Source organism: Massilia sp. UYP34 (genome assembly GCF_056279385.1).
Genome location: NZ_JBWBRF010000015.1, coordinates 1 through 57,323 on the forward strand (window position 1 = coordinate 1; position 57,323 = coordinate 57,323).

Consider the following 57,323-nt stretch of genomic DNA (forward strand, 5'->3'; position numbering starts at 1 on the left):
TTGAAAATCACGCTACTGAGCGATGCTGGAGCGCGGACTCACGTTTCGCCTGGCTCTGCTCACGCCGAGAGCGGGTTATTCGAGGTGGCCTTAAGGACAAACTCATGATTATTGAGTTACCAGGATTCGACTTTGAAAAGCCTCGCCAAGATGCAGTGGCAATCGAGCCATTGCTCGATAAAGTTCGACAGTTTCTTGAACCAAAAAGAGTCGATAAAAATGAATACATTATAGGTAGCCAAATCGCGCCCGGACTTGGCGAACTAGTTATTAAAAAAGTAAATGATTTTTGGTTGATTTATACTACCGAACGCGGAACGAATTTTGATGTGGCGATATTTTCAAATGAGTTTCATGCAGTCAACTACTTTGTTTTCCAACTTACAGGTGAGAAAGAGACAATCGATTGGTCGACTATATGAAGGCCCGCTGACCTAATTGCTTTCGCACATCGATGCACTGCAACACCTATGACTAAAACCGAAACCGTCGCATCGAAGCTTCGCTTTGCCCTTCAACAAATAGACTCATTGCCTCCCAACTCGGGAGTTACTCCAGAACAATTACATTTTATTCGAGAGACTCTAACCGTTTACTTGGAACAGGTTGAAAAAAATCTTGAATTCATTCCGCCTTCCGATTTAATTCTTGCATCAAGGCTAGTTATAGAATATTGGCCCATTTCACTTCTTGCCGGTGAAGCGGTTATAGCCGCAGAACAAGCAATGAGAAAGCTCGCAGGAAAATAAACAGATACGCTCTTTGCGCCTGCAAAAATCAGCAGGACAGTCTCTCAAAGTTGCCCATAGGGAAATTCATGATTATTTAGTCACCAAGGATCGACTTTAAAAGCCTACCCCAAATGCAATGGCAATCGAGCCGTTGTTCGATAAGTTCGACAGTTCGACGAACGCGGCAACCTCGTACAGCGCGCCCAGGACGGCATTCGGTCCGAATATGCGTGCGATGCATTCAACCGGATGACCCGCGCCACGACCTAGCATGGCGTTACCACCTTTGCCTACGATCCGCTGGGGCGGCGCATCACCAAGCGCAGCGGGGCGATGGATGGCACTGCCTTCCGCGAGACGACCCGGACCATGTACGGCTGGATGACGACACGCTGGTTGGAAAGCCGCGTGCGCCGGGGCTACGCGGCGGGCGAACGGACCATGCACTATGTATATGAGCGCGACAGCTTCGTGCCGCTGGTGCAGGCTACCCGGAGCCGGGCGCTTCGACTGATGCCTACGGAACCCAGTTAATCTAATTGATCCGCTTGGGCTTTCTTGTAAACTGCCGAGCCTGGCAAAACGGCCTCTTGCGCTTCCTGCTCCGACAGTATCAAATCCTTGGATGCCGAATACTCCTATGGAATCGGCTCCTGCTCCAGAAGGCGGATTAGAGGTTCAAATGGCGATGGCGCCTGGGCAAACTCTACCAGGTGGATGGGCGACACAAGACCACATCCCCAATGTGGCCTATGTACGAAAAAATTTAGCTGTGACACCACAATTCAAACCTGAAGTGTCGCATGTACAAAAATTTCACATTCTTGAAGGAGTGCAGCTCAAGCATGGAATGGTTGGGCCTCAGACGCATGACTGCGCAATTTATCCCGGTGGAGGCAGCCAAGTACAGATTCTGAATGACGCGGACCGTGCCAAACTCGTCCCCGTTGGAGCACCAAGACCATTGAATAACAGAGACAGGCAATGACTAAATTACAGAACTTCAGACATATCGAAATGGACCCGAACTACGACAGAATACAGAACCCGAAGCGATTAACAGTGAGGGAACTACTGCCAGTTGGGGCATCATGGGAACACAATGGAAAAAATATGAAGTGTTGAAACCATGGAGAGTTCTCGCAGTCCGCTAAACGATTTCCGAAGTATTGCCATTGTGGAGGGGCCATTCGAAACGCGACAAAAAAAACATGCTTACGTCATGAATGTGGACGGAAGCGTTCGCTTTGAAATAAACAAGCCAAGAAAATTAACTACTTCGTCATTTTCCGATGTTTATTATGTTTCCGGCGAGCTTTGCTTCTTCTTATCGGGATCATCAGGTGATTTTCGATTATCAATAAATGAAATTGACGGCACGATTTCCAAAATCAATCCGAGCCGATAATCGTGTCGTCAGTTAGATCTCCAAGCGGTAATACAACGGGCTCTGAAGGTGTGAGCGAGATATGCGAGCGGTACAGTTAGGAGATCTGAAATGAAAAGCGGGCGAAAGCTAAATCGGCAATGTGACCTGCCTCACAATTTGCTTGTGTCCGTCGACACAAGGAAGCGTTGATATTCCTAATGGTCCTGCGTTGCAGAGTAATGCGCCAGGAGCTTTGGCAGCAAGAAAGCAGGTGCAAAGTGGGGCTACTTTGTATAGGGCTGGAACAATGGAAAAAAGACAAGCTGCTGAGGCTCAGTTCTGGTCACTTGAGCATCCAGACAGCCCAAATTATGCGCAACACTATGGAATTCCGCAAGAGAACATCGCAAACGCGAACTTTGTAGAAACTGGTGTTCTTAAACCGGGCACGCCCTTTGTGACGAGGGCTGCCACTGTTTCTAGTAATCCAAGAGGGGAAATTGAGGTCGTCACTCCTGCTAACGGAGTTTGTCTAAAAAGTTTTTTTACGAGATAGCCAAAATGAATTCATATGACCACTACTCTCAGGCAAGAGAATTAGCCGAATTACTTGCACGTGATGGAACTGCCGCTCTTTCAGAAGAAGTGCTTGATGCAATGGTTATTGGTTCAACAGGAACAGAAATCTTTATGTTATTGCGAGTGGCAGTAAAGAAATCTTTAGCTCAACCTAACCTATCCAGTGATGCAATACAGCTTGCACAAGCACTTCTAACGCACCTAGAAAAATCACTGCAATGAGGAAATAGCGAAATAAACGTTGGATTTTTCGAGCAGCCATCGGAGGCAATCAGTGGGCGACATCCAGGCAATCGCGGCCGGCGCCGCGCTGTCGGCGCTCAGCGGACAATCGCAGCACAAGCGGCTCATGCGGCTGGAGTTCCCCCCCCCATGATGGGCCGCCTGCGATCCCGCTCCCGGACAAGCTGGTCGCCCATGAGGAAGTCTCGCGCGGCTTCCGCTTCGTGCTCGATGTGCTGTCGGACGACCCACGCATCCCGCTGAAAGCTCGCCGGAAAATAAACAGATAGGCTCTTTGGACCTGCGAAAAACCGGGAAAAGGTGACTCCCGCAGGAACTGATTCATTTTTTAAAGTATGAGTTCCGCCACTCAGCTGGCCGTGCCAGTTCATCGTCGGATCAAGCCAGATAAGCAGCGAACCGCGTGTGTTGAGTGCTTCATTGTAAGTCTTTCAGTCAGTCGTGCGCTACTTCTGTAGCTGGTTTCATCCGTTCAGACTACAAGACCGACGCGCTCTACGCTGGCCGAGCCTGATTTGCGCAACAAAGCCGTTCCGAAATGAAAAAAGCCACCTTGCGGTGGCTGTTTTCATGATACTTGGCGGAGAGGGTGGGATTCGAACCCACGGTACGGTCACCCGTACGCCTGATTTCGAGTCAGGTACATTCGACCACTCTGCCACCTCTCCGGCTTTGGTCGATCCTTGCAGTGGCCTGCAAGAGACCGCCATTATAGACGCATTCGAGAAAAATGGAAGAGGGAAATGTGCGTGCAAGCACGATTCCCCTGTTCCACCTTTCAGGCCGCCGGCGCCAGGCGCTCCAGCCCGCCCATGTACGGACGCAGCACTTCCGGAATGACGACGCTGCCGTCGGCCTGCTGGTAGTTCTCCAGCACTGCCACCAGGGTGCGGCCCACGGCCAGGCCCGAGCCGTTGAGCGTATGCACCAGTTCCGGCTTGCCGGCCGCATTGCGGAAGCGCGCCTGCATGCGGCGCGCCTGGAAGGCTTCACAGTTCGACAGCGACGAGATCTCGCGGTAGGTGTTCTGCGCCGGCAGCCATACCTCGAGGTCGTAGGTCTTGGCGGCGGAAAAGCCCATGTCGCCGGTGCACAGCTGCATCACGCGGTATGGCAGGCCGAGCGAGGTCAGGATGAATTCGGCCTGGCCGACCATCTCTTCGAGCGCCGCGTACGACTGCTCCGGATGCACCACCTGGACTAGCTCGACCTTGTCGAACTGGTGCTGGCGGATCATGCCGCGGGTGTCGCGGCCATAGCTGCCGGCTTCGGAACGGAAGCACGGGGTATGCGCGGTCATCTTGATCGGCAGTTCGTCCAGCGCCACGATCTCGTCGCGCACCACGTTGGTCAGCGAGACTTCGGAGGTCGGGATCAGGTAGAAGTTCTCGCCCTCGCCTTCCGCGCCGCCCTTCTTCACCGAGAACAGATCGGCCTCGAACTTCGGCAGCTGGCCGGTGCCGCGCAGCGACTCGGCGTTGACCATGTACGGGGTGTAGCATTCCAGATAGCCGTGCTGGCCGGTGTGGGTGTCGAGCATGAACTGCGCGAGCGCGCGGTGCAGGCGCGCCATGCCGCCCTTCATCATCGAGAAGCGCGAGCCCGTGACCTTGGTCGCGGTCTCGAAGTCCAGGCCCAGGCGCTCGCCGATGTCGACGTGGTCGCGCACCTCGAAATCGAACGCTGCCGGCGTGCCGACCTTGCGCACTTCGACGTTGGCGCTTTCGTCCTTGCCTTCCGGCGTGCTCTCGTGCGGCAGGTTGGGCAGTGCGGCGATGAAGCTCGCGAGCCTGGCCTGGACCTCGGCCAGCGCCACTTCGTTGGCCTTGAGCTCGTCGCCCAGTCCGGCGACTTCAGCCATCACGGCCGTCGTGTCTTCGCCTTTGCCCTTCAGCATGCCGATCTGCTTCGACAGCGAATTGCGCTTGCCCTGCAGTTCTTCGGTGCGCGTCTGGATCGCCTTGCGTTCGGCCTCCAGCGCATTGAAACTGGCCACATCGAGCTGGTACTTGCGGGTCGCCAGGCGGGCGGCGACGGTATCGATGTCTTTGCGGAGAAGTTGGATGTCAATCATGTCTGGGTGGACTGGGCTGTGTATCGAAAGCACAATTGTACCAAGCCGACCGACATTCTTTGCGAGATTCGGCAACCACATTGCCGGGGCCTCGCCAGGGCGCCCCTGAAACCGGCTTGCGCCGGTCTCAGCGGACTGCCAGGCGCGGCGCGCTGACGATCACGGTCTGGATGCTGGCCATGTCGATCGCCGGGACGGTCGACGCGGCGATCTCGACCGGACGCTCGTCGGCGGTGACGAAACTGCCAATCAGGCCCAGGGCGGCGACGGCGAGGAACAGGGCTTCGAAGTTTTTACGGATGTTCATGATCGCTCCTTCAGGGGGTGGGTTGATTCGCGAATTGCTGTGCGATGGTGGTACTTTAGCCACCCACCCCGGGAGTCGCCATCGACTTGCGACGAAGCGCATGAAACGCGGCGCAGAATGCAGCAATGCGGGACCAAGCGCGCAATGCCGGCGCATTGCGCGCCGTTGAAGGAAGTAGGGTTGGCGGCTTGGCCGCCGACGCGGTGATTGTTATCGGCTCTGCTCGCGCGCCGGATGATCTCGCAGCAAACTCGTATCGGCTCCGCTCGCGTGCCGCATGATTTCGCAGCAAACCATCACCGCGTCGGCGACAAGCCGGCTGCGCGCCCCGGCCAACCCTACGCCCTGTCGCCGTTCGCGCGCGCCTCGTCATCCAGGCTGCGCAGCCAGGCGAGCTTCTCGGCGATCTTGGATTCGATCCCGCGCGGCACCGGCTGGTACCAGCCGGGTTCTGGCATCCCATCCGGCAGATAGGTTTCGCCGGCCGCATACGCGTTCGGCTCGTCATGCGCATAGCGGTATTCGTGGCCGTAGCCCAGCTCTTTCATGAGCTTGGTCGGCGCATTGCGCAGGTGGACCGGCACTTCGCGCGACTTGTCCTTGCGCACGAAGGCCATCGCCGCATTGAAGGCGTTGTAGCCGGCATTGCTCTTGGACGCGACCGCCAGGTAGATCACGGCCTGGCCCAGCGCCAGCTCGCCTTCGGGCGAGCCGAGCCGCTCATAGGTCGCGGCGGCGTCGTTGGCCAGCTGGATCGCGCGCGGGTCGGCGATGCCGATGTCTTCCCACGCCATGCGCACGATGCGGCGCGACAGGTACTTGGCGTCGGCGCCGCCATCGAGCATCCGGCACAGCCAGTACAGGGCGGCATCGGGGTGCGAGCCGCGCACCGATTTGTGCAGGGCCGAGATCTGGTCGTAGAAATTGTCGCCGCCCTTGTCGAAGCGGCGCGCATTGAGCGTCAGCGCGTTCTCGACGAACTCCGCGGTGATGCGGTTGGTGCCGGCGGTGTTGGCCGAGGTGCTGGTCTGCTCGAGCAGGTTCAGGAAGCGGCGCGCGTCGCCGTCGGCATAGCCGACCAGGGTATCGACCGCCAGCTCGTCGAACTCCAGGTGCTGCAGGGCCTCCTTGCGGGCACGCGCCAGGAGCTGGCGCAGCTCGGCGTCGGTCAATGCCTTGAGCACATAGACCTGCGAGCGCGACAGCAGCGCCGAATTGACTTCGAACGAGGGATTCTCGGTGGTGGCGCCGATCAGGGTCACCAGGCCGCTTTCCACGAACGGCAGCAGGGCGTCCTGCTGCGATTTATTGAAGCGGTGGATCTCGTCGATGAACAGGATCGTGTGCTTGCCGCGGGCCAGGTACTGCTCGGCCTGCTCGATCGACGCGCGGATGTCCTTGACACCCGATAACACCGCCGACAGCGCAATGAACTCGCAGTCGAAGGCGTACGCGGTCAGGCGCGCCAGGGTGGTCTTGCCCACGCCCGGCGGGCCCCACAGGATCATCGAATGCGGCTTGCCGGATTTGAAGACCAGGTTGAGCGGCTTGCCGGGCCCCAGCAGGTGGCTCTGGCCAACCACCTCGTCGATGGTGCGCGGACGCAGGGCTTCGGCCAGCGGCGCGGCCGGCTCGGTCTTGAACAGGTCATCCGTGGACATGAATGCGGGAGAACGAATGGTTGTGCATGGGCGTAGTGTAGCCGATGCCCGCACGGCCCGTGCGTCGCACGCACACCCCGCCCGGCCGCGCGCCGATCCGCTGCGCCCAGTGATTACTGTTTGACGACGTCGGCGCCCTGCGGCACCTCGAACTTGAACTGCTGCGCGCCCAGTTGCGGATTGCGCTGGAAGTTGGTGAAGGTCAGGCGCGAGGTCTGGCCGAACGTGTCCTTCAATTCCATCGCCATCGGCACGCCGCCCTTCAGGCCGATGCTGATCTGCTCGAACGACGTGTCCTTGGCCTTCGGCGTGGCGTTCAGCCATTCCATGCCGTCACGCGCGCCGGCCTCGCTCAGCGTGAAGTTTTCTTCCAGCTTGTTGCTGCCGAACAGGATCGCGGCCGGCGAGCTGCCCAGCGCATTGCCCAGCTTGCGGGTGGTAACCTGGTTCAGGTCCTTGTCGTAGATGTACAGGGTTTCGCCATCCGCCTGCAGCACCTGCTCATAGGGCTTCTGGTAGGTCCAGATGAACTTGCCGGGGCGGGCGAACACGAAGCTGCCGCTCGAGGCCGGCGCGGCCTTGCCGCTCTTCGATTTGCCCAGTTGCTGCTGGGTGAATTCGCCCCTGGCCGACTGGGTCGAGGCGACGAAGGTCTTGAACTGGTCGAGCGCGGCGGCGCTCGCCATGCCCGGGACAGCGAAGGCGCTCGCGGCCACCAGCGCGGCCACAGTGAATTTGGTCATTGCTTGCATCCAGGGTTCCTTATTGTCATTCGGCGCTTGCAGTCGGCACCAGGATGTCGCGGTTGCCGTTCGACTGCATCGGCGACACCATGCCGTTCTGCTCCATTTGCTCGATCAGGCGGGCGGCCCGGTTGTAGCCGATGCGCAGGTGGCGCTGCACCAGCGAGATCGAGGCCTTGCGGTTCTTCAGCACGACCTGCACCGCCTGGTCGTACATGGCGTCGGATTCTCCGCCGCCCTCACCCGCCACCGCGCCGTCGGCGCCGCCTTCTTCCAGCGTGCCGCCTTCGAGGATGCCCTCAATATAATTGGGTTCGCCCTGCTCCTGCAGATGTTTTACAACTCGATGCACTTCGTCGTCGGACACGAAGGCGCCGTGCACGCGGACCGGCAGCCCGGTGCCGGGCGGCATGTAGAGCATGTCGCCCATGCCCAGCAGGGTCTCGGCGCCCATCTGGTCGAGAATCGTGCGCGAGTCGATCTTGGACGAGACCTGGAACGCGATGCGGGTCGGGATGTTGGCCTTGATCAGGCCGGTGATCACGTCGACCGACGGCCGCTGGGTCGCGAGAATCAGGTGGATCCCCGCCGCGCGCGCCTTCTGGGCGATACGGGCGATCAGCTCTTCCACCTTCTTGCCGACGACCATCATCAGGTCGGCCAGCTCGTCGATGATGATGACGATGGTCGGCAGTTTTTCCAGCGGCTCGGGCGCGTCCGGCGTGATCGAGAACGGGTTCGGGATGTGCTCCTCGCGCTTGGCGGCGTCGAGGATCTTGCTGTTGTAGCCGGCCAGGTTGCGCACGCCGAGCTTGCTCATGAGCTTGTAGCGGCGCTCCATCTCGTTGACCGCCCAGTTCAGCGCGTGGCCGGCCTGGCGCATATCGGTCACCACCGGCGCCAGCAGGTGCGGAATGCCTTCGTAGACCGACATCTCCAGCATCTTCGGGTCGATCAGGATCAGGCGCACGTCGGCCGGGTCGGATTTGTACAGCAACGACAGGATGGTGGCGTTGATGCCGACCGATTTACCCGAACCGGTGGTGCCCGCCACCAGCAGGTGCGGCATCTTGGCCAGGTCGGCCACCACCGGTTTGCCGGCGATGTCCTTGCCCAGGGCCACGGTCAGGCTCGATGCGCTGTCGCCATACACCTTGGAACCGACGATCTCGCTCAGGCGCACGATCTGGCGCTTGGGGTTCGGCAGCTCGAGCGCCATGTAGTTCTTGCCGGGGATGGTCTCGACCACCCGGATCGAGGTCAGCGACAGCGAACGCGCCAGGTCGCGCGCCAGGTTGACGATCTGGCTACCCTTGACGCCGGTGGCCGGCTCGATTTCGTAGCGGGTGACCACCGGGCCCGGATAGGCGGCCACGACCTTGGCTTCGACGCCGAAATCGGACAATTTCTTTTCGATCAGGCGGCTGGTGAATTCCAGCGTCTCGATCGCCACCGTTTCCTGGGCTGCCGGCGCGTCGTCCAGCAGGCCCAGCGGCGGCAGGCCGGACTCGCCGTTCAGGTCCTGGAACAGCGGCGACTGACGCTCCTTCTCGGCGCGCTCGGATTTCGGCACGCTGACCATCTGCGGCTCGATCTTGATGGTCGGCGCCACCGCCTGGGCCGACGCCAATGGCGCCGGAGCCGGGCTGGCCGCGGCTTTCGGCGCCGGCGGCGCGAACCCGGGCGACGGCTCGTCCTTGACGACCGCGATCGGCTGCTCCGCATGCTTTTCGGTGAACTTGGCGCGCTCGTTGACCACCACTTCGTCGCGCTTGACGGCGGCGGCCTCGCCATGGCGGCGGTCCTCGATGTCTTCCATGCGCAGTTGGAACCAGTCGATGGTGTTGTCGAACACGGCACCGATGCGCTCGGCGACATTCAGCCACGACACCTGGAAGAACAGCGAAAAGCCCAGGAAGAACAGCAGCAACAGCAGCAAGGTGGCGCCGGTCGAGCCGAAGGCGACGTGGCTCGCGTGGCCGATCAGCTGGCCCAGCACGCCGCCAGGGGCGCGCGGCAGCTCGACGTCCCACGACCACATGCGCAGGTATTCCAGGCCGACGCTGCCGGCGAACATCAGGGCGAAGCCGATCCAGCGCACGTACATCTCGCCGTGGTGCGGTTCCTCCACTTTCGTGCCGAGCTTGTCGGTGAGGCGGCGCCAGCCGCGCCAGACCTGGCGCAGGAAGATCACGCCCCACCACCAGGCCGAGAACCCGAAGATGAACAGCAGCAGGTCGGACAGCCAGGCGCCGGCGCTCCCGCCCAGGTTGGCGATGCGCGGCACCGCGTTGGCGTGCGACCAGCCGGGATCGAGCTTGCTGTAGCTGAGCAGGATCAGGACGAAATACAGGAAGGCGACGGCGCCGGCGATCCAGCGCGCCTCGGACAGCAGGCGCGCGAGGCGGCCCGGCAGCGGACGGCGGGCGGTGGCGCTGGCCTGGGTGCGGGTGTATCCGGAAGTGCTGGCTTGGCTATTCTTGCTCATTACAGGTACTGCGGAAGGATGTACTATCGACGATCCACCCATTCTAAGCGATATACGGTCGCGTTGCCCCGACGATTCATGCACATCTGCATGATCGACTATAATCGGCGCTCTTCGGACACCCTCTGGCTGACCCTGGTGGCCCTTGATTCCTGTCAGGCCGCCCCCAATTGCCGTGTGTCTATATAACAACCACGTGAAGCAAAGAGCGCCGCCATGACTACTACCAAACACGCCAAAGTCCTCATCCTCGGTTCCGGGCCAGCCGGCTACAGCGCCGCGGTGTACGCCGCGCGCGCCAACCTGAAGCCGATGCTGGTGACCGGCGTCGAACAGGGCGGCCAGCTGATGACCACCACCGACGTCGAGAACTGGCCGGGCGATCCGCTGGGCGTGCAGGGACCGGAACTGATGCAGCGCCTGCTGCAGCATGCCGAGCGCTTCAACACCGAGATCGTGTTCGACCACATCCACACGACCTACCTGAACGAAAAACCGATCCGCCTGGTGGGCGACAGCCACACCTTCACCTGCGACGCCCTGATCATCGCCACCGGCGCCTCGGCCCAGTACCTGGGCCTGCCGTCGGAACAGGCCTTCATGGGCCGCGGCGTGTCGGCCTGCGCCACCTGCGACGGCTTCTTCTACCGCAACCAGGAAGTCGCGGTCATCGGCGGCGGCAATACCGCGGTCGAGGAAGCCCTGTACCTGGCCGGCATCGCCTCGAAAGTCACCCTGATCCACCGCCGCGACAAGTTCCGCGCCGAGCCGATCCTGGTCGACCGCCTGATGCACAAGGTCGGCGAAGGCAAGATCGTGCTCGAACTGAACCAGACCCTGGACGAGGTCCTGGGCGATCAGAGCGGCGTCACCGCGCTGCGCCTGAAGTCGGCCATCGACGGCGCCACCAAGGAACTGAACGTGCACGGCCTGTTCGTGGCGATCGGCCACAAGCCGAACACCGGCATCTTCGAAGGCCAGCTCGAAATGCACAGCGGCGGCTACCTGGTCACCAAATCGGGGCTCGAAGGCATGGCGACCGCCACCAGCGTGCCGGGCGTGTTCGCCGCCGGCGACGTCCAGGACCACATCTATCGCCAGGCGATCACCAGCTCGGGCACCGGCTGCATGGCCGCGCTCGATGCCCAGCGCTACCTGGAAGCGCTGGAGGACGATCCGAAGTAATCAACGCAACAAAAGGGTAGCAGGCGATGGCGGGCATGAAGGATTTCGGCGAGCTCAAAGGCTTGCGCGACCGGCTCAAGGAAGAAGAGCGCGCGCGCGCCATCGAGCAGGCCGAACGCGAGAAGCGCGAACGCATCGCGCGCGAGCGGGCGGTGGAATTTCGCACGTCGATGCAGGGCGTGCACAAGCTGCCCGAATCGGACCGTTACGTGCACCGCCCGGTGTACGTGGCGCCGGGCGCGGCACGGGCGCGCGCGCAACTGAGCCCCGAGGAAGAAACCGCGGACGTGCTGCGCGCCTCGATGTCGGATGAACTGTCCGACCTGTTCGATGTCGAGGGCATGCTGGACGAAGATCCGTCCATGAGCTATGCCCGCGACGGCGTCGGCCCCGACGTCGTCAAGAAGCTGCGCAAGCGCCACTGGCCGATCCAGGACGAACTCGACCTGCACGGCCTGACCCGCGACGGCGCGCGCGACGCCCTCACCGATTTCCTGCACCGCGCCAACCGGCGCGGGGTGCGCTGCGTGCGCATCATCCATGGTGTCGGCTACGGCTCGCCCAAGGGCGAGCCGGTGCTGCGCAGCATCGTGCACAGCTGGCTGGTGCAGAAGAACGAAGTCATCGCCTTCTGCGCCGCCGGCCGGTCCGACGGCGGCCATGGCGCCCTGATCGCCCTGCTGCGCCCCGCCCTGCACGATTGATGTTGCGCCGGGCAGACACTGCCCGACATGTCGTGTGACAATGAGCCGTTTCACAGTTGCAATCCCTCCAAATCGCGTCCGACAACGGTAAAATGCCTCTACACCGGACGGCTCCGGCCCAGCGAAAGGGGATTTGTATTGAAGGCAACGCAAGCAGTTCCGATGGAGCATGGACGGCAGGTCGACCTGTCATCCTGTGCTGACGAGCCTATCCATATTCCCGGCTCGATCCAGCCACACGGTGCGCTGCTGTTCTTCCAGGGCGATGGTCAGCTCGAAGGCTGGAGCGGGAACGTCCCGGCCTTGCTTGGCGTCACCCCCCAGTTTGGCGCTTCGTACGCCGCGCTGGCGCTGCCGCAGGCGGCGGTGGAAGCGATCGCCGAGTGCATCGCCGCCCGCGACGATGAAGACGCCGCGCCGCTGGCCGCTGGCCTGGCCATCGGCGACGCCGAATTCGACTGCGTCGTGCACGCGCAGCACGGGCGCATCCTCGCCGAATTCGAGCTGCGCGAGACCTCGAGCGAGGAAGTGTCGCGCTTCGCCATCAAGGCGCATGGCCTGATCGACCGCCTGCGCCGCCAGAAGACCATCGATGCCCTGCTCGCGTCGGCCGTCCAGCAGGTGCGCGAATTCACCGGTTTCGACCGCGTGATGGCCTACCGCTTCCGCGTCGACGACAGCGGCGACGTGGTGGCCGAGAGCCGGCGCGACGACCTGGTGCCGTATCTCGGCCAACGCTATCCGGCCGGCGACATCCCGGCCCAGGCGCGCCGCCTGTACACGCTCAACACGCTGCGCGTGATCGCCGACATGGACTACAACGCGGTGCCGCTGTACGGCGCGCCGGACGCCGCGCCGCTCGACATGAGCTTCGCGGTGTTGCGCAGCGTGTCGCCGGTGCACATCGAGTACCTCAAGAACATGCGCGTGCGCGCCTCGATGAGCGTGTCGATCGTGATCAACGGCCGCCTGTGGGGCCTGATCGCCTGCCACCACATGTCGCCCAAGCTGGTGCCCTACGCGGTGCGCATGGCGGCCGACGTGCTGGCCCAGGTGATGGCCTCGACCATCCACAGCATCGAGGCGCGCGAGGACGCGACCCTGGCCGAGCAGTCGGCCCGGGTGCGCACGGCCCTGATCGAATCGCTGCTGCTCGACGACGATCCGCTCGACGCCCTTGACCAGCACGCCGGCGCCCTGCTTGCGGCGTCCAGAGCGCAGGCGCTGATCGCCATGCACCACGGCAAGATCGCCACCCATGGCGAGCTGCCTGAGGACCTGGCCCGCGCCATCGTCGATTCGCTGCCCGCGAACGAGCACGACCTGGTGGTGCGCGAAATGCGGGCCGACTGGCCCGCGGCGCTGCACGACCGGCTCGGCAAGTGGGTCGGCATGCTGGCCCTGCCCTTCGATCCGCTGGGCCAGGGCTGGTGCGTCATGCTGCGCGTCGAACAGATCGACACCGTGGCCTGGGGCGGCCGCCCCGGCAAGATCGTGGTGCTCGGCCCGCTGGGCGAGCGCCTGACGCCGCGCGGCTCGTTCGACGCCTGGCGCGAGACCGTGCGCGGCTGCGCCCATCCATGGGAAGCGAACGTGCTGGCCAATGCGCGCCTGACCCTGGCCGAACTGGTGCGCGCGGTGAACGCGCACCGCTCGCAGACCGAGGCCACGCGCGCCCAGCTGCTGGCCATGCTCGGCCACGACCTGCGCGACCCGCTCCATTCGATCAATATGGCCGGCATGGTGCTCGAACGCACCGGCGGCGCCGCCGACGCCGGTCAGCCCACGCTCGGCAAGCGCATCCAGTCGTCGACCAACCGCATGCAGCGCATGATCAGCCAGGTGCTGGACATGAGCCGCATCGACCGCGGCATGGGCCTGGGCGTGACGCTCGAGCCGGTCGACCTCAAGGCCTTGCTGGTCGACCTGATGGACGAGGCGCGCCTGGCCTATCCATCGATCCCGCTCGAGCTGATCTGCGACGACGACGCGACGGTGAACGCCGACGGCGGCCGCCTGGCGCAGGTGCTGTCGAACCTGCTGAGCAATGCGCGCCACCATGGCGAGCCGGGCAAGCCGGTGACCGTGTGCCTGAGGGCGCACGATGGCGAGGCCTCGGTCGCGGTGAGCAACGCGGGCGCGCCGATTCCGCCCGAGACGGTGGCGACGCTGTTCAATCCGTTCAAGCGCGCATCGCTGAGCAATCCGCGCAACCGCACCGGCATGGGCCTGGGGCTGTACATCGCGCAGCAGATCGTACGCGAGCACCACGGCGAGATCGGCTACCGCTACGAGGACGAACAGGTGGTGTTCACCGTGCGCCTGCCGCTGGCCGGCGCTTGACCGGCCGCCGCAGGCTGCGCCCGGACCTGCCCTGCGTGCCGGCTGGACGGACCGTGGCGGCACGGTCGCAGATTTACCTTACGTAAGTCTGCGAGCGCATGGTAGTCTCACAACACTTCCCGCTTCCTGCTGCTGCATGACCCTCATCAAGTTCATCGAAATCATGGCGATCCTGGTCGGGGCGTTTTCCGGCTTCATCGAGGCGCGGCGCAAGCGCATGGACCTGGTCGGGGTGTTCACGGTGGCCTTCATCACCGCTTTCGGGGGCGGCACGCTGCGCGACATCCTGCTCGACAAGCGGCCCCTGTTCTGGGTCACCCACCAGGAGTATGCGATCGCGATCTTCGTGCTGGCGCTGGTGGCCTCGCCCCTGATCCGCACGCTGCGCCAGATCGTCTCGGAACGCCTGATCGTGGTGGCCGACGCGGTGGGACTGGGACTGTTCTCGATCGCGGGAACATCGGCGGCGCTGGCGGCCGAGATGCCGATCTTCATCGCCTCGATGATGGGCGTGATCACCGGGATCTTCGGCGGCGTGCTGCGCGACATCGTCTGCAACGAGGTGCCGATGGTGTTCCGGGACGGCAAACCGTATGCGATCTGCGCCTTTCTCGGCAACTGGCTGTTCCTGTTGATGGGAAAGTACGGCGTGTCGCACGACTTCGCGCTGTGGTCGAGCTGCCTGTTCATCAGCGGACTGAGGCTGCTGACGTGGAAGTTCGATATGCGGATGGGGCGGTGACGAAGTTGCCAGCGGGAACTTACGTAAGTTAAATAAGCTCAATAGCTACCAATACCACAGTGCTACAATCGCTCTCTGCACATTGAGAGGACAGCGTATGCGTGTCGAGTCGAGCAGATCGGTCTCAAGCCTGCAAAACGTCGGAATGAAGATGAGCACTGGCGCACGCTCGAGAATGCTTACGCATGAAAGGATCGTGCTGAGATATTACAACGACATGGGGAAGAATAAAGGCAACTGCACTTGGGGCGCCGGCATTCTCGCTCATAAAGGCGTGTGCACTCAGGATGAGCTGGAACGAAAAGTGACCCTGAGGGACGTCGACCTGGAATTCGGACGTCGCGTAGCCGAAGCTGAACGGTACGTCATCCGCGCCATCACGGTCCGGTTAAACCAGGACCAGTTCGACGCTCTTGTCAGCCTCACCTACAATGCCGGCATCCGAAATGTGAAAGAGACCTTTGCCTATGTGAATAAAGGGGATTTCGACGGAGCGGCCAGGAATATTAATTTGCTGATCAGAGTCACTATTGTCGACAAAGGAAAACGGAGGCAAGTCATCGCCCCAGGCTTGATCAAGCGCCGCGCCGAAGAGAGCGCCCCGTTCCGCACGAAAGAAGCTTCTGCAACACGCAAATAAGGGCTCAACACTGATTATGAGTCACTCATTCACCCAACGTCACCTCCATGGGATCCTGCTCGTCTTCGTGAATCTGCTGACCACGATGCCGGCTTTGGCAAGCGACACTCCCGAACCAGGAAGAGACACCAGCATCATCGGAAAGTGGGAAATAAAATCCGTGCTGGATTATGCAGCGATCTCCGTCGGCGAAGATCAAGCAAGGTCCTTGATCGGCAAGGACCTGATGATCAGTAAGGAAAAGATCGAACTCGGCAGTCGGGTTTGCTCCGAATCGAACTTCCTTGCCGAAAGCGTGGAAACGAATATCGAGCTCCGGGAAAACGCGCGCACAAGCAACGATAGACTGCGCTTGCCCAATCCCGTTACCGTCGTGGAGCTCAGTTGCGCCTACGCCTACATCAGGAACAAGAACAGAATCGTCCTGGCCTGGAACGGTGTCTTCTTCGACGCCGTTCGTAAAAAGCGGCCGGGATCAACTACCCTCCCCCGTCAACACTCCACCGGCACCAGATAGACAAGCGCTACCCTGCACCCGCTTGTCTGTCCGAGGCCGGCCAGCCAGCTTACACCGCGTCCGCGCCGGTCTCGCCGGTACGGATACGGATCACCTGTTCCACGTCCTGCACGAAAATCTTGCCGTCGCCGATCTTGCCGGTGCGCGCGGCCTTGATGATGGCGTCGACCACCTGCTCGGTCATCGGATCGTCCACCACCACCTCGATCTTCACCTTCGGCAAGAAGTCGACCACGTATTCCGCGCCGCGGTACAGCTCGGTGTGGCCCTTCTGGCGCCCGAAGCCCTTCACTTCGGTCACGGTCAGGCCGGTCACGTTCACCTCGGCCAGCGCTTCGCGCACTTCGTCGAGCTTGAACGGCTTGATCACGCAGGTAATCTGTTTCATGGTGTTGGTCCTTTCAAAATACCAGGGTTAATCGGGAATGTTCGCCAGGTCGTCCAGCCACACGGTGGCTTCGGAATCGGACGGCGCGCGCCAGTCGCCGCGCGGCGACAGCGAGCCGCCGTTGCCGACCTTCGGTCCGTTCGGCACGCAGGAACGCTTGAACTGGCTGGTCTTGAAGAAGCGGAACAGGAAGATCGACAGGTTGCGCTTGATGGCGCCGAGGTCGTACTGGTTGCGCGTGCCCAGTTCGTCGGGCCAGCGCCCGAGCGCGCGGTCGTGCCAGGCCGAATAGGCGAGGAAGGCCGTCTTGCTCGGCTTGTAGCCGTAGCGCAGCGTGTAGAACAGGTTGAAGTCCTGCAGCTCGTAGGGGCCGATCCGCTCTTGCGTGCTCTGGGCCGGCTTGTCGTCCTTGTCGCCTCCCGGCACCAGCTCGGGGCTGATCTCGGTATCGAGGATGTCGAGCAGCACCTGCGCCTGGCCGCCGACGACGGCGCCGGTCTCGGCCACCCAGCGCACCAGGTAGGAGATCAGGGTCTTGGGCACGCTGGCGTTGACGTTGTAGTGCGACATGTGGTCGCCCACGCCGTAGGTGCACCAGCCCAGCGCCAGTTCGGACAGGTCACCGGTGCCGATCACGATCCCGTTGTGGAAGTTCGCCAGGCGGAACAGGTGGTTGGTGCGCTCGCCCGCCTGCACGTTCTCGAACGTGATGTCGTACTCGGCCTTGCCTTCCGCGTAGGGGTGGCCCAGGTCCTTGAGCATCTGGATGCAGCTCGGGCGGATGTCGATTTCCTGCGCGCTGCAGCCCACCGCCGCCATCAGGTCGCGCGCCTGCCTGAGCGTGCGCCCGCTGGTGGCGAAGCCGGGCATCGTATAGGCCAGGATGTTGGTGCGCGGCAGGCCGAGTCGGTCCATCGCCTTGGCGCACACCAGCAGCGCATGGGTCGAGTCGAGCCCGCCCGAGACGCCGATCACCACCTTCTGGATGCCGCTCGACGACAGGCGCTGGATCAGGGCCTGGACCTGGATGTTGTAGACCTCGGTGCAGCGCTCGTCGCGCCGCGCGCGGTCGGCCGGCACGTAGGGGAAGCGCTCGACCGTCCGTTGCAGCGGCAGGGTGCGGTCGAGCGGAAGGTCGAGCTCGAGCTTGACAACGCGAAAGTTCGACACCTCGGCGGCATGGCGCCGCGCCGACTGGGCGAAGGTGGTCGCCTTCATGCGTTCGGTCGACAGGCGGTCCAGGTCCACGTCGGCATAAATAATCTGCGAATCGTCGGCGAAGCGCTCGGACTCGGCCAGCAGCTCGCCCTTCTCGTAGATCAGCGACTGGCCGTCCCAGGCCATGTCGGTGGTCGATTCGCCGCGCCCGGCCGAGGTGTACAGATAGGCCGCCATGCAGCGTGCCGACTGCTGGCCGACCAGCTGGTGGCGGTAGCCGCTCTTGCCCACCACGACGTTCGAGGCCGACAGGTTGACCAGCACCGTGGCGCCGGCCAGCGCGGCGAACGAGGATGGCGGCACCGGTACCCAGACGTCCTCGCAGATCTCGACGTGAAAGCGCAGCAGCGGCAGGTTGGCCGCCTCGAACAGCAGGTTCGCGCCGAAGGGAACGAGCTCGCCGAATAGCTCGATCCGGTCCACCGCCGCGCAATCGGCGGGGGTGAACTGCCGGGGTTCGTAAAACTCGCCATAATTAGGCAAGAAACTCTTTGGCACCACGCCCAGCACCTTGCCGTTCGCGATCACCACGCCGCAGTTGAACAGCATGTGGTTGACCCGCAGCGGCATGCCGATCACCATGGCCAGCGGCAGCGCGTTTGACTCTTCGACGATGGCCGCCAGGCCCTCAAGGCAGGCGTCGAGCAGCGCCCGCTGGTGGAACAGGTCGTCGCAGGTATAGGCGGACAGGCCCAGCTCGGGGAAGGCGACCAGCGCCGCGCCCTGCCCCGCGGCCTGGCGCGCGAGCAGGATGGTCTGTTCGACGTTGTACGCCGGGTCGGCGATCCGCACGCGCGGGATGGCCACCGCGACGCGGGCGAAATGGTGCGAATAGAGATTGAAGAATGGGCTGTTCATAAAATGATCTTCGCAGCGAGACAGGTCGAGGCCGCATCGCTGCCTGTCGTCACTCACCTCGTCAATGGAAGCAATTTTGAATTATCGCACGCATATCGTTTCCGATCTGTCCGAAGTAGGCCAGGCCTCCTGGGATGCACTGGTCCGGGCCCAGGCGGCGCCGACGCCGTTTCTCTCCCACGCCTTCCTGCATGCGCTGCATGCGTCGGGCAGCGCCTCGCCCGAGACCGGCTGGCAGCCGCAATTCCTGCTGCTGTATGACGGGCAGGACGTGCTGGCCGCCGCCCTGCCCCTGTACGTCAAGGGCCACTCCTACGGCGAATACGTGTTCGACTGGGCCTGGGCCGACGCCTACGGGCGCAATGGGCTCGACTATTACCCCAAGCTCCTGAGCGCGATCCCGTTCACGCCGGTGGCGGGCGCGCGCCTGATGGCGCGCGACGCCGAGGCGCGTGCAGCGCTGGTCGACGTGCTGTGCGCCACCCAGCAGGCGACCGAGGTGTCGTCGACCCATGTGCTGTTCCCGCCCGAGGACGAAGCGCGGCAACTGGCCGACGCCGGCTTCCTGCTGCGCAGCGGGGTGCAGTTCCATTGGCTCAACCAGGGCTACCGCAGCTTCGACGATTTCCTGGCCACGCTCGAGCAGAAGAAGCGCAAGAACATCCGCGCCGAGCGGCGCAAGGTGGCAGAGGCCGGCGTGACGCTGCGCCGGGTGCGCGGCGTCGACGCCACGCGCGAGGACTGGGTGCTGTTCAACCGCTGCTACCGCAACACCTACCGCGAACACCATTCGACGCCCTACCTCAACCTCGATTTCTTCCTGCGCATCGGCGCTACGATGCCGGAGAATATCCTGCTGGTGATCGCGGAAAAGGAAGGCCGGGCGCTCGCGGCCTCGCTGGTGATCCACGACCAGAACACGCTGTACGGCCGCTACTGGGGCGCGCTCGAGCACGTGCCCTGCCTGCACTTCGAGGCGGCCTATTATCAACCGCTGGAATTCTGCATCGAGCAGGGCATCGCCACCTTCGAGGGCGGCGCCCAGGGCGAGCACAAGATGGCGCGCGGCTTTTTGCCCACCCGCACCTGGTCGGCGCACTGGCTGGCGCACCCGTCGTTCGCGGATGCGGTCGAGCGCTTCCTGGAGCGCGAGGCGGGCGGGATCGACGACTACATGGATGAACTGAACGAGCGCAACCCGTTCCGGGCGCGCAGCTGATGCGGCATCCGGGGCGGCCTTGCGGCGCCGTCCCGGATGCGGGGTGCCGTTACTTCTTCTTGCCGGTGACCCGTTCGAAGTCCGACTTGCGGATCATTCCATGCACGCCCTTGGTGCCGTCGACGACCTGGCTCACCTGGAAGTCCGAGGCGGCGCTCAGGTAGGCATAGGCGGTGGCGCGGTCCATGCCCAGCTTTTCGGTCAGGAAGCGGATCGATTCGCGCACCGCGTCCTTCATCGCTTCGTCCAGGTCCGGATTGAGGCCAATGGTCACCCAGTGGTCCGGCGTCTCGCCCATCGGGCGGGTCAGGCTGCCCGAGCTCGACGGAATGGCGGCGTCGCCCTTCTTGAGCAGGGTGATGCGGAAGGTCGGACGCAGCGAATGCTCGAGCGCGGTCAGCGCGACTTCGCCGTCGCCCTGCACCATGTGCGGGTCGCCCGTATAGAAGTTGGCGCCCTTGACCAGCACCGGGAAGTACACGGTGGTGCCGACGCCGAGGTCGTTGATGTCCATATTGCCGCCATGCAGGCCCGGCGGAACCGAATGGACCTTCTCGGTGGTCGCCTTGGCCACGCCCATCGTGCCCATGAACGGCGCGGTCGGGAACGTCACCTCGGTGCCGTCCTTGGTCTTCATCACGCCTTCCCATTTGCCATCCTTGTCGCGGCGGATCGGGGTGAACACCGAGACGTTGTGATAGTCGCCCGGACTGGCCGCCGAGGCAGTCGCCAGCGGCTTCGGCGTCTCGGGGAATTCGCCCGGAAGCGCGCCCTTGCCGTGGCGGTTCGACACCACGCCGTACGGCACGCGCGGCACCGCCGACAGCAGCTCCACCTTCAGCACGTCGCCCGGTTCGGCGCCCTGGATCTCGACCGGTCCGGTCACGATGTGCGGGCCGTCCTTGTGGAAGTCGTGCGCCAGGTTCGAGCCGGTGATGGCGATCGCGTCCTTGAGCACCATGTTCGCCGCAATACCCTTGCTGCCGAAATACTTGACCGGATCGCGGCCCTGGTCTTCGACCATGCCCTCATGCGACAGCGTGTCGAACACGATCGTGGCGCCTGATGGAATCGACAGCACCGGCTTGGTCGTCGCATTCGGCAGGTAGCCCCACTGGATCGTTTCCAGGGTCGAAGGCACGTAATACACCTCGTGTTTGGTGCCGGGCAGGACGATGCGGCCAGGCTTGTCGGCCAGCGGCTGCAGGGGGAAGCCGCCGGCTTGCGCCTGGGCGGACGCGGATACGGGGGCCAGACAGGCGATGGCCAGTGTGGTTGCGAGGGTGATCGTGCGAAACTTCATGAGAACTCCGAGTAAAACTGTTGAACAGGAATTCTTATACAGCAACATTTGTGCCATAGCGATCCGTCGCGTTTTCGGTGCGGGATGCACCGTCGAAGTGCACTGGATGACGTAGAACGTGCAAAAGCATTCCAAACGGATGCGTAAGTAGGGCAACTAACGCTGGCCGGGTATCGCCCTCGGGTATCGGCTACAGCGGCCACAGCGGCCGCAGCGGCTGCGGGTACGCTGCGTGATGCGTGGGCTGAGAAGGCTCACGGCCAGATTGCCCGATCAGGACGGTACTGTGGCGACGATCGGGACGGAAGGCGGGATTTGTGGGTGCTTGTGGAAGACGACAACCGTGGCGTCGATCCGGAAGTGACCGGCGTCGCACGTGAAGACGGCCGCAGGGGCCTGGTGGGGATGGGGGAAGGCGATGCGCGCGTCGGAGCGGCTGCACATGCGCAGCGTCGCAGCAGTGGCACGCTGGTGAAACCGGGCGTGCTACTACCCCAAAAGCTGCCTAGTTCCAGCCGCCGGCGTTCGAGCGGTACTCGACCCGGTAGGGCTGGGCGAATGCGGCCTGCTTGCGCAGGATGCTGCGGGCGCGGCTGGCGGCGGCGGCGACGAGGGCGTTGACGATCTTTTTCACGTGCGACTCCTTGATTGCACCGCCGATCACGACGGCGCCTATGATGACGACTGCTATGCGACCGTTATATAGGCGACCCGGAAGAACTTCCAATTCTGAGTAGCAATATCAGACATCAGCTTCGTGAATGTTAATCGAGCTCCCTATGTAGCCAGCTATGGACCCCATCGAGGGAACGGAATTCGGACACGGAGCGGCAGGCGATCTGCGGGTGGCGTGCCTGCAACATGCGCGCCAGGGCGGCGCCCGGCCCCAGTTCGAGCGCGACGGTCACGCCGGCCTCGCGACAGGCGTCCATGCAGTCCTGCCACAGGATCGGCTCGGCGATCTGGCGCGGCAGGTCGCGCATGGCCTGTTGCGCATCGCCGACCGGCGCGGCCGAGATGCCGGACAGGACCGGGAAGGACGGGGCCGCCCAGCGCTGGCGTTCCAGCAGCGCCGCGAACGGCGCCACGGCGGCCTGCAGCAGCGGCGTATGCGAGGCCACGGCCACCGGCAGCAAGGTGGCGCGCCCGCCGGCCGCCAGGGCCGCGCGCGCCAGCGCCTCGCCCTGCGCGGCGGGGCCGCCCGCCACCAGCGCATCCTCGCCGGTCACGATCGCGGCGTGAAAGCCGAAGCGGGCCAGCAGTGACGCCACGCTGCCATCGGGCATGCCGGACAGCGCCACCATCGCCTGCGCCGCGCCGCCCTCCAGGCACGCGTCCATCAGCCGCGCGCGCTCGCCGGCCAGCTTCACCGCGGCGCCAGGCTCGAGCGCGCCGGCGACGCCGTAGGCCGACAATTCGCCGATGCTGTAGCCGGCCACCAGCGCCGGCTCCGGCAGCCGGGCGCGCAGGGCGGTCCACGTCGCCAGCGTCGCCGCCACGATGGACGGCTGCGCGACGCGGTTGGCGAACCGTTGTTCGCCGTCCAGCGACGCGCGCAGCAGCGGCGCCAGCTGCGGGTCGGCGAACCAGGCGTCCAGCAGGCCGCTGGCGCCGGGATCCAGGCGCGCCAGGTCGAACATGCCGGCATGCTGGGCGCCCTGCCCGGGGCACAGGATGGCGAGCCGGCCCGCCATGCTAATCGGCCGTCACGGCCTGCAGCAGGCAGGCGGCGCCCAGCAGGTCGGCCGCGCCGCCCGGCGACAGGCGGCTGGCGACGAAGGCCCGGTGACAGGCCAGCGCCCGCGCTTCCCAATCCGGGTGCGCGGTGCCGCCGCGCGCGACGAAGGCGCGCGCCTGGCGCCGCACGGCCAGGGCGCCCTCGATTCCGCCGCGGTGATAGACGTTGGTGTCGCTGATGTGGGCCATCAGGGCAAACAGCGCGTCGATGCGCGCCTCGCGCATGCCGCGACCCGCGGCCAGCGTGCGGCGCAGCGCCGGCAGGCCAACGGCGAACACCGAGGGAAAGCCGCGCGCCCCCTCCTCGCGCGCGCCGCTGGCGGCGTAGTCCAGCCGCGCGCGGGCCCCGTTCGAGGCGGCGCCGCCACCGACGCTGTGCGCGCCAAGTGCATGGCCCCAGCGCCCCAGCAGCATGGCCTGCACCGCCGCCGCCGTCAGCGGCACGCCGCGCGCATGGCAGCGCCCGATCGCCGCGCACAGCATGCCGAGGCAGAAGATGGCGCCGCGATGGGTATTGATGCCGGCGGTGGCGCGCAGCATGCGGGCTTCGGCATCGACGCCGAGCCGCTTGAGCGCGTGGAACGGCGCGTCATCCACGCCGGCCCGGGTGATGTCCAGAAAGTAGCGGCGCAGCGCGAACAGACTGCGCATGAAGGTCGCGGCCGTCATGTCGGCATGGCTCCCGTTGTCGACGAGCGAGACCAGGCCCGGTTTCGGATACAGGACCAGTTCGGCGTACAGGCTGCGCACCGCGAGGTGCGCGAGGCGTCGGGCAAAACCGTGCTGGTCAAGGGCGAGCCCGCCGGCGCCAGCCGGCAAGCGCGGCGCCGGCGTCTCGTGCAAGGCAATCAATTCGGGCACGTCTCTTCCTCCAGCGTCGCGATCAGTTCTTCGGGCGGCACCAGCGCGATCCGGTGCAGTCCCTTGGTCAGCACGCGCGTGCCCGGGGCGCCGGCAAAGGCCGCGCGCAGCTCCTTCCACGCCACCGCGCGCCCGTCGGGAAACACCACTTCGCCGTCGAGCGGCAGGATGCCCGCGTGCCAGGCCAGCAAATCCAGCCCCTTCATCAGCTGGCGCCGGCTGGTGGGCTGCAGCAGCACGTCGATGTCGGAATGCGGCGTCAGGTAGTACTGGCCGGTCAGCGCCGCCAGCGCCACCGAGCCATACACCGCCAGGCCCACGCCGGCGTCCGCGGCCTGGCTTTCGAGCAGGGCCAGGCTGTCGCGCCACTGCCCCGGCACCGCGTCCAGGGCCGCGACCAGCGGCAAGGCGCGCGTGCGGCGGCCAATCTCGGACAGCTCGACCCGGCAGCCGAACTTCAGCTTGCCGCCCTCCTCCGGCCGCGGCGGCAGCGGAAAGCCGATCGCCACTTCGTTCGGCGCCATCCCGGCCTCGGCCCGCCGCACCACGGCCGGCCAGCCGCCGTCGCGCCAGCGGTCGAGCGCGGCCAGCGCCTCCCCGGGCGCGCCGGCGCGCACGCGCTGCCAGCCGCGACCCGTCAACCACACCAGATCATGCCGCGCGAACATGGCCGCCTGTCCTCACGGCCTCGGCGACCGGCTGCGCCAGCAGGCGCCCGCCGCGCTCGCGGCCCAGCGCCATGCGCCGGTCTTCGTCGGAGGCATCGTGCAGCGCGCGCACCAGCTGGTTGGCGAGATCGCCTTCCCAGATGCCGTGCAGGCCGCCCATGCGCAGATAGTTTTCGGGCCCCGGCGCGAACACCGGATTGTCCCGGGCCAGCTCGGTCAAGCGTTCTTCGGGCACCTTGGTGATGCGCGCCATCGCCGGCAGGCCCATCACGCGGATGGTCGACTGCGGCAGTGCATAGCAGGCGCTCGCGATCAGGCCGCTGGTGATGAAACCGCCCGACAGCGCCTGGTCGTACACCAGGCCGATCACGACATGGCCCTGGCGGCGCGCCAGGTCGACGCACTTGCCCAGGTGGGCCATGTAGCTGTTGATGCCCAACATCTCGTCGCGGTGGCGCAGGCGCTGGCCCTGGGTGTCGACCAGGATCAGGATCGGTCGTCCCGGATGCGCCTGCACGGTCTCCAGGATGGCCTGCGCCTGGGCCAGCGCGATCTCGATGCCGATCGGCGTGTGACCGGTGGTGCCGATCACGGCGACCGCCTGGCCGTCCACCTGCGCCGTGCCCGATAAAAAATGGTCGCGTTCGACGATGTCGTGACCGCCGGGGAAAAGCTCGGTTGTAAGCAGTTGCCAATCCATCGTCAATCTCCCGTCGTGACGCGATAGCGCGCCGCCATGTCGAGGAAGGCGTCGGCTTCCAGCAGCGGCACCCTGCCCGGCTCCGGCACGCCCAGTTTCTTCCACACGTCCATCGGCTCGGCCAGGCCCGCGCTGTCGTCCAGGCGCCGCGCCAGCATGGCCTGCTCGGCCAGCAGGCCCTCGAGCGTCAGGCGCACTTCGCCGGCGCGCAGACCCGCAATGGCATCGATGGCCGCCCTGCGGAAGGCGCCCGATTCATCCGCCACCAGCGCCTGGCAATCGCCCAGCAGGTAGCGGTGCTTGCCGCCCGTGGTGCGCCAGACCAGCGCGCGGTCGCGCGAATCGAATTCCTCGACCCCGTTGGCGGTTTCGATCACCTCGGGGCCGGACATGGCCAGCCGCCCCTCCTCGGACATGATGACGGTGTTGGCGCAGCGCGCCGCGATGCCCATGCCGCCGAAGCAGCCGTTGGCCCCGCCCACGACCGCCACCACCGGGATGCCGGCGGCGCGCACGTCCAGCATGGCGCGCATCACCTCGGACACCGCGATCAGGCCGGCGTTGGCCTCGTGCAGGCGCACCCCGCCCGACTCGAGCAGCAGCAGCACCGCGTGCGCGTTCTCGTCGATCGCGCGCCGCAGCATGCCCACCAGCTTGGCGCCGTGCACCTCGCCCACCGCGCCGCCCATGAAGCCGCCCTCTTGCGCGGCGCCGAACACCATGTTGCCGTCGAGCTTGCCGCGGCCGACGACCACGCCGTCGTCGAACGACACCGGCGCGTCGAGCTGGGCCAGGTGCGGGCTCGCCACCCGTTCGCCCGGCGGCAGGAATTCCTCGAAGCTGCCGGCGTCGAAGATGGCCGGAATGCGCTGGCGCGCGGTCAATTCCAGGTAGCTGCTCATGGCACGTCCTTTGGCAATGGGCCGGCCAGGGACTCCACCGCCTGGTCCAGCCGCAGGCTGACCACGGCCGGCGTGGCCCCCATGTCGTTGATGCTGATGCGCGCGTCGGCCAGGCTCCAGCGATCGTGGAAATCGGCCATCACGGCCTGCCAGGTGGCGCCGAAGCCGACCGCCGCGGTGCGCACTTCGATCTCGCACGCGCCCTGCAAGGGCGACGGCTCGATCAGGACTTCGAGATTGCCCGAGCCGACCACGCCCACCAGCTGCGGCATGCCGGCCAGCGAACGCCTGCCCTGCTCGAAACGGTATTTCAACGTTTCCATGGTTGTTTCCTCACCAGTTCCTGAAGCGCTTCGGTGGATCGTACAGGCCGCCGGAAGCGCGCACCAGGGCCTTCATGTTCTTGGCGGCCAGCAGGTCGCGGGTCGCCATGCGCTTGTCGATGCCCAGGTCTTCGGGGCGCTGGACGATGCCGCGGTCGCGCAGGTTCTCGACCATGCGCTTGTCGCGCCCCATGCCGACCGGCGTGTAGCCGGCCACGCCGCGGATCGCCTGCTCGCGTTCTTCCTCGGTGCGGCACAGCAGCAGGTTGGCGATGCCCTCTTCGGTCAGGATGTGGGTCACGTCGTCGCCGTAGATCATCACCGGCGGGATCGCCATGTTCGCCTGCTCGGCCAGCTGCCAGGCGTCGAGTTTCTCGACAAAAGCCGGCGCCATGTGCTCGCGGAAGGTCTCGACCATCTGCACCACCAGCTTCTGCCCGCGCGGGATCACGTTGCGGCCCGCGCGCGCCTGCTCGCCCGCCTTGAGCCAGGCCTTGCTCGGATGACGCCGGCCGCGCGCGTCCGCCCCCATGTTCGGCGCGCCGCCGAAACCGGCGATCCGGCCCAGGGTCGCGGTCGAGGAATTGCCCTGCAAGTCGATCTGCAGGGTCGAGCCGATGAACATGTCGCAGGCGTAGTGGCCGGCCGCCTGGCAGAACGCGCGGTTGCTGCGCATCGCGCCGTCCGGCCCGACGAAGAACACGTCGGGCCGTGCGCTGATGTATTTTTCCATGCCCAGCTCGGAGCCGAAGGAATGGACCGACTCCACGAAGCCGGCCTCGATCGCCGGGATCAGGGCCGGGTGCGGATTCAGGGCCCAGTGGCGCGCGATCTTTCCCTTCAGGCCGAGACCCGCCGCATAGGTCGGCAGCAGCAATTCGATGGCGGCAGTGTCGAAGCCGATGCCGTGGTTCAGGCGTTCGATCTCGTACTCGGCATAGATGCCCTTGATCGCCATCATCGCCATCAACACCTGGATCTCCGAGATCAGGGCCGGATCGCGCGTGAACAGGGGCTCGATGTAGTACGGGGTGGGCGACTGCACCACGTAGCCGACCCAGTCGCCCGGGATGTCGACGCGCGGCAGCTTGTCGACGATCCGGTTGACCTGGGCGATCACGATGCCGCTCTTGAACGCGGTGGCCTCGGCGATGGCCGGCGTGTCCTCGGTGTTCGGGCCGGTGTACAGGTTGCCCTCGCGGTCGGCCATCTCGGCCGCCACCAGCGCCACGCGCGGCGTCAGGTCGATGAAGTAGCGCGCGAACAGCTCCAGGTAGGTGTGGATCGCGCCGATATCGAGCTTGCCGGATTGCGCCAGCTTGGCCAGGCGGCCGGCCTGCGGGCCGGAAAACGAGAAGTCCAGCCTGGAGGCGATTCCCCGCTCGAACACGTCCAGGTGCTCCGGCAGCGACAGCACCGACAGCAGCATGTGCAGGTCATGCACCCGGCCGGTGTCGACTTTCGTCAGCGCCTTGCCCAGGAAATCGGCCTGCTTCTGGTTGTTCCCCTCCAGGCAGACCCGGTCGCCCGGCTCCAGCACGGCATTGAGCAGGTCGACGATGTGCGTGGCCTGGACGATCTTGCCGTCCAGCGCCCCGCCGAGCGCCGCCTGGACCCGTGCCAGGCGATCGCCGCGGTTGCGTTGCTGGGTGGTCCAGCGAAGATCAGCCTGTGATTCGCTTTGGTTCATGTGATTTCCCGTCGTTGCAAAAGTTGGGTGCCTGTCACAACACCACGAACAGCACCCACAGCGCGACCGGCGCCACCAGGGTGACGATGCCGCCATAGATCATCAGCTGCCGCAAGAAGACGTCGCGGTCGATGTGCTGGGCGCTGGCCAGCACCAGGGCGCCATTGGTCGAGAACGGGCTGACGTCGACGATGGTCGAGGCGACCGCCATGGCGGCGATGAAGCCGATCGGGTCCACGCCCGTGCCCGAGGCCAGGAACGGCACGGCCAGCGGAATCAGCGAGCCGAGCACCGCGGTCGAGGAAGCGAAGGCCGAGACGACCGCGCCGACGAACAGCAGCAGCAGGGCCACGGTGAGCGGCGACGCCAGGCTGGCGGCACTGTCGCCGACCCAGGTGATGGTGCCCATCTTCTGCATCACGCCGACGTAGGTGGAGACGCCGACGATCAGCATGATCTCGGGCCACGACACCTGGCCGATGGCGCGCTTTTGCACCTGCGGCGACAGGATCGAGATCAAGAGGCCGATGGTGATGGCCACGAAGCCGATGTCGAGCTTGTACAGCAGGGTCAGCACCGCCAGTGCGACCAGGCCGACCACGGTGAACATCTGGTGGAAGGTCGGGCCCTCGTGCAGGTCGGTGGCGGCATGGCCGGCGGCGCCGGCAACGCTCCCCGCTGCGGCGCCACCCACCGCGCCGACGGCGGCGCCCGAGCGTTCCTTGGTCAGGCGCTCCTCGCTGGACGATTCGTTCTCGGCGTCGCCATAGATCTGCGGGCCCTGGGCCGCCACCGCCACCGGCGGACCGAATGGCGAGACCGGGAGCCCCTTGCCCGAGCGCTCGGCCTTCGGCACCTGCTGACGCATCAGCTTGGCGCCGCCGAAGGCGAAGAACAGCAGTACCGACACCGCCAGGTTGACGCCCAGGCTGGTGAAGGCGGTGGTCAGCGGCGAGATCGGCAGCCCCGCTTCCATCACCACCTTGTTGGTGATGCCGCCGTAGATGCTGATCGGCGAGAAGCCGCCGCCCTGGGCGCCGTGGATCACCAGGAGGCCCATCATGAGGGGATTGATCTTGTACTTGGCCGCGAAGCCCAGTGCGATCGGCGCGATGATCGCCACCGCCGCCGGGCTGACCGCGCCCACCGAGGTGAGCAAGGCGGTGATCGCGAACATGACCCAGGGGATGGCCGCGATGCGCCCGCCGACGGCGCGCACCGCGAGCCGCACCAGCCAGTCGATGGTGCCGTTGTTCTGGGCCTGGGCGAACAGGAAGGTGATGCCGACCAGGGTCAGGAACAGTTCGGCCGGGTAGCCCGACATGATGGCTTTGGTTTCCATGCCGGCGACCAGGGTGCCGACGAGGAAGGCGCCGACGAAGGCGATGACGCCCATATTGATCGGCATGGCGGTGGCGACGATGAACATCAGCGCCAGGACGCAGATTGCAATGACATGAGAGGACACAACAAGGCTCCTTCAAGATGCGGCGCCGGCTCCAACCGGTGTGGCCGCGGGTGGTACGTCTCCAATGCATGATCCCGCGCCGCGGCCGCCCTTGCTGCGGGCGGCGGGCCGGGCATGCTCGTCGTTATGCTCTTGGTCAGGCTCTTGGTGAGCTGTTTGTGCTGCCAAGTTAACCGCGATCGGCGACGAGATCAATTACGCCCGGTTGGCAACGTTTACTGTCAGCGAAACTGTCGGCCTGGAAGGCGGCCGGAATGCTGCGCTGCGAAATCAGGCGGAACGGTGCTTGAGCATGCGGCACACGGCAGCCAGCGCCAGCAGATTGGGGTCGCGTTCGCGCACCCGCAGAAAGCTCAGGCCGATGATCTGGCGCATGCGGTGGTCGGCTTTCAGGGGGATCAGCTGCACCTTGTCGCCGAACGCATCGCGCACCCGGCCCGGCAGCAAGGTGTAGCCGATGCCGGCCGCCACCAGGTTCATCAGCGAGAAAATGTCGCCCACGCGGGTGACGATGGTCGGCGCATAGCCGGCGATGCGGAAGGCTTCCTGGAAACCCGCGAACGTCACGAAGCCATCCTTCAGGCACACGAACTTCTCGGACGCGCATGCGCGCAGGTCGACTTCCTTCATGCCGGCATAGGGCGAGCCGGCCGGCGCGGCGAAGAACACGTCGTCCTCGAACAGCGGGATCGATTCGATCTCGGGGTCGGGGTCGAGCATTCCCATCAGCGCCGCGTCGATTGCGTTCTGCTTCAGCTTATGCAGCAGCTCGGCGTTCGAGCCCAGCACCAGCTCGGTCTCGATTTCCTGCTTGCGCAGCTTGATGCCGATGATGACCTCGGGGATGGCGCCCGTCGTCAATGAGTACAGCGAGCCGATCCTGAGATGGTCGGCCGAATAGCCGGCCGCCGAGCGCGTGGCGGCGATCCCGTCCGCCATCAGCTTGATCACTTCGCGGCTGACCTCGGCCAGCACCTGGGCCGCCTCGTTCGGGATCAGGTTGCGCCCCTGCAGGCTGAACAGCTGGCAGCTCATGCCTTCCTCGAGCGAATGCAACGCCCGGTGCACGCTCACCGCACTGATGTCGAGCATGCGCGCGGCGGCGTTGAGGTTGCCGCCCTCCATATAGGCCAGCAGGATCTCGAGTTTGCGGAAGGTGATGTCGTCGCTGATCTGGCTGCGCATGGGGGCTTCGCGGAGTAAGAGGTGAGAAGTGAAAGGTGAAAAGTGAAAAGTGAAAGGTGAGCAGCGAGAAGACTGCGAGGATAGCGCGCTCTTCAATCCGGCGCCAATGCAGGCTGCATGCCGTCCTGGACGAACAGGCTTGGCGAGCTGTCGGCATACTCGCGCAGCACATCCCACACCACTTTCACGCGGCGCAGGCGATACAGGTCGGTTGGCGCGGCCAGCCAGAACGAGCGCTCGGCCGAAAAGCCCGGCAGCACCGGCACCAGCCGGCCATCGTCCGGCACCGCATAGGGCGGCGCCATCATCAGGCCCATGCCGAGCGACGCCGCCTCGATCTGCGCCGTCATGCCCGAGCAGCACATGCGCCGGCGCGGCGTGAAACCCAGTTCGTTCAGGTACGACAGTTCGCGGCTGGCCAGGCGATCCTGCACGTAGTCGACGAAGTCGTGGCGCGCCAGGTCGGCCTGGGTGCGGATCGGCGGATGGCGCGCCAGGTAGGCGGGCGACGCATACAGGTAGAAGCGGAACGAAGCCAGGCGCGTGACCACGTAGCGGCCGGTGGTGGGCGGATCGAGCATCACGCCGAGATCGGCCTCGCGATTGGCCAGGTTGGCAAAGCGCGGCAGCGCCAGGAGGTCGATCTGCAGGTCGGGATGCTGGTCCAGCAGGCTGACCAGCAGCGGCGCCACGACCTTCACGCCGAACACTTCCGGCACCCCGAGCCGCACCACGCCGTGGGCCGCGACTTCGGCGCCGCCGATCTGCTCGGCCGCCGCCAGCGCCGCCCCTTCCATTGCCTCGGCGTGCGGCAGCAGGGCCAGGCCGACCTCGGTCAGCTCGTAGCCTTCGCGCGAGCGGTCGAACAGGGTCGCGCCGAGCTGGGTCTCGAGCCGGTCGATGCGGCGCGCGACCGTCGTGTGCTCGACGTCGAGGCGGCGCGACGCGCCCGACAGGGTGCCGGCGCGCGCCAATTCGAGAAAGAACCGCAGGTCCGTCCACTCCGGAAGCGTATTCATCAGATCGCTTGTCAGATATCAAGATGACACATTGTGCACTCGTGCACATTCGCTCTGCAAGCAATTTACCGACGATGTCTGCAGTGGCGCAGAAATGGTGCAATGCGGCATCTGTCCCTAGGAAAGCTCACCCCGGAGTCCGGCAAGCGGGCTGTGCATTCATGCACAACGGGGTGGGCGATTGTTGACTATTCAACCAAACCCGACCTTGGCACACTGCTTGGCATGCGCTCGATCGCACGCATGCTCGATTGCATGCCATATCAAAAATGAGGAGACTAGAATGCGTCTGACCAGGAAGAAGATGAAGCTGCTGAACCAGTCCGCCGCCGCCCTGCTGGTGCTGTCCGGCGGATCGGTGGGGATGGCCCAGGCCCAGGATGCCGGTGGCGCCTCCGCGGCTTCGACCGAGGAAAACGTCTCGAAAGTGGTCGTCACCGCGCGCCGGCGCGAAGAGACCCTGCAGGACGTCCCGGTCTCGGTCACCGCGTTCAGCGCCGACCAGTTGTCCAAGCAGGCCGTGCCCGACGTGACCGCCCTGGCGCTGGCGCTGCCGAACACCACGCTCAAGGCGTCGCGCGCCACCAACACCACGCTGACCGCCTTCATCCGCGGCGTCGGCCAGGCCGACCCGCTGGCCGGCTTCGAGTCCGGCGTCGGCATCTATATCGACGACATCTACCTGGCCCGTCCGCAGGCCGCGGTGGCCGACATCTACGATGTCGAGCGCATCGAGGTGCTGCGCGGCCCGCAGGGCACGCTGTACGGCCGCAACACGATCGGCGGCGCCGTCAAGTACGTCACCCGCAAGCTCGGGCCGAAGCGCGACGTGCGCGTGCGCGCCACCGTCGGCGAGTACGGCCAGAAAGAAGCCGTGGTCACCGCCAGCACGCCACTGACCGACACCGCCCGCGTGGGGGCCACCTTTGCCCGCTTCAAGCGCGACGGCTTCGGCGACAACCTGTTTACCGGCAAGGGCAACTACGACAAGGACGTCACGGCCGGCCGCGTCTCGGCCGAGTTCACGCCCAACCAGGACCTGTTCATCCGCCTGGCCGGCGACTTCACGCAAGACGACTCCAATCCCAAGAACGGCCATCGCCTGATTGTCGGCCGCACCAGCGGGGCGCCGATCCTGCCGGACGTGTTCGACACGCGCGCCAACCTCACGAAGGCGCTGGGCCACGACCAGGAAGTGCGCGCCTACGGCGGCTCGGCCACCATCGAATACATGGTGAACAGCGAATGGAGCTTCAAGTCGATCACGGCCGCACGCCGCGACAAGTCGTATGCGCCGATCGACTTCGACGCCCTGCCGGTGGTCGACATGGAAGTGCCGGCGCTGTATACCAACCGCCAGTTCAGCCAGGAGCTGCAGGTCACCTACAACGGCCCGCGCCTGCAGGGCGTGGCCGGCGTCTACTATATGGACGCCAATGCCTTCAACAAGTTCGACACCATCCTGGCCGGCGTCGTGCCGACCTCCACCTACACGATGGGCGACATCGACACGAAGGCCTGGGCCGCCTACTTCGACGGCAGCTACAACCTCACCGACACCCTGAGCCTGTCGCTGGGCGGGCGCTACACGGTCGACAAGCGTGAAGCCGACGTGCTGCGCCAGATCTACTTCGGCCTGGCAGGCACGCCCGACATGGGCAACCCGGGCGCGATCCTGTTCCGCACCGACACCGACCTGCGGGGCGGCCTGCTCGAACGCGAAGACAAGAAATTCACCCCGCGCGTGGCCGTCAACTGGAAAATGAACCCAAGCCACAACGTCTACGCCTCGTATTCCGAAGGCTTCAAGGGCGGCGGCTTCGATCCGCGCCTGAACGTGGTGGGCACCCGCATCCCGCTCGACGTCGCCCGCGCCGGCTATGCGCCCGAGACCATCGAAACCTATGAACTGGGCCTCAAGTCGGCCTTCAACGGCGGGCGCATCACCACCAACGCCGCCCTGTTCTACAGCGACTACCAGGACGTGCAGATTCCGGGCTCGATCGCGGTCGACACCAACGGCGACGGCCGCGACGACAGCTTCGCCGGCGTCACCACCAATGCCGGCAAGGCCGAGATCAAGGGCGCCGAGCTGGAAGCGATCGCCAACATCACGCCCAACTTCATGATCGCCGGCATGGTCAGCTACATCGACGCCAAGTACAAGGAATACATCGTTGCGGGCGTGAACGTGGCCGACCAGCGCATCTTCCAGAACACGCCGAAGAACTCGGCCAACCTGCGCGCCAACTACGATATCGCGCTGCCGCTCATGGGCCACAACGGCCGCGTCTCGCTGATCGGCAGCGTGTCGTACAAGGGCGCCACCGCCCAGTTCGAGACGCCGTCGATCCTCGACCAGGAGTCGTACAAGATCTGGGACGCGAGCATCGTCTGGACCCGTCTTGACGGCAAGGTGCGCGCCGGCCTGCACGGCAAGAACCTGGGCGACGAGCACTACAAGACCGCGGGCTACCTGTTCCCGACCCTGGGCAACGAAGGCACGCTCACCGCCTTCTACGGCAACCCGCGCACGGTGTCGGCAACGCTGGAGCTGCGCTTCTAAGAGCAAACGCGCTGCAGCGACCGAAGCCACACGAAAGGCCCGCTGCAGCAAACAAGGGCACACGAAAGGCCCGCTGCAGCAAACGAAGTCACACGTCATCCCCGCGAAGGCGGGGACCTCAGTTCTTCACCGAAGTTAAAACATCAAGCAGACCGAACGCTAAACAGGACCCCGCGTGCACCACTCCAGCTCCAGCGCCATCACCTACACCAGCAGCGACGGCCTCGCCCTGTATGCACGCGACTACCACGGCGCCGGCGGCCCGGCCCGCCTGCCCGTGATCTGCATCCACGGCCTGACCCGCAACTCGCTCGACTTCGACGAACTGGCCCCGCAAGTGGCCAGCCTCGGACGGCGCGTGCTGGCGGTCGACGTGCGCGGCCGCGGCCACTCGGCGCGCGACCCGAACCCGGCCAACTACACGCCGTCGGTCTACGCCGCCGACGTGGTGGCCCTGATGCATGCGCTGGGCATTGCGCGCGCCGTCTTCATCGGCACCTCGATGGGCGGCCTGATCACCATGACCCTGGCCGCCCAGCGCCTCGACCTGGTGGCCGGCGCGGTGCTGAACGACATCGGCCCGGTGCTGTCTGCGCGCGGGCTCGAGCGCATCGCCGGCTACGTCGGCAAGCCGGCCACCTTCGCCGACTGGGACGAGGCGACCTGCTACGTCCGCGACATCAACGCCTGCGCCTTCCCCGCCAACCAGGATACGGAGTGGAACAAGTGGGCCCAGCGCGCCTTCGAGCGACGCGACGACGGGCTGTTGTGCGCCCGCTACGATCCCGGTATCGCCCACAGCCTGCAAAACGGTAGACTGCCTCCAACCTCGCTGGCCCTGCGCATGGCCTTCCGGCGCCTGACGCGGCATCGCCCCACCCTGATGATCCGCGGCGAATTGTCCGACCTGGTCGAGCTTGAACAGGCGGCCTGGATGCGCAAGGCGGCCCCCAGCCTGGCCTACGCCGAAGTGCCGAACGTCGGCCATGCGCCGATGCTCACCGAACCGGAAGCCTTCGAGGCGATCAGCGCTTTCCTGACGCGGGTCCCTTAAATAACAAGGAGACATACATGCAGCATCTGATCAAACCCCTCGCCCTATCCCTTGCCCTCGCCTTCGCCGCCGGCGCCGCTCCCGGCGCGCTGGCCCAGGGCAAGGAGTTCAAGGTCGCCCTCATCGCCGGCAAGACCGGCATCATGGAATCCTATGCGCGCGAGACCGAGGCCGGCTTCATGCTCGGCCTCGAATACCTGACCGGCGGCACCATGGCGATCAACGGTCGCAAGATCAAGGTGATCGTCAAGGACGACCAGAGCAAACCCGATCTGGGACGCACCCTGCTGGCCGAAGCCTACGGCGACGACCGGGTCGACATCGCCGTCGGCACCACCTCGTCCGGCTCGGCGCTGGCGATGCTGCCGGTGGCCAAGGAATACAAGAAGGTCCTGATCATCGAACCGGCGGTGGCCGACGCCATCACCGGCGACAAGTGGAACAAGTACATCTTCCGCACCGCGCGCAGCTCGATGCAGGATGCATTGGCCGCCGCCAGCACCCTCAAGGGCGGCAGCGTCGGCTTCCTGACCCAGGACTACGCCTTCGGGCGCGATGCGATCAAGGCCGGCAAGGAAGCGCTGGCCGCCACCGGCAGCGCGGCCAAGGTGGTGCACGAGGAATACGCGCCGCTGGCGACGACCGACTTCACCGCCTCGTCGCAACGCCTGTTCGACGCATTGAAGGACAAGCCGCAGCCGCGCATCCTGCAGATCGTCTGGGCCGGCCCCAACCCGATGAACAAGATCGCCGACCTCAAGCCGGAGCGCCATGGCATCGTGCTCTCCCCCGGCGGCAACATCCTGCCGGTGATGAAGACCTGGAAGAACTTCGCCGGGACCGAAGGCACGATCTACTACTATCACGGCTTCCCGAAGAACAAGATGAACGACTGGTTCGTGGCGGAGCACACCAGGCGCTTCAAGGCCCCGCCCGACATGTTCACCGCCGGCGGCATGGCGGCGGCGGGCGCGGTGGTGGCGGCGCTGACCAGGGTCCCGGACGGCAATGGCGACAAGATGGTGGCGGCGATGGAGGGCATGAGCTTCGAGACCCCGAAGGGCACGATGACCTTCCGCAAGGAAGACCACCAGGCGATCCAGCCGATGTATCACTTCCGCATCAAGAAGGACCAGAAGAACGAATGGGACTTGCTGGAACTGGTGCGCGAGATCCCGGCCACCGAGCTGCCGCTGCCGGTCAAGAACAAGCGCTGACATGACGGCGCTTGCCTCCCCCCTGGATGCACGCCGGCCGGCGCTGTCGACCCGCGACCTGACCGTGCGCTTCGGCGGCCACGTCGCGGTGAACGCGGTGACGGCGGACTTCTATCCCGGCACCCTGACCGTGATCGTCGGCCCCAACGGCGCCGGCAAGACCACCTATTTCAACCTGGTCTCGGGCCAGCTGGCGGCGACGAGCGGCAAGGTCGCGCTGCACGGCCGCGACGTCACGCGCGATGGCGCCGCGCGCCGCACCAGGCTCGGCATCGGCCGCGCCTTCCAGCTGACCAACCTGTTCCCGTACCTGACCGTGGTCGAGAACGTGCGCCTGGCGGTCCAGAGCCGCGCCGGCATGGGCCTGAACTTCTTCTCGATCTGGTCGAGCCACAAGGAGCTGATCGCGCGCGCCGAACACTACCTGGAGCGCGTTGCCCTCATGGCCCGGCGCGACATGTTCGTCGGCGCCCTGTCGCACGGCGACCAGCGCAAGCTCGAAGTGGCGATCCTGCTGGCGCTCGAGCCATCGGTGATGATGTTCGACGAACCCACGGCCGGCATGAGCGTGGACGAGGTGCCCGTGGTGCTCGACCTGATCCGCCAGGTGAAGCAGGAACGCGACAAGACCGTGCTGCTGGTCGAGCACAAGATGGACGTGGTGCGCCAGCTGGCCGACCGCATCGTCGTGCTGCACAACGGCGCGCTGGTGGCGGACGGCGATCCGCGCGAAGTGATGCAATCGAAGATCGTACAGGAAGCCTATCTTGGAACACCCGACCCCCAACCCGAACCCGAACACGCATAGGGTGGACGGCTCCGCCGTCCACGCGTTCAAGGACAGGCCGCCGACCACGGACGCCTTCAACGACACGTCGCCGGCCACGGACGCGTTATTGACCCTGTCCGGCGTGCACACCCACATCGGCCAGTACCACATCCTGCAGGGCGTCGACCTGACAGTGCGGCGCGGCGAACTGTCCGTCCTGCTGGGCCGCAACGGCGCCGGCAAGACCACGACCCTGCGCACCATCATGGGCTGTTGGCGTGCAAGCGCCGGATCGATCCATTTCGATGGCCAGGACATCACGAAGATGGCCACGCCCGACATCGCCCGCGCCGGCATCGCCTATGTGCCCGAGAACATGGCCGTGTTCTCGGAACTCACCGTGCGCGAGAACATGGTGCTGGCCGCCCGCAACGGCCCGCTGGACCAGGCCCGGGTGGACTGGATCTGCGGCTTCTTCCCGGCCCTGCGCAAGTTCTGGAACCAGCCGGCCGGGAACCTGTCGGGCGGCCAGAAGCAGATGGTGGCGATCGCGCGCGCGATCGCCGAACCGAGGAAGCTCCTGCTGGTCGACGAACCGACCAAGGGCCTGGCGCCGAGCATCGTGCAAAGCCTGGTCCGCGCCTTTCGCGAACTCAAGGAGCGCGAGACCACGATTCTGCTGGTCGAGCAGAACTTCAACTTCGTGCGCTCGCTGGGCGACGGCGTCAGCGTGATGGACGACGGCCGCGTGGCCCACGCCGGCAAGATGGCGGCGCTGGCCGGCGACGTCGCGCTGCAGCAGCGCCTGCTCGGGCTGTCGCTCGACTCCCACCAATAGGACACAGGACGAACCATGAGTGCAATCCTTCCCGCTACCGAGCCCAAGGCGAACTCCAATGCCCAGGCCGATGTCGCGCTGCCGGCGGCGAAGCGCGACATCGCGCCGCTGCTGCTGGTGCCCGCGCTGATGCTGGCCATGCTGCCGCTGGTCGGCAGCTTCCCCACCTGGCTCACCCTCACCGTCGCCGGCCTGGCGATGGGCATGATGATCTTCATCATGGCCAGCGGCCTGACCCTCGTGTTCGGCCTGATGAGCGTGCTGAACTTCGGCCACGGCGCCTTCGTCGCAGTCGGGGCGTTTACCGCCACGCTGGTCCTGCTGCCCATGCGCGGCTGGCTCGAGATGGACTCGCTCCTGATCAACCTGGGCGTGCTGGCCCTGGCCGTCACGCTGGCGATGGCCGTCACGGGCCTGTTGGGCTGGGCCTTCGAACGCATCATCGTCAAGCCGGTCTATGGCCAGCACCTCAAGCAGATCCTGATCACGATGGGCGGCATGATCGTGGCCGAACAGCTGATCCACGTGATCTGGGGCGCCGAGACGATCGCCCTGCCGCTGCCGACCGCGCTGCGCGGCGCCATCGTGTGGCAGGACGCGGCGGTGGAGAAGTACCGCCTGGTGGCGGTGGTGGTCGGGCTGGTGGTGTTCGTCGCCATGTTCCTGGTGCTCAACCGCACCAAGGTCGGCTTGCTGGTGCGCGCCGGGGTCGAGAACGGCGAAATGGTCGAGGCGCTCGGCTACCGCATCCGGCGCCTGTTCGTGGCCGTGTTCGCCGCAGGCTCGGCGCTGGCGGGCCTGGGCGGCGTGATGTGGGGCCTGTACAAGGAAACGCTCACCGCCGCGATGGGCAGCGAGATCATGGTGATGATCTTCATCGTCATCATCATCGGCGGCCTGGGCTCGGTGGGCGGCTGCTTCATCGGCGCCCTCTTGATGGCGCTGGTGGCCAACTACGCCGGCTTCCTGGCGCCGAAGATCGCCCTGGTGTCGAGCATCATCCTGATGATCTCGGTCCTGCTGTGGCGCCCGGCCGGCCTGTATTCGACGTCGCGGAGCTGAAGTCATGCCGAATTCCGTACTCCACCGACTTCTCTCCGGCGACCTGCCGCGCAGCCGCATCCTGACCGCGGTGCTGCTCGCGATCGTGCTGGGACTGGCGCTGGCGCCGTTCCTGTTTTCCGGCGCGCGTCCGCTCAATACCGCGGCCACGATCTGCGTCTACATCGTGCTGGTGGCTTCCTACGACCTGCTGCTGGGGTATACCGGCATCGTCTCGTTTGCCCACACCATGTTCTACGGCATCGGCGCCTATGGCATCGGCCTGGCCCTGGCCCGGGTCGACGAGCCCACCTGGGGCGTCATGGTGACGGGCCTGGTGATGGCGCTGCTGCTGGCCCTGGCCCTGGCCCTGGTGGTCGGCCTGTTCGCGCTGCGCGTGCGCGCCATCTTCTACGCCATGATCACGCTGGCCGTCGCTTCTTCGTTTGCCGTGCTGGCCTCGCAGTTGTCCGACCTCACCGGCGGCGAGGATGGCGTGACCTTCAGCGTGCCCGAGGTGCTGTCGCCGAGCTACCTGCTGTTCGAGAACGAGGTCTTCGGCCGCTACGTCGACGGCAAGGTGATCACCTATTACCTGGTGTTCGCCGGCTGCCTGCTGCTGTTCCTGTTCCTGCTGCGGCTGGTGAACTCACCGTTCGGCCGCGTGCTGCAGGCGATCCGCGAGAACGAGTTCCGCGCCGAGGCGCTCGGCTACCGCACCATGGTCTACCGCATCTGGGCCAACTGCCTGGCCGCGCTGGTGGCGGCGCTGGCCGGCGCCCTGATGGCGCTGTGGCTGCGCTACGTGGGGCCCAAGACCTCGCTCGGCTTCGAAGTGATGACCGACATCCTCCTGATCGTCGTCATCGGCGGCATGGGCACCATGTACGGCGCGGTGATCGGCGCCACCCTGTTCCTGCTGGCCCAGAACTACCTGAAGGAACTGATGGCGCACGCATCCACGGCGCTCGAAGGCGTGCCGTTGCTGGCCGCCGCGCTGCACCCGGACCGCTGGCTGCTGTGGCTGGGTGTGCTGTTCATCCTGTCGATCTATTTCTTCCCGATCGGGATCGTCGGCAAGCTGCGCGTGCGGGCGTGGCTGGCGCAGCGCCGCGCGCCCGGCGCCTGAGGCCGCGACCGGCAAAAAAAAGCCGGCGCCCTCGCGGGCGCCGGCTCGTTCGGCGACAACGTCGGACCTGGGCGATTACGCCTTGGCGCCCTTCTTGAATGCTTCCACGCCATTGACCAGCTCGGCCTTGGCTTCCTCGATGCCGGCCCAGCCTTCGATCTTGACCCACTTGCCCGGTTCCAGATCCTTGTAGTGCTCGAAGAAGTGCTGGATCTGCTTCAGGCGCAGCTCTTCCAGGTCGTCCAGCGACTGGATTTTCTTGTACATCGGCAGCACTTTTTCGACCGGCACCGCGATCACCTTGGCGTCGCCGCCGCCGTCATCGGTCATCTTCAGCACGCCCAGCGCGCGGCAGCGCACCACCACGCCCGGCGGCAGCGGGAACGGGGTAATGACCAGCACGTCGCATGGGTCGCCGTCGTCGGCGATGGTCTGCGGCACGTAGCCGTAGTTGCACGGATAGTGCATGGCCGTACCCATGAAACGGTCGACGAAGATCGCACCGCTGTCCTTGTCGACTTCGTATTTGACCGGATCGGCGTTCATCGGGATTTCGATGATGACGTTGAAGTCGTTCGGCACGTCTTTGCCGGCTGGAACGTTATTCAGGCTCATGGATGGTCCTTGGTTGCTGGAGAGTCAATAATAGGCCGCCATTATAGCGAAACAGGGATGGCCTGTGCGGCGCAACATCCGGCAATGGTGCGGCGGGCCGGCGCTGCCGGTCCGCCTCGACAGGCTGTTACAGGATGCTGGCCAGTGCGCACTGCCGGTAATGGCTTGCCGCCTCCTGCTCCTGCCCCAGCGCCTCGTGCATCTGGGCCAGCTTGAGGTGCGCCTCGCGCACCATCGACGGCTCGGTGGCGTCCGACAGCGCCTGCTCCAGGTAGCGCTGGGCCTTGCCCCATAACTTCTGCTTCAGGCACAGCGAACCGAGGGTCAGGGCCAGCTCGGCGTCCATCGGGCGCTCGCGGCGCCAGGTCTCGCAAGCCTCGATCTGGGCCAGGAGCGAAGGAGACCCGGACGGGCTGGCGGCGTCGCGGTAGGCGCGCACCACGCGCTCGTCCCAGCCGGCCTTGAGCGACTCTTCGGCGATCGCGCGCGCCTCGTCGTGCAGGCCGCACGCATTGAAGGCGCCGGCCGCGCGCGCCGCGACATAGGGCACGGTGCGGTCTTGCGGCGGCACCGTGGCCCAGATGCGGCGCAGCGATTCGGCGTCGTGCCCGTCGCCGCCCAGCAGCGCCTCGTAGGACAGCTCGCGCAGGCGGCTCGACAGGGCCGGATGCAGCGCGCGGCGTTTATCGAGGATGCGCACCAGGCGCAGCACCTCGGGCCAGTTGCGCGCCTGCTGGTTGGCCTTCATCGCCCACTGCAGCGCGTGGATGTGGCGCTGGCCGCTGGCATTGAGTTCGGCGACCGCCTCGAGCGCGGCCTCGGGCTGGTGGTCGTCGACCAGCAATTCGGTGACCGTCATCAGGCGCGCGGTCTTGAGGGTATGGTCGTGGGCGATCCCGGCCAGCCAGGCGTCGCGTCGCGCCGGCTCGCGCATGCGGTGCGCGGCGCGCGCGCCGATCAGGGCCGCCAGGCCCGCGTTCTCGGGCAGCTCCGCGGCGCGCATCGCGGCTTTTTCGGCGTGGCCGAAGCGGCCTTCGAACAGGGCCTTGAGCGCGTCGCGCATGCCCTTGTTGCCTTCGCGTTCGGCGCGGCGCTGGCGATAGGCGGCCACGCGCTGCGGCATCCTGAGGGTGGCGTTGATGGCGCGCACCAGGCCGTACAGCGCCAGGAAGGATGCCACCAGCAGCACCACGAACAGGTTGAGCGACATGTCGATCCGGTGCGGCGGATAGAACAGCACTACATTGCCCGGATTGAAGCGCGCCGTCACGGCAATGCCGATGGCGGCGGCCATCAGCGCGACTAACCAGAGAAGTAAACGCATTATGATCGCTTCGCTTTGTGCATGGCTTATTGTTTCGCTTTGTAATTGCGCACGGCGTTCAGGCTGTCGGCCAGCGTCGGCATCTCGATCGTCAGGTCGTTGGCCTGGACCTGGCGCAGCGCGGCCTGGCTTGATTGCGTCACGCGCGCGCGCGTGTCGAAATACCTGACCAGCATGGCCTGGGCCGTGGCCAGGTCGTCGCGGAAGGTCGCCTCGTTGCGCGACAACAGCGCCAGGCGCGCGTTCAGCAGCCGCAGCTTGAGGTTCTCGCGCACGAAGAACGATTCGCTCGGCGACAGCATCAGCGCCTCGGGCGACTCGACGCTGCGCACCCGGATCAGCTGGCGCACGTCGTCCCACATCTCCTGGCTCCACTGGGTCCAGGTCTGCAGCATGCGCTGGCCCACGCCCAGCGGCTGCGCCGCATCGGCGGCGGCCGCATTCGCCCCGGCGCCGGCTGCGGAGACGGCGGCCTCGCCCTTGCGCGCGGCGCGCAGCGGCGCCACCGGCAGCAGCGGCTTTTCGTCGGACAGCATCGGCAGCGAATCGACCTGGCCGATCACGTGGTCGAGGCGCACGGCGACGCCGGCCAGGTCCACCGCCGGCAAGGCCTTGAGCTTCTCGATGTCGCCCGCGATGGCGCGCCGGATGGTGAGGAACTGCGGGGTGTCGGCGCGCGAGACCGCGCGGTCGGCGTTCTGCAACGCGATCAAGGCGCCCTGCACGTTGCCGGCCAACTGCAGCTGCTGGCTGGCGGTCGACAGCACCTGCTCGATCTCGGTCAGCGCCCACTCGTCGCGGTTCTGCGACAAGTCCTTGTACAGCTGCTCGAGCGCCACCTGCTGGCTCTGGGCCTCGCTCTGGCGGCTTTCGAGCACGCCGACCTTGATCTGGAGTTCCTTCGACTGGTCCGCCACGTCGCGCGCCAGCGCCGCCGTCTCGGCATTGACCGCGTTGCCCTTCTGGAGGCTGCGCGCCATGTCCTGGCGCAGCGAGTTGATGCGGTTGTGCGACGAGTACGTTTGCAGCGCCAGCAGCACGGCCAGGGCGATCACGGCCAACGGCAGCGGGCGCGCTACGCGGTCGAACAGGCCAGGGCCGCCCGGCTCGCCGATGCGCGGCAGCACGGGCACGCCGCCCGTCGGCGGCGCCCCACCGGCCGGCGGCATGCCGCCTGGAGGGATGCCGCCGGCGGACGCGCCCGGCGGCGCGCCGCCCTGGCCGCCCTCGGGCTTGTGGAGGCTCGGTGCGGGCCCATTGGCCTGCGGCTGATCTGGATTGTTCGGCAATTCGTTCATTCTTGTGATTGTAACGCTGCTAGTAGGCGTGCATCTCCGGATCCCGTCAGGGTCACGTGGCGCAGGCCCAGGGCGTGCGCCGTCTCGGCAATCCGCGCATGGGGCACGACCAGGCGCTGCCGCTCGAACTGCGCCTGGAACTGCGCCCGCAACGGCGGCGGCCCCAGCGCCGCCACCAGGCCCGCCAGGCCGCGCAGGGCTTCCGAGCTCGTGATTATCCAGTCGTTTGGCTGCGCCAGCAAGGCGCGCAATCGCGCGGCCAGCTCGTCGGTCAACGAAGGGGTGGTGCGGCGGTAGGCCGCCACCGCCTCGACCGTGGCGCCGGCCGCGCGCAGGGCGTCGGCCAGCAGCTCGCGCCCGCCGTCGCCGCGCACGATCAGCACGCGCCGGCCGGCCAGGCCGCCCAAGTCCAGGGTCTGGAGCAGGTGTTCCGAATCGCTGCGGGCAGGGTCCAGCGGGCTATGGATCGTATGGCCGGGCGCCGCCACGCCATGGCGCGCCAGCGCGGCGCGGCTGCCCTCGCCCACGACCGCCAGCGGCACCGCCGGCGGCCATGCATCGAGGTGGGCGAACGCCGCATCGACCGCATTCGGCGAGACGAACACCGCCAGCGCGTAGTCATGCAGGGCGGCCAGCGCCGCACGCAACGGCGCCGGATCGTCGACCGGGGCGATCTCGAGCAGCGGCAGGACCTCGGCCGTGCGGCCGACCTGGCGCACCGCCTGCGCCAGGTCATCGGCCTGGGCGCGCGGCCGGGTGATCACGACCACGCGCGCGCGCGCCGGCGGGCCCAGCTCAGGCATCCTTGGCTGCATCCTCGGCGGCATCGACGCGGCAGGCGGCCAGGATCGCGCTGGCGTCCTGCTGCGCCAGCAGTTCGGACACCTGTTCGCCCAGGTATTCGGGCTGTTCGGCGGCGCCCGCCACCTCGGCGTGCGCGCTGCGCTTGCCGTCGGGGGTCGCGACCATGGCGCGCAGGCGCATCCGGCCGTCCTGCACGGTGGCGTAGGCCGCCAGCGGGATCTGGCAGCTGCCGCCGAAGATGCGCGACACTTTGCGTTCGGCCAGCACCGCCTGGGCGGTTTCGACGTGGTTGAGCGGCGCCAGCACGGCGCGCAGGTCGACGCCGTCGCTGCGCCGGCCGCTCAGGATCTCGATCGCCATCGCGCCCTGGCCGGCCGCCGGCAGGCTCAGTTCGGGCTCGAGCAGCGCGCGGATGCGCTGCGGCAGCCCCAGGCGCTTGAGGCCCGCGGCGGCCAGGATGATGGCCGCGTACTCGCCACGATCGAGCTTGCCGAGACGCGTGTCGAGATTGCCGCGCAGCGGCTGGATCACCAGGTGCGGGTAGCGCGCCGCGATCAGCGACTGGCGGCGCAGGCTGCTGGTGCCCACCACGGCGCCGGCCGGCAGGTCGTCGAGGCTGGCGTAGTCGTTCGACACGAACGCGTCGCGCGGGTCTTCGCGCTCGAGCACGGCAGTTAACTCAAACCCGTCAGGCAGCTCCATCGGCACGTCCTTGAGCGAGTGCACGGCCAGGTCGGCGCGGCCTTCGGCCATGGCGACCTCGAGTTCCTTGACGAACAGGCCCTTGCCGCCGACCTTGGATAGGGTGCGGTCGAGGATCTGGTCGCCGCGTGTTGTCATTCCGAGAATTTCGACGCTACATTCTGGATATAATGCGGCGAGCCGGTCGCGCACGTGCTCCGCCTGCCACATGGCCAGGCGGCTCTCGCGGGATGCGATAATCAGTTTCGCTGGCGCCTGGGGCGTCACGGTAGATTCCTGCTGTATGGCGTTTAGCACTCGAGTTCTTTCACTGTCATTGGGCCGACCCGGACGATGCCAGTAGCCGCTCCCTGCATAAGATCATAAATTTTATCATGGGGGCATCTTGCAGATCATGGCCCACCGCCATCGCACAATCATAACCTGTGGTCGACATGGACAATCCTGCTGCACCCGTAGTACAAGCCGGCGCCGACAAGGACGCCCCGCTCAAAGAAGACATCCGCCTGCTCGGCCGCCTGCTGGGCGACGTGCTGCGCGACCAGGAGGGCGACGCGGTGTTCGACATCGTCGAAACCATCCGCCAGACCGCCGTGCGTTTCCGCCGCGACGACGACCCGGATGCCGGCGAAGAGCTGGCCACCCTGCTGCACAAGCTGACGCGCGACCAGACGATTTCCGTGGTGCGCGCCTTCTCGTATTTCTCGCACCTGGCCAATATCGCCGAAGACCAGCACCACAACCGCCGCCGCCGCGCGCACCTGCTTCAAGGGTCCTCGCCGCGCTCGGGCAGCATCGGCTACGCGCTGGGCAAGCTCGCCGAGGCCGGCATCGGGCGCGACGCCGTCGACGCCTTCTTCCGCGACGCCCTGATCTCGCCGGTGCTGACCGCCCACCCGACCGAGGTCCAGCGCAAGAGCATCCTTGACGCCGAACACGACATCGCGCGCCTGCTGGCCGAGCGCGACCTGCCGCAAACGCCGAAGGAACGGCGCCGCAACGAGCAGCTGCTGCATGCCCGCATCGCCACCCTGTGGCAGACGCGCATGCTGCGCTACTCCAAGCTGACCGTGGCCGACGAGATCGAGAACGCCCTATCCTATTACCGCATCACCTTCCTGCGCGAAGTCCCGGCCCTGTACGACGACATCGAACTCGAGGTCGCCGAGCAGTATGGCGGCGATGGATCGGCGTCGGCCGCGCACGCCTCGTTCCTGCAGATGGGCAGCTGGATCGGCGGCGACCGCGACGGCAACCCGAACGTCAACGCCGACACCATGCGCCATGCGCTGACGCGCCAGTCGACCACCATCCTCGACTTCTACCTCGACGAGGTGCACGCGCTGGGCGCCGAGCTGTCGGCTTCCACCCTGCTGGTCAAGGTGTCGCCCGCGCTGGAGCAGCTGGCCGACGCCTCGCCCGACGCCTCGCCGCACCGCAGCGACGAACCCTACCGCCGCGCCCTGATCGGCATCTATGCGCGCCTGGCCGCGACCGCGCGCGAGCTGGGCGTGGGCCACATCCTGCGCAAGGAAGTCGGCCATGCCGCGCCCTATCTCGATCCGGAACTGTTCGCGGCCGACCTCGAGGTGCTGGCCGACTCGCTGCGCCAGAACCACGGCGCCATGCTGATCCAGCCGCGCCTGGCCGGCCTGCTGCGCGCCGCGCGTATCTTCGGCTTCCATCTCGCCTCGCTCGACATGCGCCAGAGCTCGGACATCCATGAACGCGTGCTGGCCGAGCTGTTCGCGCGCGCCGGGGTCGAAGCCGACTATGCGGCGCTGAACGAAGAAGACAAGCGCGCGCTGATCCTGCGCGAGCTGGCGCAGCCGCGGCCCCTGTTCTCGCCCTACGAAAGCTACGGCGACGAGACCAATTCCGAGCTGGCGATCCTGCGCTGCGCGCGCGAGATCCGCCTGCGCTACGGCCCGCGCGCGATCCGCAACTACATCATCTCGCACACCGAGACCGTATCCGACCTGCTCGAAGTGCTGCTGCTGCAGAAAGAAACGGGCCTGATGCGGATCCGCGCCGGCTCCGCGACGGCGGAGCGCAGCGACGTGATGGTGATCCCGCTGTTCGAGACCATCCCCGACCTGCAGCGCGCCGCCGGCATCATGGACGAGTGGATGGCGATTCCGCTGGTGGCCGACATCATCGAGAAACAGGGCCGGCTGCAGGAAGTCATGCTCGGCTACTCCGACTCCAACAAGGACGGCGGCTTCCTGACCTCGAACTGGGAGCTGTACCAGGCCGAGCTGAAACTGGTCGAGGTGTTCGAGCAGCGCCAGGTGAAGCTGCGCCTGTTCCACGGCCGCGGCGGCACCGTCGGCCGCGGCGGCGGCCCGAGCTACGACGCGATCCGCGCCCAGCCGCCCGGCACCGTCAACGGCCAGATCCGCCTGACCGAACAGGGCGAGATCATCGCCTCGAAATTCTCGAACCCCGAGATCGGCCGGCGCAACCTGGAGCTGCTGGTGGCGGCCACGCTGGAAGCGAGCCTGACGCCGCATGCGGCCAAGGACGGCGCCGGCGGCGTCGACGCCGGGCGCCTGCAGCGTTTCGAGTCCGTGATGGCCGAGCTGTCGAACCGCGCCTACAAGGCGTACCGCAACCTCGTGTACGAAACGCCGGGCTTCACCGACTACTTCTTCGAAGCCACGCCGATCGCCGAGATCGCGGAACTGAACCTCGGTTCGCGTCCGGCCTCGCGCAAGTCGACCCGCCGCATCGAAGACCTGCGCGCGATTCCGTGGGGCTTCTCATGGGGCCAGTGCCGCCTGCTGCTGCCGGGCTGGTTCGGGTTCGCGTCGAGCGTGACGAGCTGGCTCGACGACGCCAGCGTCGGGGGCGAGCGCGAGGCGAAACTGGAAGAACTGCGCGCGATGTACCGCGACTGGCCGTTCTTCGCCACCCTGCTGTCGAACATGGACATGGTGCTGGCCAAGACCGACCTGGCGATCGCTTCGCGCTATGCCGGCCTGGTGAGCGACGCGGGCCTGCGCGAGCGCATCTTCCGCCGCATCTCGGCCGAGCATGGCGAGACGATCCGCTGCCTGGAGGCGATCACCGGCGCCAGCGAGCGGCTGGCCGGCAACCCGCTGCTGGCGCGCTCGATCCAGAACCGCTTCGCCTACCTCGATCCGCTGAACCACCTGCAGGTGGAGCTGATCCATCGCCGCCGCAAGCTGGCCGACAATGCCGATCCGCGCGTGCATCGCGGCATTCACCTGTCGATCAATGGGGTGGCGGCGGGGTTGCGCAACACGGGCTGACGGGCGCGTTGGCGGTCTGCTCGCAACTTGGGTTCCCGCCTTCGCGGGAACGACGTGAGAAGGTTCGTGGACCGGGTCGATTTCCGATGACCACCAGCACCTGCACGTCGTCCCCGCGAAGGCGGGGACCCAAGTCGGCGGCCTCCAGATAGCACGCACAAAAAGCGCGTAAAAAAAAGCGAGCACAAAAAAACGGGCACAAAAAAAAGCCGCCTGGCGCAAGCCGGGCGGCTTTTTCACATCGCGCCAACCAGGTTAATGGTTGTGCAGGAAGGTCTTGAGCTTGTCCGAGCGCGATGGCTGGCGCAGCTTGCTCATCGCCTTGGCTTCGATCTGGCGGATGCGCTCGCGCGTCACGTCGAACTGCTTGCCCACTTCTTCCAGCGTGTGGTCGTTCGACATCTCGACGCCGTAGCGCATGCGCAGCACCTTCGCTTCGCGCGGAGTCAGCGAATCCAGCACTTCCTTGATCACGTTGCGCATCGAGGCGTGCAGCGCGGCGTCCAGCGGGGCCAGGGTCGCGTTGTCCTCGATGAAGTCGCCCAGCTGCGAATCGCCGTCCTCGCCCATCGGGGTTTCCATCGAAATCGGCTCCTTCGCGATCTTCATGATCTCGCGCACCTTATTCTCCGGCATCTCCATCTTGGCGGCCAGCGTCGGCAGATCCGGCTCGCTGCCGGTTTCCTGCATGATCTGGCGCGAGATGCGGTTCATCTTGTTGATCGTCTCGATCATGTGCACCGGCACGCGGATCGTGCGCGCCATGTCGGCGATCGAGCGCGTGATCGCCTGGCGGATCCACCAGGTCGCATAGGTCGAGAATTTATAACCGCGGCGGTATTCGAACTTGTCGACCGCCTTCAGGAGGCCGATATTGCCTTCCTGGATCAGGTCCAGGAATTGCAGGCCGCGGTTGATGTATTTCTTCGCGATCGAGATCACCAGGCGCAGGTTGGCCACTGTCATTTCGCGCTTGGCCTGGCGTGCGCGCTTCTCGCCCGCCGCCATCTGCTTGTTGATCTTGCGCAGGTCGGCCAGCGGCAGCGCCACGCGCGCCTGCAGGTCGATCATGCGCTGCTGCAGCTCCTTGATCGCCGGCAGGTTCCGGCTCAGCACCGCGCTGTACGGATAGGCGCAGTCGACTTCGCGGTCGCCCCACTGCAGGTCGGTCTCGTTGCCCGGGAAGACCTTGATGAAGTGGGCGCGCGGCATGCCGCAGCGGTTCACGCAGATGTCCAGCACGGAGCGCTCGATCGAACGCACTTCGTCCATCTGGCCGCGCAGGGAGTCGCACAGCTTTTCGACCACCTTGGCGGTGAAGCGGATGCCCAGCAGCTCGTACGAGATCACGGCCTGCGCTTCTTCGTAGGCCGGCGAACCATAGCCGTCGTTCTTGAAGGCGTGCCCCATCAGGTCGAACTGCTGCTCGATCAGCGCGAATTTCTCCAGCGCGCCCTTGCGCAACTGGGCCAGCTGCTCGGCCGAGTAGCCGGCCGCGCCGCTGGCGTTGCCGCCGTCGCCCTCTTCTTCCTCGTCCTCGACTTCGACTTCTTCCTCATCCTCCTCTTCCGCGGAAGCGGCGGCGTGGGCCACCGAGGCGGCCGGCGCCGGGGTGTCTTCGAGGTCGACGAAGCCATCGACCACGTCGTCGATCTTCAGCTCGTCGCTGGCGATCTTGTGCGACAGCGCGATGATTTCCGAGATCGTGATCGGGCACGCCGAGATGGCCTGCACCATGTCCTTCAGGCCCTGCTCGATGCGCTTGGCGATCTCGATCTCGCCTTCGCGCGTCAGCAGCGACACCGCGCCCATCTCACGCATGTACATGCGGACCGGGTCGGTGGTGCGGCCGAAATCGGAGTCGACGGTCGACAGCGCGGTCGCGGCGGCGGCCTCGACTTCGTCTTCGCTGGTCGGGGTCACGGCCTGGTCCGACAGCAGCATCATTTCGGCTTCAGGGGCGCGCTCGTAGACGGCGATGCCCATGTCGTTGAAGGTCGCGATGATGCCTTCGATCGCTTCCGGATCGATGATGTTTTCCGGCAGGTGGTCGTTGATCTCCGCATGGGTCAGGTAGCCGCGCTCCTTGCCCATGTTGATCAGGTTCTTCAGCTGCTGGCGGCGCTTTTCGAGTTCGGCTTCCGAGAAGCCGGCTTCGCTCAGCATGGCGACGCCCTTGGCCTTGCGCTCGCGCGCCTTCGAGGCGGCCTTCAGCTCGGCGCGCTCGACGGCGTTCAGCGCCGCGACTTCGTCGTTCTCCGGCACGAATTCGCTTGGCTTGCGGCCGCGGCGGCCCGGGACCTTCACCTGCGGCAGCAGGTAGCCCGAGGTGTCGATCGCGGCCAGCGCGGCGGCGTCGGTGGTCTTGCTGACGGCGCCGACGGCGCTCACGGGGACGCCGGCCGCCGGGCTGGCGTCGACGCGGCGCACGGCGCGGGCGCGCACGGCTTTCGGCACTTCCTCGGCAGCGGCCTCGGCCATCGGGACCGCGGTCGGCGCAGAAGCGGCGGTCAGAGCAGCGGCGGTCGGGGCATCCGGCTCGGCTGCCTTCAGGGCAGCCAGCTTGCCGCGCTTGCGCACGATGAGCGGCGCCACGGCCGGCTTGGCCTGCGCCTGCAGGTATTCGGCGGCCAGGTCGCTGCCGGCGTCCACCTCGGCTTCGGCGGGCGCCGCAGCGGTCACCGCTTCATGGATTGCTTCTTCGACCGCGGCGGCGACCGGGGCCAATGCAGGCGCAGCAGGTGTATCGGGCGCAGCGGCGGCAGGAGCATCTTGCTCGACTGGCACAGCGACCGGTTCGGCCGCCACCTGGCCGCCGGCGGCCAGGATGGCGTCGGCCTGCGCCTTCAGCGTGGCCAGGCGCGAGCGGGTCTTGACCACCGTCACCTTGGCCGCCGCTTCCGTTTCAAGGAAGTAGGAGGTCGCGGTTTTCGGCACTGCCAGCGGCGCCGAAGCCTTGGCCGGCGCTTTTTTCGCTGTCAGTGTCAATGTCTTGGCGGTGTTTTTCATACTTAAAACTCTCCAGTCGAGGCGAGTTGTGCGCCTGCGAAGTCAATAATCCAGCGGGATCCGCGTACGGATCCTGGGAAAGGGGGAACGGAAGTGGCCCTACCTAGGGGCGGACATGCCAGGTTTCAAGCACGACTTGCCCGGTTTTGCGCGCGCCGACACGATTCTGGGCTGCGAACGGATAGGCGATGGTCGATGTTCAAAATCGTGCTGTGCATGTCGGAACGAAAAAAAGCCCGCTAACACGGGCTTGCATCTATTTTTCTTGAAGAATAGGCGAAGGGGCCATTATGCCCCAATGCAAGTTTTGGTGATAATTGATAGATCCGATAAGGGATATACACAATTCACATAGCACCACCCTGACATGCCTTCCGTACAAGCTACTGGGCGTGTCTGCGCCGGCGCAAGCCGGACTCAAGGCAAGAGGCGGATGATACACGATTTCATGCGCCGGCGCCTCTCCCTGCCGTGAGTTTCCCAACATTTATAATTGGAACTAGTACAATGCGCGCCGAGCGCCGTGCTATCCTTCGCAATCTTGTTCTTACCATGAAGTCAATGAATACCACTACCCCTGCAGAGTCCGTCGACAACAACGCCACCACTCCGGAACCGCAGCAGACGCAAGCGCCGGCTGGCGCTGCGCCTGGCGCCGCGCCGGCGCAAGGCATGTCGGCGCGCGCTCTGCTCAAGCAGCTCCAGCAGGAGTTTCCAGCCTTCCGCGACTGCCTGCCGCTGTCGATCGGCATCGACAAGCAGTTGCTGGCCCGCATGCCGGGCCTGGACAAGAAGGTGATGCGCGCCGCGCTCGGCATCCATACCAGTTCGATGCGCTACCTGCGCGCGATGGAAAAGGCGAAAGTGCGCCATGACCTGGACGGCGCCGCCGGGGCCGAAGTGCCCGAGGCGCACCGCCTGCACGCCAAGGAACAACTGCAGCAGCGCTTCAAGAAGGAAGCCGATCGCAAGAAGGCCGAACGCGACGCCGCGCAAGAAGAAGAAAACAACCGCAAGCGCCAGGAAAAACTGCAGGCGCTGGCCTCCAAGTTCTCCAAGAGTTGAACGCAGGGCCCGAGATCGCCGGGGACGACCCGGCGCCCGATCTGCCACCGTACGTCGGCATCGACCTGGCCCGGGTGCGCCTGGTGCGCAGCGAGCAGGACGCGCGCGAGGCGCTGGCCGACCTCTTGGGCAGCGACGCGATCGGCTTCGACACCGAATCGAAGCCAACCTTCGCCAAGGGCGAGGTCTCGACCGGGCCGCACCTGGTGCAGCTCGCCACCCTGGAGACGGCCTGGCTGTTCCAGACCGCGACCCCGGCCGGCAATGCGCTGGCAATCACCGTGCTCAAACCCGTGCTCGAGGACGAGCGCGTGCTGAAGGTCGGCTTCGGCCTGGGCGACGACGTGCGGCGCTTGAAGTCCAAGTTGGGCATCGAGCTGCGCAGCGTGCTCGACCTGTCGACGGCCCTGCGCCGGCGCGGCGAACGCAACCCGCTCGGCGCGAGGAGCGCGGTCGAGCGCTTCCTGGGCCAGCGCCTGCAAAAATCCAAGCGCATCACCACCACCAACTGGGCCCTGCCCCGGCTGTCGGACAAGCAGTTGCAGTATGCGGCCGACGATGCGCATGCGGCATTGAAGATCTACCGGCACTGGAAGGCGAATCCGCCGGCGTCGAAAGCCTGAAGGATCGCCGCAGGGTGGACCGGGGCGCGCAGCCGGCTCAACATCCACCTGTCCACCCGTTCACCCGTCCACGCTCTCCCCCGCGCCTGCCCCGCCCCTCGAAGAAAGAACGATCCCCCGGCAATTCGCGCTATCATTCCCACCATCTTCGATGCCGGTGGGAGCACATGAGATCACGACGCCTTCGCCTGTTTTTCGCTTCCCTGCTCGGCGCGCTTGCCTGCACGGCCACGGCGGCGCCGCAAACCGTCCCCGACACCCTCGACCAGCGCCTGCTCGCCTGCGCCACCTGCCATGCGCGGGTCGACGCGCGCGGCAATCCGGTCAATGACAGCTTCTATCCGCGCCTGCAGGGCAAGCCGGCCGGGTACCTGCATCACCAGCTGCTCAACTTTCGCGACGGGCGGCGCCAGTATCCCTTGATGACCTACCTGGTCGACCACCTGCCCGACGCGTACCTGCGCGAGATCGCGCGCCACTTCGCGGCCCAGCCGCCGACCGTGCTGCCGCCCCAGCCTTCCGGCTTGTCGGGCGCCGTGCTCGAGCGCGGGCGCCGGCTGGTGCTCGACGGCGACGCCGCGCGCAAGATCCCGGCCTGCGTTGCCTGCCATGGCGCGCGCCTGACCGGCGTGCAGCCGAACATCCCGGGCCTGCTCGGACTGCCGCGCGACTACCTCAACGCGCAGTTCGGCGCCTGGCGCAACAAGGTGCGGCGCGCGCACGCGCCGGACTGCATGGCCGACATCACCGCGCGCCTGTCGCTGGAAGACGTGGCCGCCGTGTCGGGCTGGCTGGCGGCGCAGCCGATGCCGCCAGACCCGCGCCCGGCCGAGTCCATCGCGCGCCCACTGCCGCTGGCCTGCGGCAGCGATCCGGAGGCGCGATGAAGCCGCTGCGCCTCGCCCTCTTCGTGGTCGTCCTGCTCGTGCTGGCCGCGGTGGCGCTGGCGTGGCCGCGCGCCGAGCATATCCCGGCGCGCTCGCCGCAGGCTTACGCGCCGTCCGCCGCCAATATCGAGCGCGGCGCCTACCTGGCCCGGGCCGGCGACTGCATCGCCTGCCATACGGCGCGCGGCGGCGTGGCGTACGCCGGCGGCCGCGCCCTCGACACGCCGTTCGGGCGCTTCTACGGACCGAATATCACGCCCGACAAGGAAACCGGCATCGGCGACTGGAGCGCGGACGACTTCTGGAACGCCCTGCACAACGGCATCGCCCGGGATGGCCGCCTGCTCTACCCTGCCTTCCCCTATCCGAACTACACGAAGGTCACGCGCGACGACTCGGACGCCCTGTTCGCCTACTTGCGCAGCCTGGCGCCAGAGCGTCAGCCGAACCGGCCGCACGAGCTGGACTTCCCCTACGACAGCCAGGCGCTGCTGGCCGGCTGGCGCCTGCTGTACTTCCGCCCCGGCGTGCACGCGGCGCAGCCGGCGCGCGGCGCCGAATGGAATCGCGGCGCCTACCTGGTCGAGGGCCTGGGGCACTGCAGCGCCTGCCACAGCACGCGCAACCAGTTCGGCGCGCACCAGGAAGGACTCGACGGTGGCCTGATTCCCACGCTGGGCTGGTATGCGCCGTCGCTCACGTCCGGCGGCGAGGCCGGCATGAAAGACTGGGACCGGGAACACATCGTGGCGCTGCTCGGCACCGGCATCTCGCCGCGCGGCGCGGCGACCGGGCCGATGGCCGAAGTGGTGGCGCGCAGCCTGCAGCACCTGACGCCGGACGACCTGGGCGCGATGGCGAGCTATCTGCAGTCCCTGCCCGCGACACCCGCGCGTCAGCCGGATCGCATGCCGCCGGCGGACGAGCAGGTGCTGCTCGAGGGTCGCCGCATCTACGCGGCCAGTTGCGCGCAATGCCATGGCGACGATGGGCGCGGCAAGCTGCCCGCCTATCCGCCGCTGGCGGGAAACCGCGCCGTGACCTTGACGCCGGCGGTGAACGTGATCCGCATGACGGTCAATGGCGGCTTCCCGCCCGGGACGAAGGGCAATCCCCGCCCCTACGGCATGCCGCCCTTCGGCCACGAGCTCGACGACGCCCAGGTGGCGGCGGTGCTGACCTGGATTCGTGCCAGCTGGGGCAATGCGGCGCCGCCCGTGACCGCGGTCGAGGTGAACCGGCACCGGGCGATCAGCGGCGACTGACCCCGCATGGTGGCGTCCTCTGCCGTTGCCTGCCCGAACCGGACGGCTGGGTACGCATGGTCGTGCTATCGTCGTGACCAACTTTTTCCGTGAACCGATCAGGCTCAATTTGGCGGCCTGCGCGCCCGCGCCGCCCTGAGCCGGCCCGAAAGGATAAGCATGAACCGTTTTAATGAAAAGACCGTGCTGGTCACCGGTGCGGCCTCCGGCATTGGCCTGGCGGCCGCCCGCCGCTTCCTCGATGAAGGCGCGCGCGTCGTGATGCTTGATATCGATGGCGACACGCTGAAGCAGGCTGCCTCCGGCCTGCCCCAGGACCGCGTTCTCATGCAGGTTGGCGACACCGCCGCCAGGGAGACCGCGACCGCCGCCGTCCAGGCGGCCGTCGAGCGCTTCGGCGGCCTGCATATCCTGATCAACAACGCCGGCATGGCCACCGAAGGCGACATCACGCAGACCAGCGAAGAAGACTTCGAACGCGTCATGGCGGTCAATGTCGGCGGCTACTATCACATGGCCAAGGCGGCGATGCCCGAACTCGTGAAGGTGCGCGGCGCAATCGTCATGACCTCGTCGGTGTCCGGGCTCGGCGGCGACTGGAATCTGTTTGCCTACAACACGTCCAAGGGCGCCGTCAGCAATATGGTGCGGGCGATGGCGATGGATGCCGCGAAGGACGGCGTGCGGGTGAACGCGGTCAATCCGAGCTTCACGAAAACCGGGATGACCGAGGACATGGTGAGCGACCCCGAGCTGGTGGCCAAGTTCAGGGAACGCATGCCGCTCGGCGCGCCGGAGGATCCGGAGGGCGTGGCGGCGGCGATGGCGTTCCTGGCGAGCGAGGATGCGCGCCTGATTACCGGCGTGAACCTGCCGGTGGATGCGGGGTTGATGGCGTCGAACGGACAGCCACCGCAGTAAGCCTCTTTACCCAAGACCTTGTCATGCCACGCGCAGTAATGGGATAAACAGCTCAGAAGAGTTTTTTTGGAGGAGCGAAGCTTTTCGCTCTCTCGCGTCTTCGCATGCAGCGCCGCCACGCCAATGTGCTGATTGCGACCAGGAGCACCCAGAACAAGAACGTCAAACCCAGCCGTGGCCACAGGACATCGTCCAGACCGATCAATATCGACAAAGGGTCTCTGGCCACCGAGCCGAGCGGCGATGTCCCCTGGCTATCTGCAAGAAATGGCAGCGGAAACCCATAGGCGAGCACCAGGCAATGGATCGGCGTGCCCAGATTGCCGCAAACCGCTTCGACGCGTCCTGGCACGATCAGCGACAGGTAGGTGAAGGCGACTGCAATGACGAAACACGATGCAATCAATCTCATGCGCGAAGCGGTTCTGCCCATCGGAGCCCTCAGCATCGGCCAGTGTTTCCTGATCCCGCGCCTTCAACCTCCTGGCCCAAACGGGATTTCGGGGCAGCTTATCACATCGTCCTTATCGCAGCGCTCCTTGGTGGCACTGGCCGCTAACAGCGCTGGAATGGCTGCACGCCGTGCATGTTCCTTCGCATTCGCCGCCGGGCCTGAGCGCCGCAAATGACGTGCATTGAACACTTCACGCGTGACGCAATTCACGATAGGCCACAACTGATTCCTGGATCGATCAAACCATGTCAGCGAACGCTATCCGATCCGTGGTCGCATTGCGCGCATCCTCGACCCGCACCTTGTGCGCCGCCAGCAGCCCCTCGAGCGAAGCATTCATCGTGTGGCAGCCGGCATCGATCCCCTTGTTCAGCTGGGCCCGGATGCCGCCCAGATCCCCGGTCTCGAGCATCCGCACGACCGCCGGACCCGGCGTCAGGCATTCGGTCGCCAGATAGTAGCGGTTGCCCTCGACCGACGGCAGCAGGGCCTGGCACAGGACACCGCGCAGCGCATGCGCCAGGGCCTGCGCCTGCGCCTCCGAATTGCCCAGCAGGCGCAACATCTTCTGCAAGCCGAGCTCGGTCGAGCGCGCATGCAGG

Annotated in this window: 50 protein-coding genes and 1 tRNA gene (1 of these 51 running past the window's edge); 23 read left to right on the plus strand and 28 right to left on the minus strand. The window is 65.9% G+C overall.

Annotated elements, in window-relative coordinates; translation table 11 throughout:
* From ACZ9AQ_RS18765 to ACZ9AQ_RS18775, 3 genes are all read left to right on the plus strand, one after another.
* Positions 1–422, plus strand: a 422-nt coding sequence (locus ACZ9AQ_RS18765) for a hypothetical protein (RefSeq protein WP_429206181.1), incomplete at its 5' end; no start/stop codon positions are given.
* Positions 423–470: 48 nt separating this feature from the next.
* The gene (locus ACZ9AQ_RS18770; RefSeq protein WP_429206183.1) at positions 471–749 is read left to right on the plus strand and encodes a hypothetical protein; all 279 of its coding nucleotides are present in this window, start codon (positions 471–473) and stop codon (positions 747–749) included.
* 1,912 nt (positions 750–2,661) lie between these two features.
* On the plus strand, positions 2,662–2,901 hold the full coding sequence (locus ACZ9AQ_RS18775) for a hypothetical protein (protein WP_429206185.1): 240 nt from the start codon (positions 2,662–2,664) through the stop codon (positions 2,899–2,901).
* A 599-nt stretch (positions 2,902–3,500) separates the two neighbouring features.
* Here the strand turns inward: ACZ9AQ_RS18775 and ACZ9AQ_RS18780 are convergent.
* From ACZ9AQ_RS18780 to ACZ9AQ_RS18805, 6 genes are all read right to left on the minus strand, one after another.
* Positions 3,501–3,590: transfer RNA gene (locus tag ACZ9AQ_RS18780), tRNA-Ser, on the minus strand.
* A 110-nt stretch (positions 3,591–3,700) separates the two neighbouring features.
* Positions 3,701–4,996: a serine--tRNA ligase gene (gene serS / locus ACZ9AQ_RS18785; protein WP_429206187.1), complete on the minus strand. Its 1,296-nt coding sequence runs from the start codon at positions 4,994–4,996 to the stop codon at positions 3,701–3,703.
* Positions 4,997–5,123: 127 nt separating this feature from the next.
* The gene (locus tag ACZ9AQ_RS18790; RefSeq protein ID WP_429206189.1) at positions 5,124–5,303 is read right to left on the minus strand and encodes a hypothetical protein; all 180 of its coding nucleotides are present in this window, start codon (positions 5,301–5,303) and stop codon (positions 5,124–5,126) included.
* A gap of 338 nt (positions 5,304–5,641) precedes the next feature.
* A complete protein-coding gene (locus ACZ9AQ_RS18795) occupies positions 5,642–6,964 on the minus strand; it encodes a replication-associated recombination protein A (RefSeq protein ID WP_429206191.1) in 1,323 nt (440 codons plus the stop codon).
* A gap of 113 nt (positions 6,965–7,077) precedes the next feature.
* The gene (gene lolA / locus ACZ9AQ_RS18800; protein WP_429206193.1) at positions 7,078–7,716 is read right to left on the minus strand and encodes an outer membrane lipoprotein chaperone LolA; all 639 of its coding nucleotides are present in this window, start codon (positions 7,714–7,716) and stop codon (positions 7,078–7,080) included.
* Between the two features lie 16 nt (positions 7,717–7,732).
* On the minus strand, positions 7,733–10,195 hold the full coding sequence (locus ACZ9AQ_RS18805; protein ID WP_429206195.1) for a DNA translocase FtsK: 2,463 nt from the start codon (positions 10,193–10,195) through the stop codon (positions 7,733–7,735).
* A gap of 216 nt (positions 10,196–10,411) precedes the next feature.
* Here ACZ9AQ_RS18805 and trxB point away from each other — a divergent pair, with 216 nt between their 5' ends.
* The 6 genes from trxB to ACZ9AQ_RS18835 all read left to right on the plus strand — a co-directional run bounded on the left by trxB (position 10,412) and on the right by ACZ9AQ_RS18835 (position 16,326).
* A complete protein-coding gene (trxB, locus tag ACZ9AQ_RS18810; RefSeq protein ID WP_429206197.1) occupies positions 10,412–11,380 on the plus strand; it encodes a thioredoxin-disulfide reductase in 969 nt (322 codons plus the stop codon).
* 26 nt (positions 11,381–11,406) lie between these two features.
* The gene (locus ACZ9AQ_RS18815) at positions 11,407–12,084 is read left to right on the plus strand and encodes a Smr/MutS family protein (protein ID WP_429206199.1); all 678 of its coding nucleotides are present in this window, start codon (positions 11,407–11,409) and stop codon (positions 12,082–12,084) included.
* A 162-nt stretch (positions 12,085–12,246) separates the two neighbouring features.
* Positions 12,247–14,427 carry an ATP-binding protein gene (locus tag ACZ9AQ_RS18820; protein WP_429206201.1) on the plus strand — a complete coding sequence of 727 codons (2,181 nt, stop codon included), beginning with the start codon at positions 12,247–12,249 and terminating at the stop codon, positions 14,425–14,427.
* Positions 14,428–14,563: 136 nt separating this feature from the next.
* Positions 14,564–15,169: a trimeric intracellular cation channel family protein gene (locus ACZ9AQ_RS18825; RefSeq protein WP_005669569.1), complete on the plus strand. Its 606-nt coding sequence runs from the start codon at positions 14,564–14,566 to the stop codon at positions 15,167–15,169.
* 151 nt (positions 15,170–15,320) lie between these two features.
* A complete protein-coding gene (locus ACZ9AQ_RS18830; RefSeq protein WP_429206204.1) occupies positions 15,321–15,809 on the plus strand; it encodes a lysozyme in 489 nt (162 codons plus the stop codon).
* A 67-nt stretch (positions 15,810–15,876) separates the two neighbouring features.
* The gene (locus ACZ9AQ_RS18835; protein WP_429206206.1) at positions 15,877–16,326 is read left to right on the plus strand and encodes a hypothetical protein; all 450 of its coding nucleotides are present in this window, start codon (positions 15,877–15,879) and stop codon (positions 16,324–16,326) included.
* A gap of 49 nt (positions 16,327–16,375) precedes the next feature.
* Here ACZ9AQ_RS18835 and ACZ9AQ_RS18840 read toward each other — a convergent pair whose 3' ends face one another.
* Together ACZ9AQ_RS18840 and ACZ9AQ_RS18845 are read right to left on the minus strand one after the other, a co-directional pair.
* On the minus strand, positions 16,376–16,714 hold the full coding sequence (locus tag ACZ9AQ_RS18840) for a P-II family nitrogen regulator (RefSeq protein WP_429206207.1): 339 nt from the start codon (positions 16,712–16,714) through the stop codon (positions 16,376–16,378).
* A 27-nt stretch (positions 16,715–16,741) separates the two neighbouring features.
* Positions 16,742–18,790 (minus strand): NAD(+) synthase, encoded by a 2,049-nt coding sequence (locus tag ACZ9AQ_RS18845; protein ID WP_429206208.1) that lies wholly within the window; start codon positions 18,788–18,790, stop codon positions 16,742–16,744.
* 64 nt (positions 18,791–18,854) lie between these two features.
* Here ACZ9AQ_RS18845 and ACZ9AQ_RS18850 point away from each other — a divergent pair, with 64 nt between their 5' ends.
* Positions 18,855–20,009, plus strand: a complete 1,155-nt coding sequence (locus ACZ9AQ_RS18850; RefSeq protein WP_429206210.1) for a GNAT family N-acetyltransferase — start codon at positions 18,855–18,857, stop codon at positions 20,007–20,009.
* 49 nt (positions 20,010–20,058) lie between these two features.
* Here ACZ9AQ_RS18850 and ACZ9AQ_RS18855 read toward each other — a convergent pair whose 3' ends face one another.
* From ACZ9AQ_RS18855 to ACZ9AQ_RS18910, 12 genes are all read right to left on the minus strand, one after another.
* Complete coding sequence (locus tag ACZ9AQ_RS18855; protein ID WP_429206212.1) at positions 20,059–21,312, minus strand: acetamidase/formamidase family protein; 1,254 nt, start codon at positions 21,310–21,312, stop codon at positions 20,059–20,061.
* Between the two features lie 505 nt (positions 21,313–21,817).
* Complete coding sequence (locus ACZ9AQ_RS18860; RefSeq protein WP_429206213.1) at positions 21,818–21,946, minus strand: hypothetical protein; 129 nt, start codon at positions 21,944–21,946, stop codon at positions 21,818–21,820.
* A gap of 130 nt (positions 21,947–22,076) precedes the next feature.
* Positions 22,077–23,006 carry an ACP S-malonyltransferase gene (locus ACZ9AQ_RS18865; protein ID WP_429206215.1) on the minus strand — a complete coding sequence of 310 codons (930 nt, stop codon included), beginning with the start codon at positions 23,004–23,006 and terminating at the stop codon, positions 22,077–22,079.
* A gap of 1 nt (position 23,007) precedes the next feature.
* Positions 23,008–23,910: a triphosphoribosyl-dephospho-CoA synthase MdcB gene (gene mdcB, locus ACZ9AQ_RS18870; protein ID WP_429206216.1), complete on the minus strand. Its 903-nt coding sequence runs from the start codon at positions 23,908–23,910 to the stop codon at positions 23,008–23,010.
* On the minus strand, positions 23,898–24,578 hold the full coding sequence (gene mdcG / locus ACZ9AQ_RS18875) for a malonate decarboxylase holo-[acyl-carrier-protein] synthase (protein ID WP_429206217.1): 681 nt from the start codon (positions 24,576–24,578) through the stop codon (positions 23,898–23,900). Before mdcG ends, mdcB begins: the two co-directional genes overlap by 13 nt.
* Positions 24,562–25,278: a biotin-independent malonate decarboxylase subunit gamma gene (mdcE, locus tag ACZ9AQ_RS18880; protein ID WP_429206218.1), complete on the minus strand. Its 717-nt coding sequence runs from the start codon at positions 25,276–25,278 to the stop codon at positions 24,562–24,564. The genes mdcG and mdcE overlap by 17 nt, the downstream gene beginning before the upstream one ends.
* Positions 25,279–25,280: 2 nt before the next feature.
* Positions 25,281–26,180 (minus strand): biotin-independent malonate decarboxylase subunit beta, encoded by a 900-nt coding sequence (locus tag ACZ9AQ_RS18885; protein ID WP_429206220.1) that lies wholly within the window; start codon positions 26,178–26,180, stop codon positions 25,281–25,283.
* A complete protein-coding gene (gene mdcC, locus ACZ9AQ_RS18890) occupies positions 26,177–26,503 on the minus strand; it encodes a malonate decarboxylase acyl carrier protein (protein ID WP_429206222.1) in 327 nt (108 codons plus the stop codon). The genes ACZ9AQ_RS18885 and mdcC overlap by 4 nt, the downstream gene beginning before the upstream one ends.
* Before the next feature lie 10 nt (positions 26,504–26,513).
* Positions 26,514–28,193 (minus strand): malonate decarboxylase subunit alpha, encoded by a 1,680-nt coding sequence (gene mdcA, locus ACZ9AQ_RS18895; RefSeq protein ID WP_429206224.1) that lies wholly within the window; start codon positions 28,191–28,193, stop codon positions 26,514–26,516.
* Between the two features lie 34 nt (positions 28,194–28,227).
* Positions 28,228–29,661 carry an SLC13 family permease gene (locus ACZ9AQ_RS18900; protein WP_429206226.1) on the minus strand — a complete coding sequence of 478 codons (1,434 nt, stop codon included), beginning with the start codon at positions 29,659–29,661 and terminating at the stop codon, positions 28,228–28,230.
* 270 nt (positions 29,662–29,931) lie between these two features.
* A complete protein-coding gene (locus tag ACZ9AQ_RS18905; protein WP_429206228.1) occupies positions 29,932–30,846 on the minus strand; it encodes a LysR family transcriptional regulator in 915 nt (304 codons plus the stop codon).
* 92 nt (positions 30,847–30,938) lie between these two features.
* Entirely contained in the window at positions 30,939–31,865 is a 927-nt protein-coding gene (locus tag ACZ9AQ_RS18910; RefSeq protein WP_429206230.1) for a LysR family transcriptional regulator, read from the minus strand.
* 283 nt (positions 31,866–32,148) lie between these two features.
* Between ACZ9AQ_RS18910 and ACZ9AQ_RS18915 the strand changes: the two genes are divergently transcribed.
* The 7 genes from ACZ9AQ_RS18915 (at position 32,149) to ACZ9AQ_RS18945 (ending at position 40,479) form a co-directional block, all read left to right on the plus strand.
* On the plus strand, positions 32,149–34,431 hold the full coding sequence (locus ACZ9AQ_RS18915) for a TonB-dependent receptor (RefSeq protein ID WP_429206232.1): 2,283 nt from the start codon (positions 32,149–32,151) through the stop codon (positions 34,429–34,431).
* 175 nt (positions 34,432–34,606) lie between these two features.
* Positions 34,607–35,485, plus strand: coding sequence for an alpha/beta fold hydrolase (locus tag ACZ9AQ_RS18920; RefSeq protein WP_429206234.1), 879 nt, complete (start codon positions 34,607–34,609; stop codon positions 35,483–35,485).
* A gap of 17 nt (positions 35,486–35,502) precedes the next feature.
* A complete protein-coding gene (locus ACZ9AQ_RS18925) occupies positions 35,503–36,702 on the plus strand; it encodes a substrate-binding domain-containing protein (RefSeq protein WP_429206235.1) in 1,200 nt (399 codons plus the stop codon).
* A 1-nt stretch (position 36,703) separates the two neighbouring features.
* Complete coding sequence (locus ACZ9AQ_RS18930; RefSeq protein ID WP_429206237.1) at positions 36,704–37,510, plus strand: ABC transporter ATP-binding protein; 807 nt, start codon at positions 36,704–36,706, stop codon at positions 37,508–37,510.
* A gap of 88 nt (positions 37,511–37,598) precedes the next feature.
* Positions 37,599–38,309: an ABC transporter ATP-binding protein gene (locus ACZ9AQ_RS18935; protein ID WP_429206332.1), complete on the plus strand. Its 711-nt coding sequence runs from the start codon at positions 37,599–37,601 to the stop codon at positions 38,307–38,309.
* 15 nt (positions 38,310–38,324) lie between these two features.
* Positions 38,325–39,371 (plus strand): branched-chain amino acid ABC transporter permease, encoded by a 1,047-nt coding sequence (locus ACZ9AQ_RS18940; RefSeq protein WP_429206239.1) that lies wholly within the window; start codon positions 38,325–38,327, stop codon positions 39,369–39,371.
* A gap of 4 nt (positions 39,372–39,375) precedes the next feature.
* The gene (locus ACZ9AQ_RS18945) at positions 39,376–40,479 is read left to right on the plus strand and encodes a branched-chain amino acid ABC transporter permease (RefSeq protein WP_429206241.1); all 1,104 of its coding nucleotides are present in this window, start codon (positions 39,376–39,378) and stop codon (positions 40,477–40,479) included.
* A gap of 75 nt (positions 40,480–40,554) precedes the next feature.
* Here the strand turns inward: ACZ9AQ_RS18945 and ppa are convergent, their stop codons facing one another.
* The 5 genes from ppa to hemC form a co-directional block, all read right to left on the minus strand.
* Entirely contained in the window at positions 40,555–41,094 is a 540-nt protein-coding gene (gene ppa, locus ACZ9AQ_RS18950; protein ID WP_429206243.1) for an inorganic diphosphatase, read from the minus strand.
* Positions 41,095–41,221: 127 nt separating this feature from the next.
* Positions 41,222–42,418 (minus strand): heme biosynthesis protein HemY, encoded by a 1,197-nt coding sequence (locus ACZ9AQ_RS18955; RefSeq protein ID WP_429206245.1) that lies wholly within the window; start codon positions 42,416–42,418, stop codon positions 41,222–41,224.
* A 26-nt stretch (positions 42,419–42,444) separates the two neighbouring features.
* A complete protein-coding gene (locus tag ACZ9AQ_RS18960; protein ID WP_429206247.1) occupies positions 42,445–43,716 on the minus strand; it encodes a uroporphyrinogen-III C-methyltransferase in 1,272 nt (423 codons plus the stop codon).
* Positions 43,713–44,519, minus strand: a complete 807-nt coding sequence (locus tag ACZ9AQ_RS18965; RefSeq protein WP_429206249.1) for a uroporphyrinogen-III synthase — start codon at positions 44,517–44,519, stop codon at positions 43,713–43,715. Before ACZ9AQ_RS18965 ends, ACZ9AQ_RS18960 begins: the two co-directional genes overlap by 4 nt.
* Positions 44,512–45,489 carry a hydroxymethylbilane synthase gene (gene hemC / locus ACZ9AQ_RS18970; RefSeq protein WP_429206251.1) on the minus strand — a complete coding sequence of 326 codons (978 nt, stop codon included), beginning with the start codon at positions 45,487–45,489 and terminating at the stop codon, positions 44,512–44,514. The genes ACZ9AQ_RS18965 and hemC overlap by 8 nt, the downstream gene beginning before the upstream one ends.
* Before the next feature lie 167 nt (positions 45,490–45,656).
* On the opposite strand from hemC, the gene ppc reads away from it, so the two are divergent.
* Positions 45,657–48,497, plus strand: coding sequence for a phosphoenolpyruvate carboxylase (gene ppc / locus ACZ9AQ_RS18975; RefSeq protein ID WP_429206253.1), 2,841 nt, complete (start codon positions 45,657–45,659; stop codon positions 48,495–48,497).
* 255 nt (positions 48,498–48,752) lie between these two features.
* Here the strand turns inward: ppc and rpoD are convergent, their stop codons facing one another.
* Positions 48,753–51,506, minus strand: coding sequence for an RNA polymerase sigma factor RpoD (gene rpoD, locus ACZ9AQ_RS18980; protein ID WP_429206254.1), 2,754 nt, complete (start codon positions 51,504–51,506; stop codon positions 48,753–48,755).
* Between the two features lie 561 nt (positions 51,507–52,067).
* Between rpoD and ACZ9AQ_RS18985 the strand changes: the two genes are divergently transcribed.
* The 5 genes from ACZ9AQ_RS18985 to budC all read left to right on the plus strand — a co-directional run bounded on the left by ACZ9AQ_RS18985 (position 52,068) and on the right by budC (position 56,267).
* Positions 52,068–52,571, plus strand: a complete 504-nt coding sequence (locus ACZ9AQ_RS18985) for a ProQ/FINO family protein (RefSeq protein WP_429206256.1) — start codon at positions 52,068–52,070, stop codon at positions 52,569–52,571.
* Positions 52,568–53,194: a 3'-5' exonuclease gene (locus tag ACZ9AQ_RS18990; protein ID WP_429206258.1), complete on the plus strand. Its 627-nt coding sequence runs from the start codon at positions 52,568–52,570 to the stop codon at positions 53,192–53,194. Before ACZ9AQ_RS18985 ends, ACZ9AQ_RS18990 begins: the two co-directional genes overlap by 4 nt.
* 167 nt (positions 53,195–53,361) lie before the next feature.
* A complete protein-coding gene (locus ACZ9AQ_RS18995) occupies positions 53,362–54,081 on the plus strand; it encodes a c-type cytochrome (protein WP_429206260.1) in 720 nt (239 codons plus the stop codon).
* A complete protein-coding gene (locus ACZ9AQ_RS19000) occupies positions 54,078–55,346 on the plus strand; it encodes a cytochrome c (protein WP_429206262.1) in 1,269 nt (422 codons plus the stop codon). The genes ACZ9AQ_RS18995 and ACZ9AQ_RS19000 overlap by 4 nt, the downstream gene beginning before the upstream one ends.
* A 159-nt stretch (positions 55,347–55,505) precedes the next feature.
* A complete protein-coding gene (budC, locus tag ACZ9AQ_RS19005; protein ID WP_429206264.1) occupies positions 55,506–56,267 on the plus strand; it encodes a meso-2,3-butanediol dehydrogenase in 762 nt (253 codons plus the stop codon).
* Positions 56,268–56,319: 52 nt separating this feature from the next.
* Here the strand turns inward: budC and ACZ9AQ_RS19010 are convergent, their stop codons facing one another.
* Positions 56,320–56,715: a hypothetical protein gene (locus ACZ9AQ_RS19010; RefSeq protein ID WP_429206266.1), complete on the minus strand. Its 396-nt coding sequence runs from the start codon at positions 56,713–56,715 to the stop codon at positions 56,320–56,322.
* A 244-nt stretch (positions 56,716–56,959) separates the two neighbouring features.
* A protein-coding gene (locus tag ACZ9AQ_RS19015; RefSeq protein ID WP_429206333.1) for a type IV pilus twitching motility protein PilT crosses the window boundary here: on the minus strand, positions 56,960–57,323 show its end. The gene runs 758 nt beyond the window's last position; 364 of the gene's 1,122 nt are visible here — the last part of the coding sequence; the start codon falls outside the window, past its right edge; the stop codon is at positions 56,960–56,962.

What these genes read in the sequence shown, in the direction of transcription:
- ACZ9AQ_RS18965 (WP_429206249.1), bottom strand. Translation starts at nt 44,519, where the DNA reads ATGCCTGAGCTGGGCCCGCCGGCGCGCGCGCGCGTGGTCGTGATCACC.
- ACZ9AQ_RS18910 (WP_429206230.1), bottom strand. Translation starts at nt 31,865, where the DNA reads ATGAATACGCTTCCGGAGTGGACGGACCTGCGGTTCTTTCTCGAATTG.
- mdcA (WP_429206224.1), bottom strand. Translation starts at nt 28,193, where the DNA reads ATGAACCAAAGCGAATCACAGGCTGATCTTCGCTGGACCACCCAGCAA.
- ACZ9AQ_RS18790 (WP_429206189.1), bottom strand. Translation starts at nt 5,303, where the DNA reads ATGAACATCCGTAAAAACTTCGAAGCCCTGTTCCTCGCCGTCGCCGCC.
- rpoD (WP_429206254.1), bottom strand. Translation starts at nt 51,506, where the DNA reads ATGAAAAACACCGCCAAGACATTGACACTGACAGCGAAAAAAGCGCCG.
- ACZ9AQ_RS18775 (WP_429206185.1), top strand. Translation starts at nt 2,662, where the DNA reads ATGAATTCATATGACCACTACTCTCAGGCAAGAGAATTAGCCGAATTA.
- lolA (WP_429206193.1), bottom strand. Translation starts at nt 7,716, where the DNA reads ATGCAAGCAATGACCAAATTCACTGTGGCCGCGCTGGTGGCCGCGAGC.
- ACZ9AQ_RS18905 (WP_429206228.1), bottom strand. Translation starts at nt 30,846, where the DNA reads ATGCGCAGCCAGATCAGCGACGACATCACCTTCCGCAAACTCGAGATC.
- ACZ9AQ_RS18805 (WP_429206195.1), bottom strand. Translation starts at nt 10,195, where the DNA reads ATGAGCAAGAATAGCCAAGCCAGCACTTCCGGATACACCCGCACCCAG.
- ACZ9AQ_RS18940 (WP_429206239.1), top strand. Translation starts at nt 38,325, where the DNA reads ATGAGTGCAATCCTTCCCGCTACCGAGCCCAAGGCGAACTCCAATGCC.
- ACZ9AQ_RS18825 (WP_005669569.1), top strand. Translation starts at nt 14,564, where the DNA reads ATGACCCTCATCAAGTTCATCGAAATCATGGCGATCCTGGTCGGGGCG.
- ACZ9AQ_RS18820 (WP_429206201.1), top strand. Translation starts at nt 12,247, where the DNA reads ATGGAGCATGGACGGCAGGTCGACCTGTCATCCTGTGCTGACGAGCCT.
- ACZ9AQ_RS18830 (WP_429206204.1), top strand. Translation starts at nt 15,321, where the DNA reads ATGAGCACTGGCGCACGCTCGAGAATGCTTACGCATGAAAGGATCGTG.
- ACZ9AQ_RS18960 (WP_429206247.1), bottom strand. Translation starts at nt 43,716, where the DNA reads ATGAACGAATTGCCGAACAATCCAGATCAGCCGCAGGCCAATGGGCCC.
- ACZ9AQ_RS18930 (WP_429206237.1), top strand. Translation starts at nt 36,704, where the DNA reads ATGACGGCGCTTGCCTCCCCCCTGGATGCACGCCGGCCGGCGCTGTCG.
- ACZ9AQ_RS18925 (WP_429206235.1), top strand. Translation starts at nt 35,503, where the DNA reads ATGCAGCATCTGATCAAACCCCTCGCCCTATCCCTTGCCCTCGCCTTC.
- ACZ9AQ_RS18815 (WP_429206199.1), top strand. Translation starts at nt 11,407, where the DNA reads ATGGCGGGCATGAAGGATTTCGGCGAGCTCAAAGGCTTGCGCGACCGG.
- mdcG (WP_429206217.1), bottom strand. Translation starts at nt 24,578, where the DNA reads ATGTTCGCGCGGCATGATCTGGTGTGGTTGACGGGTCGCGGCTGGCAG.
- ACZ9AQ_RS18770 (WP_429206183.1), top strand. Translation starts at nt 471, where the DNA reads ATGACTAAAACCGAAACCGTCGCATCGAAGCTTCGCTTTGCCCTTCAA.
- ACZ9AQ_RS18885 (WP_429206220.1), bottom strand. Translation starts at nt 26,180, where the DNA reads ATGAGCAGCTACCTGGAATTGACCGCGCGCCAGCGCATTCCGGCCATC.
- trxB (WP_429206197.1), top strand. Translation starts at nt 10,412, where the DNA reads ATGACTACTACCAAACACGCCAAAGTCCTCATCCTCGGTTCCGGGCCA.
- ACZ9AQ_RS18915 (WP_429206232.1), top strand. Translation starts at nt 32,149, where the DNA reads ATGCGTCTGACCAGGAAGAAGATGAAGCTGCTGAACCAGTCCGCCGCC.
- ppa (WP_429206243.1), bottom strand. Translation starts at nt 41,094, where the DNA reads ATGAGCCTGAATAACGTTCCAGCCGGCAAAGACGTGCCGAACGACTTC.
- ACZ9AQ_RS18945 (WP_429206241.1), top strand. Translation starts at nt 39,376, where the DNA reads ATGCCGAATTCCGTACTCCACCGACTTCTCTCCGGCGACCTGCCGCGC.
- ACZ9AQ_RS18795 (WP_429206191.1), bottom strand. Translation starts at nt 6,964, where the DNA reads ATGTCCACGGATGACCTGTTCAAGACCGAGCCGGCCGCGCCGCTGGCC.
- budC (WP_429206264.1), top strand. Translation starts at nt 55,506, where the DNA reads ATGAACCGTTTTAATGAAAAGACCGTGCTGGTCACCGGTGCGGCCTCC.
- ACZ9AQ_RS18865 (WP_429206215.1), bottom strand. Translation starts at nt 23,006, where the DNA reads ATGGCGGGCCGGCTCGCCATCCTGTGCCCCGGGCAGGGCGCCCAGCAT.
- ACZ9AQ_RS19010 (WP_429206266.1), bottom strand. Translation starts at nt 56,715, where the DNA reads ATGCTGAGGGCTCCGATGGGCAGAACCGCTTCGCGCATGAGATTGATT.
- ACZ9AQ_RS18840 (WP_429206207.1), bottom strand. Translation starts at nt 16,714, where the DNA reads ATGAAACAGATTACCTGCGTGATCAAGCCGTTCAAGCTCGACGAAGTG.
- ACZ9AQ_RS18850 (WP_429206210.1), top strand. Translation starts at nt 18,855, where the DNA reads ATGGAAGCAATTTTGAATTATCGCACGCATATCGTTTCCGATCTGTCC.
- mdcC (WP_429206222.1), bottom strand. Translation starts at nt 26,503, where the DNA reads ATGGAAACGTTGAAATACCGTTTCGAGCAGGGCAGGCGTTCGCTGGCC.
- mdcE (WP_429206218.1), bottom strand. Translation starts at nt 25,278, where the DNA reads ATGGATTGGCAACTGCTTACAACCGAGCTTTTCCCCGGCGGTCACGAC.
- ACZ9AQ_RS18855 (WP_429206212.1), bottom strand. Translation starts at nt 21,312, where the DNA reads ATGAAGTTTCGCACGATCACCCTCGCAACCACACTGGCCATCGCCTGT.
- ACZ9AQ_RS18845 (WP_429206208.1), bottom strand. Translation starts at nt 18,790, where the DNA reads ATGAACAGCCCATTCTTCAATCTCTATTCGCACCATTTCGCCCGCGTC.
- ACZ9AQ_RS18985 (WP_429206256.1), top strand. Translation starts at nt 52,068, where the DNA reads ATGAATACCACTACCCCTGCAGAGTCCGTCGACAACAACGCCACCACT.
- ppc (WP_429206253.1), top strand. Translation starts at nt 45,657, where the DNA reads ATGGACAATCCTGCTGCACCCGTAGTACAAGCCGGCGCCGACAAGGAC.
- serS (WP_429206187.1), bottom strand. Translation starts at nt 4,996, where the DNA reads ATGATTGACATCCAACTTCTCCGCAAAGACATCGATACCGTCGCCGCC.
- ACZ9AQ_RS18955 (WP_429206245.1), bottom strand. Translation starts at nt 42,418, where the DNA reads ATGCGTTTACTTCTCTGGTTAGTCGCGCTGATGGCCGCCGCCATCGGC.
- ACZ9AQ_RS18995 (WP_429206260.1), top strand. Translation starts at nt 53,362, where the DNA reads ATGAGATCACGACGCCTTCGCCTGTTTTTCGCTTCCCTGCTCGGCGCG.
- ACZ9AQ_RS19000 (WP_429206262.1), top strand. Translation starts at nt 54,078, where the DNA reads ATGAAGCCGCTGCGCCTCGCCCTCTTCGTGGTCGTCCTGCTCGTGCTG.